Source organism: Rhodoblastus sp. (assembly GCF_019449565.1).
Classification (GTDB): Bacteria; Pseudomonadota; Alphaproteobacteria; order Rhizobiales; family Beijerinckiaceae; genus Rhodoblastus.
Window position 1 is genome coordinate 1 of the sequence record NZ_JAGRPM010000002.1, and the last position, 56,959, is coordinate 56,959.

Annotated in this window: 53 protein-coding genes and 2 pseudogenes; 27 read left to right on the forward strand and 28 right to left on the reverse strand. The window is 60.4% G+C overall.

Annotation, left to right across the window (positions count from 1 at the left end; all coding sequences use genetic code 11):
- Positions 1–377: 377 nt before the first annotated feature.
- The 8 genes and pseudogenes from QZ409_RS00030 to QZ409_RS00065 form a co-directional block, all read right to left on the reverse strand.
- A complete protein-coding gene (locus tag QZ409_RS00030; RefSeq protein ID WP_296706002.1) occupies positions 378–2,141 on the reverse strand; it encodes a DUF3141 domain-containing protein in 1,764 nt (587 codons plus the stop codon).
- Between the two features lie 197 nt (positions 2,142–2,338).
- Positions 2,339–3,031 carry a Spy/CpxP family protein refolding chaperone gene (locus QZ409_RS00035; RefSeq protein ID WP_296706003.1) on the reverse strand — a complete coding sequence of 231 codons (693 nt, stop codon included), beginning with the start codon at positions 3,029–3,031 and terminating at the stop codon, positions 2,339–2,341.
- Between the two features lie 221 nt (positions 3,032–3,252).
- A complete protein-coding gene (locus tag QZ409_RS00040) occupies positions 3,253–3,918 on the reverse strand; it encodes an isoprenylcysteine carboxylmethyltransferase family protein (RefSeq protein ID WP_296706004.1) in 666 nt (221 codons plus the stop codon).
- A complete protein-coding gene (locus QZ409_RS00045) occupies positions 3,915–4,202 on the reverse strand; it encodes a DUF2933 domain-containing protein (protein ID WP_296706005.1) in 288 nt (95 codons plus the stop codon). The genes QZ409_RS00040 and QZ409_RS00045 overlap by 4 nt, the downstream gene beginning before the upstream one ends.
- 111 nt (positions 4,203–4,313) lie before the next feature.
- Complete coding sequence (locus tag QZ409_RS00050; RefSeq protein WP_296706006.1) at positions 4,314–4,544, reverse strand: hypothetical protein; 231 nt, start codon at positions 4,542–4,544, stop codon at positions 4,314–4,316.
- 393 nt (positions 4,545–4,937) lie between these two features.
- A pseudogene (locus tag QZ409_RS00055) lies at positions 4,938–5,189 on the reverse strand (IS481 family transposase); the annotation flags it as partial.
- 121 nt (positions 5,190–5,310) lie between these two features.
- Positions 5,311–5,679: a copper-binding protein gene (locus QZ409_RS00060; protein ID WP_296706007.1), complete on the reverse strand. Its 369-nt coding sequence runs from the start codon at positions 5,677–5,679 to the stop codon at positions 5,311–5,313.
- Positions 5,680–6,358: 679 nt separating this feature from the next.
- The gene (locus tag QZ409_RS00065; RefSeq protein ID WP_296706008.1) at positions 6,359–8,731 is read right to left on the reverse strand and encodes a heavy metal translocating P-type ATPase; all 2,373 of its coding nucleotides are present in this window, start codon (positions 8,729–8,731) and stop codon (positions 6,359–6,361) included.
- 1,069 nt (positions 8,732–9,800) lie between these two features.
- On the opposite strand from QZ409_RS00065, the gene ppk2 reads away from it, so the two are divergent.
- Positions 9,801–10,577 carry a polyphosphate kinase 2 gene (gene ppk2, locus QZ409_RS00070; RefSeq protein ID WP_296706009.1) on the forward strand — a complete coding sequence of 259 codons (777 nt, stop codon included), beginning with the start codon at positions 9,801–9,803 and terminating at the stop codon, positions 10,575–10,577.
- A gap of 120 nt (positions 10,578–10,697) precedes the next feature.
- Here ppk2 and QZ409_RS00075 read toward each other — a convergent pair.
- The 5 genes and pseudogenes from QZ409_RS00075 to QZ409_RS00095 all read right to left on the reverse strand — a co-directional run.
- A pseudogene (locus QZ409_RS00075) lies at positions 10,698–10,941 on the reverse strand (IS3 family transposase); the annotation flags it as partial.
- Between the two features lie 254 nt (positions 10,942–11,195).
- Positions 11,196–11,567, reverse strand: coding sequence for a copper-binding protein (locus tag QZ409_RS00080; protein WP_296706010.1), 372 nt, complete (start codon positions 11,565–11,567; stop codon positions 11,196–11,198).
- Positions 11,568–12,029: 462 nt separating this feature from the next.
- On the reverse strand, positions 12,030–15,179 hold the full coding sequence (locus tag QZ409_RS00085; protein WP_296706011.1) for a CusA/CzcA family heavy metal efflux RND transporter: 3,150 nt from the start codon (positions 15,177–15,179) through the stop codon (positions 12,030–12,032).
- Between the two features lie 39 nt (positions 15,180–15,218).
- Positions 15,219–16,517 (reverse strand): efflux RND transporter periplasmic adaptor subunit, encoded by a 1,299-nt coding sequence (locus tag QZ409_RS00090; protein ID WP_296706012.1) that lies wholly within the window; start codon positions 16,515–16,517, stop codon positions 15,219–15,221.
- Between the two features lie 32 nt (positions 16,518–16,549).
- Entirely contained in the window at positions 16,550–18,214 is a 1,665-nt protein-coding gene (locus tag QZ409_RS00095) for a TolC family protein (protein ID WP_296706013.1), read from the reverse strand.
- A gap of 628 nt (positions 18,215–18,842) precedes the next feature.
- Between QZ409_RS00095 and atpD the strand changes: the two genes are divergently transcribed.
- From atpD to QZ409_RS00140, 9 genes are read left to right on the forward strand one after another with little or no spacing between them, the layout of a single operon-like run.
- The gene (gene atpD / locus QZ409_RS00100) at positions 18,843–20,294 is read left to right on the forward strand and encodes a F0F1 ATP synthase subunit beta (RefSeq protein ID WP_296706014.1); all 1,452 of its coding nucleotides are present in this window, start codon (positions 18,843–18,845) and stop codon (positions 20,292–20,294) included.
- A complete protein-coding gene (locus QZ409_RS00105) occupies positions 20,291–20,731 on the forward strand; it encodes a F0F1 ATP synthase subunit epsilon (protein ID WP_296706015.1) in 441 nt (146 codons plus the stop codon). The genes atpD and QZ409_RS00105 overlap by 4 nt, the downstream gene beginning before the upstream one ends.
- On the forward strand, positions 20,728–21,018 hold the full coding sequence (locus QZ409_RS00110) for an AtpZ/AtpI family protein (RefSeq protein ID WP_296706016.1): 291 nt from the start codon (positions 20,728–20,730) through the stop codon (positions 21,016–21,018). The genes QZ409_RS00105 and QZ409_RS00110 overlap by 4 nt, the downstream gene beginning before the upstream one ends.
- Positions 21,015–21,323 carry an ATP synthase subunit I gene (locus QZ409_RS00115; protein WP_296706017.1) on the forward strand — a complete coding sequence of 103 codons (309 nt, stop codon included), beginning with the start codon at positions 21,015–21,017 and terminating at the stop codon, positions 21,321–21,323. The genes QZ409_RS00110 and QZ409_RS00115 overlap by 4 nt, the downstream gene beginning before the upstream one ends.
- Positions 21,323–22,027 (forward strand): F0F1 ATP synthase subunit A, encoded by a 705-nt coding sequence (locus QZ409_RS00120; protein WP_296706054.1) that lies wholly within the window; start codon positions 21,323–21,325, stop codon positions 22,025–22,027. Before QZ409_RS00115 ends, QZ409_RS00120 begins: the two co-directional genes overlap by 1 nt.
- On the forward strand, positions 22,024–22,269 hold the full coding sequence (locus QZ409_RS00125) for a F0F1 ATP synthase subunit C (protein ID WP_296706018.1): 246 nt from the start codon (positions 22,024–22,026) through the stop codon (positions 22,267–22,269). The genes QZ409_RS00120 and QZ409_RS00125 overlap by 4 nt, the downstream gene beginning before the upstream one ends.
- Positions 22,270–22,282: 13 nt before the next feature.
- On the forward strand, positions 22,283–23,032 hold the full coding sequence (locus QZ409_RS00130; RefSeq protein WP_296706019.1) for a hypothetical protein: 750 nt from the start codon (positions 22,283–22,285) through the stop codon (positions 23,030–23,032).
- Positions 23,013–24,554 (forward strand): F0F1 ATP synthase subunit alpha, encoded by a 1,542-nt coding sequence (locus QZ409_RS00135; protein WP_296706020.1) that lies wholly within the window; start codon positions 23,013–23,015, stop codon positions 24,552–24,554. Before QZ409_RS00130 ends, QZ409_RS00135 begins: the two co-directional genes overlap by 20 nt.
- Positions 24,551–25,435: a FoF1 ATP synthase subunit gamma gene (locus QZ409_RS00140; RefSeq protein WP_296706021.1), complete on the forward strand. Its 885-nt coding sequence runs from the start codon at positions 24,551–24,553 to the stop codon at positions 25,433–25,435. The genes QZ409_RS00135 and QZ409_RS00140 overlap by 4 nt, the downstream gene beginning before the upstream one ends.
- A 216-nt stretch (positions 25,436–25,651) precedes the next feature.
- Here the strand turns inward: QZ409_RS00140 and QZ409_RS00145 are convergent, their stop codons facing one another.
- The 15 genes from QZ409_RS00145 to QZ409_RS00215 all read right to left on the reverse strand — a co-directional run bounded on the left by QZ409_RS00145 (position 25,652) and on the right by QZ409_RS00215 (position 40,768).
- The gene (locus tag QZ409_RS00145; protein WP_296706022.1) at positions 25,652–27,058 is read right to left on the reverse strand and encodes a carbohydrate porin; all 1,407 of its coding nucleotides are present in this window, start codon (positions 27,056–27,058) and stop codon (positions 25,652–25,654) included.
- Between the two features lie 76 nt (positions 27,059–27,134).
- Positions 27,135–27,590 (reverse strand): hypothetical protein, encoded by a 456-nt coding sequence (locus tag QZ409_RS00150; protein ID WP_296706023.1) that lies wholly within the window; start codon positions 27,588–27,590, stop codon positions 27,135–27,137.
- A gap of 190 nt (positions 27,591–27,780) precedes the next feature.
- The gene (locus QZ409_RS00155) at positions 27,781–28,170 is read right to left on the reverse strand and encodes a DUF302 domain-containing protein (RefSeq protein ID WP_296706024.1); all 390 of its coding nucleotides are present in this window, start codon (positions 28,168–28,170) and stop codon (positions 27,781–27,783) included.
- On the reverse strand, positions 28,167–28,724 hold the full coding sequence (locus QZ409_RS00160) for a hypothetical protein (RefSeq protein ID WP_296706025.1): 558 nt from the start codon (positions 28,722–28,724) through the stop codon (positions 28,167–28,169). The genes QZ409_RS00155 and QZ409_RS00160 overlap by 4 nt, the downstream gene beginning before the upstream one ends.
- Positions 28,725–28,735: 11 nt before the next feature.
- Positions 28,736–29,857, reverse strand: coding sequence for a phosphatidylserine decarboxylase family protein (locus QZ409_RS00165; RefSeq protein ID WP_296706026.1), 1,122 nt, complete (start codon positions 29,855–29,857; stop codon positions 28,736–28,738).
- A gap of 825 nt (positions 29,858–30,682) precedes the next feature.
- Positions 30,683–31,108, reverse strand: a complete 426-nt coding sequence (locus QZ409_RS00170; RefSeq protein WP_296706027.1) for a hypothetical protein — start codon at positions 31,106–31,108, stop codon at positions 30,683–30,685.
- 18 nt (positions 31,109–31,126) lie between these two features.
- Positions 31,127–34,270 (reverse strand): efflux RND transporter permease subunit, encoded by a 3,144-nt coding sequence (locus QZ409_RS00175; RefSeq protein WP_296706028.1) that lies wholly within the window; start codon positions 34,268–34,270, stop codon positions 31,127–31,129.
- Between the two features lie 6 nt (positions 34,271–34,276).
- Positions 34,277–35,884 carry an efflux RND transporter periplasmic adaptor subunit gene (locus QZ409_RS00180; RefSeq protein WP_342394817.1) on the reverse strand — a complete coding sequence of 536 codons (1,608 nt, stop codon included), beginning with the start codon at positions 35,882–35,884 and terminating at the stop codon, positions 34,277–34,279.
- A 111-nt stretch (positions 35,885–35,995) separates the two neighbouring features.
- Positions 35,996–36,529, reverse strand: a complete 534-nt coding sequence (locus tag QZ409_RS00185; RefSeq protein ID WP_296706030.1) for a hypothetical protein — start codon at positions 36,527–36,529, stop codon at positions 35,996–35,998.
- 301 nt (positions 36,530–36,830) lie between these two features.
- Complete coding sequence (locus QZ409_RS00190; protein ID WP_296706031.1) at positions 36,831–37,304, reverse strand: toprim domain-containing protein; 474 nt, start codon at positions 37,302–37,304, stop codon at positions 36,831–36,833.
- Positions 37,305–37,696: 392 nt separating this feature from the next.
- Entirely contained in the window at positions 37,697–38,290 is a 594-nt protein-coding gene (locus tag QZ409_RS00195; protein ID WP_296706032.1) for a thermonuclease family protein, read from the reverse strand.
- An 11-nt stretch (positions 38,291–38,301) separates the two neighbouring features.
- Positions 38,302–38,811 (reverse strand): hypothetical protein, encoded by a 510-nt coding sequence (locus QZ409_RS00200; protein WP_296706033.1) that lies wholly within the window; start codon positions 38,809–38,811, stop codon positions 38,302–38,304.
- A gap of 267 nt (positions 38,812–39,078) precedes the next feature.
- Positions 39,079–39,618: a hypothetical protein gene (locus tag QZ409_RS00205; RefSeq protein WP_296706034.1), complete on the reverse strand. Its 540-nt coding sequence runs from the start codon at positions 39,616–39,618 to the stop codon at positions 39,079–39,081.
- Between the two features lie 239 nt (positions 39,619–39,857).
- A complete protein-coding gene (locus QZ409_RS00210; RefSeq protein ID WP_296706035.1) occupies positions 39,858–40,514 on the reverse strand; it encodes a hypothetical protein in 657 nt (218 codons plus the stop codon).
- Positions 40,511–40,768, reverse strand: coding sequence for a hypothetical protein (locus QZ409_RS00215; RefSeq protein WP_296706036.1), 258 nt, complete (start codon positions 40,766–40,768; stop codon positions 40,511–40,513). Before QZ409_RS00215 ends, QZ409_RS00210 begins: the two co-directional genes overlap by 4 nt.
- Positions 40,769–40,996: 228 nt before the next feature.
- Between QZ409_RS00215 and QZ409_RS00220 the strand changes: the two genes are divergently transcribed.
- From QZ409_RS00220 to arsH, 17 genes are all read left to right on the forward strand, one after another.
- Positions 40,997–41,725, forward strand: coding sequence for a lytic transglycosylase domain-containing protein (locus tag QZ409_RS00220; protein ID WP_296706037.1), 729 nt, complete (start codon positions 40,997–40,999; stop codon positions 41,723–41,725).
- The gene (locus tag QZ409_RS00225) at positions 41,725–42,039 is read left to right on the forward strand and encodes a TrbC/VirB2 family protein (RefSeq protein ID WP_296706038.1); all 315 of its coding nucleotides are present in this window, start codon (positions 41,725–41,727) and stop codon (positions 42,037–42,039) included. The genes QZ409_RS00220 and QZ409_RS00225 overlap by 1 nt, the downstream gene beginning before the upstream one ends.
- 2 nt (positions 42,040–42,041) lie before the next feature.
- Entirely contained in the window at positions 42,042–42,335 is a 294-nt protein-coding gene (locus tag QZ409_RS00230; protein WP_296706039.1) for a VirB3 family type IV secretion system protein, read from the forward strand.
- A 56-nt stretch (positions 42,336–42,391) separates the two neighbouring features.
- On the forward strand, positions 42,392–44,794 hold the full coding sequence (locus QZ409_RS00235; RefSeq protein WP_296706055.1) for a VirB4 family type IV secretion system protein: 2,403 nt from the start codon (positions 42,392–42,394) through the stop codon (positions 44,792–44,794).
- Positions 44,784–45,476, forward strand: coding sequence for a hypothetical protein (locus QZ409_RS00240; RefSeq protein ID WP_296706040.1), 693 nt, complete (start codon positions 44,784–44,786; stop codon positions 45,474–45,476). The genes QZ409_RS00235 and QZ409_RS00240 overlap by 11 nt, the downstream gene beginning before the upstream one ends.
- Positions 45,477–45,499: 23 nt before the next feature.
- Positions 45,500–46,228 (forward strand): type IV secretion system protein, encoded by a 729-nt coding sequence (locus tag QZ409_RS00245; protein WP_296706041.1) that lies wholly within the window; start codon positions 45,500–45,502, stop codon positions 46,226–46,228.
- Between the two features lie 3 nt (positions 46,229–46,231).
- Positions 46,232–46,417 (forward strand): hypothetical protein, encoded by a 186-nt coding sequence (locus QZ409_RS00250; RefSeq protein WP_296706042.1) that lies wholly within the window; start codon positions 46,232–46,234, stop codon positions 46,415–46,417.
- A gap of 16 nt (positions 46,418–46,433) precedes the next feature.
- Positions 46,434–47,531, forward strand: a complete 1,098-nt coding sequence (locus QZ409_RS00255; protein ID WP_296706043.1) for a type IV secretion system protein — start codon at positions 46,434–46,436, stop codon at positions 47,529–47,531.
- A 13-nt stretch (positions 47,532–47,544) separates the two neighbouring features.
- Positions 47,545–48,303: a VirB8/TrbF family protein gene (locus tag QZ409_RS00260; protein WP_296706044.1), complete on the forward strand. Its 759-nt coding sequence runs from the start codon at positions 47,545–47,547 to the stop codon at positions 48,301–48,303.
- Positions 48,300–49,166 (forward strand): P-type conjugative transfer protein VirB9, encoded by an 867-nt coding sequence (gene virB9 / locus QZ409_RS00265; RefSeq protein ID WP_296706045.1) that lies wholly within the window; start codon positions 48,300–48,302, stop codon positions 49,164–49,166. Before QZ409_RS00260 ends, virB9 begins: the two co-directional genes overlap by 4 nt.
- Positions 49,167–50,507, forward strand: coding sequence for a type IV secretion system protein VirB10 (gene virB10 / locus QZ409_RS00270; RefSeq protein ID WP_296706046.1), 1,341 nt, complete (start codon positions 49,167–49,169; stop codon positions 50,505–50,507). It abuts the gene before it with no gap.
- Positions 50,455–51,456: a P-type DNA transfer ATPase VirB11 gene (gene virB11, locus QZ409_RS00275; protein WP_296706047.1), complete on the forward strand. Its 1,002-nt coding sequence runs from the start codon at positions 50,455–50,457 to the stop codon at positions 51,454–51,456. Before virB10 ends, virB11 begins: the two co-directional genes overlap by 53 nt.
- Positions 51,457–51,465: 9 nt before the next feature.
- Positions 51,466–53,847 (forward strand): type IV secretory system conjugative DNA transfer family protein, encoded by a 2,382-nt coding sequence (locus QZ409_RS00280; protein ID WP_296706048.1) that lies wholly within the window; start codon positions 51,466–51,468, stop codon positions 53,845–53,847.
- Positions 53,848–54,128: 281 nt separating this feature from the next.
- Entirely contained in the window at positions 54,129–54,497 is a 369-nt protein-coding gene (locus QZ409_RS00285; RefSeq protein ID WP_296706049.1) for a metalloregulator ArsR/SmtB family transcription factor, read from the forward strand.
- Positions 54,498–54,612: 115 nt separating this feature from the next.
- Positions 54,613–55,686 (forward strand): ACR3 family arsenite efflux transporter, encoded by a 1,074-nt coding sequence (arsB, locus tag QZ409_RS00290; protein ID WP_296706050.1) that lies wholly within the window; start codon positions 54,613–54,615, stop codon positions 55,684–55,686.
- 4 nt (positions 55,687–55,690) lie between these two features.
- Complete coding sequence (gene arsC, locus QZ409_RS00295) at positions 55,691–56,113, forward strand: arsenate reductase (glutaredoxin) (protein ID WP_296706056.1); 423 nt, start codon at positions 55,691–55,693, stop codon at positions 56,111–56,113.
- Entirely contained in the window at positions 56,106–56,828 is a 723-nt protein-coding gene (gene arsH, locus QZ409_RS00300) for an arsenical resistance protein ArsH (protein WP_296706051.1), read from the forward strand. Before arsC ends, arsH begins: the two co-directional genes overlap by 8 nt.
- The last annotated feature ends 131 nt before the right edge of the window (positions 56,829–56,959 follow it).

Below are 56,959 nucleotides of genomic sequence, written 5' to 3' on the forward strand. Positions count from 1 at the left end.
ATCGCGAGGATGACGAGCAAGAGGATCAAGATCCCGAATAGCCCCGCGCTCCACATCCCGGCGCCATTCATCATTCCATTGTCTCCCATCATTACCTTCTCCTTGCCAAGCCCATGTCTATTTCGCCGGATGAATCTGATCGATGACATAAGTTCCGTCAGCGCCAGGGAGCAGCCTGAGGTCGATGAAACGGACCGCCACCGCGACCGACATGTTGATGGCGAATTGCGGACCCCAACCAAGTGTTTCTTTTTGACGAACTCGCGCTGTTCGGAGGCCTGCGGTCGCAGGATATGTATATGAATAAGGCCGCGAAAGACTTCGCGGACACCAGGGCATCCGCGACGCCAATGACAGGCACTTCTTTCCTGACAACATCACTTCTTCGCGAATTTTTCGACCTGCCGCGATGGCGGCCAACGATAGAGGGCGGAGAAGGCCGCTTCCTCGATTGCGTCGCGCCACACCCGGCCAAGCTCGAAGAATTGTGACACGCCATCGATGACCCGACGTTCCTGCGCGATATAATCGTCATCGTCGGGAAGTGGATGACGGCCTCGGCGCACGGTTTCGGCCAAGCCGGCGACTCCGTGCATCCAAGGAGAAAATTGCTCCGACCAGAGGTATCGATTTGTGCGCATCGGATGCGTCCAGCGAAGGTAATTTGCGGTCCATGGGTTCGAAACAGCCCTGACCCAAGGGCTAATCCAAGCGGAATAGAAGGCGTCTCCCGCTTGCGAGATTCTTTGAACGCGTTCGAACGCGTCGATCGGATGGTCAAACTTCAAATCCGACACTTCGCGCGGCTCGAAACGGAGCGAATATTTCGGCAGGCGGCAATCGGGATCGCCGCCTGGATTGTCGATCTTCATCTCGTAAAGGCCCGGGGCGAGGGCTTCGATCTCGGCAAGCCCTTCGAGAATAGCGCGATGCTCGAAGCGAGCGATCTTCGCGGAGACGAAGATGCCGAGATGGCCGACGTGAGGATTGGTCAGATAAATGATCCGTTGTCCAGCGGCCTTCAAGTCCGCTGTGTCTTTATAAACGGCGGGAATCCAACCAAGCGCCTGATGCGGCGGCGTGATGTTGTCGCCATAGGAGGCGAAGATAACGAGAGGGTTCTTGATCTTGCGCAGATCGGCGAAGCAAGCCTCGCAGATCCGGAACAAGCCCTGTTCGAGCTCATTGCCGATGAACAAATTCTCGACGATGGCGAGAATTTCCTCGCGAGTCAGACTGTGGAAGCCGCCCCACCAGCGTTCAAAATCGAGGAAGCGCTCGCGCTCGTCGTCGATGTGCGTGAAGAGATGCGCATATTTATCCCAAAGCGCATTGCCCGGCTTCAGCGTCTCAAAGTTCTGCGCGAGCCAGGCGCCGTCGAAGCGGCCGTCGCCGAGATCGGCGATAAAATGCGTAAGCCAGACGCCGCCCAGCAAGCCGGCGGCGAGACGGGCCGGATTGACGCCGGCGTCTCCGGCCCAATAGGACAGCGGCGAACCATTAAGTACGGCCGGCCCGACGAGCCCACGGCAATCGGCCGATAGCAGCGTGATCGCCCATCCAGCTTGACAATTGCCGTAGAGCACGGGCGGTTTGCCTGGATGGCGCCTGGCGACCTCCTCGACGAAGCGGCGCAGCGCATGCAGCACGTCCATCAGCGTTTGGTCTTGGCAGGGCTCGGGAAAGAAGATCACGAAATAGACGGGATGACCTTCCAGTAACGCCAGCCCGACTTCTGATTCCCGTTTGAATCCGCCGATCCCCGGACCGTGGCCGGCCCGCGGATCAACGATCAGCACCGGCGGTTTGTTGTCGTCGACACAATCTCTGGCGCGACATCCGGACGCCTCGGTAATACGCAGCAACGCGTAATTGACCGGCCGCTCGAAGGTGCGCGCGTCAAGCAGCAACTCCCATTTGAAGTCGAGCAAAGCCGGAAGGCCGAGCCGCTCGTGTTCGAGGAAATTGTCGGCGCGCTGACGCAAGGCATCCCAGAATAGCACCGTCCGCTCGGCGAAGTCTTGGGCATAGGCCGGTAAGTCGGCGAAATTACCACCCTCCGATGGCGCTGAAGGCTTTTTGTTCGTTCCCGCCGCGGCGACGAGCGACCCGGCCTCGACCGGGGTAACGGCTTGGCGCATCGGTTCTTCCGATGGCTTGACGTTCGATGCTTGCTTTGTTGTCATCATCTTCGTGCTCCTTCAAGCGCCGCCCGGGACCAATTCACTTCTTGCTCACTGGAACGAGCGAATCCGTTCGGATAGTTCGGGATGAAAGCAGTCGTCGACGCCATGTAGGCTCGATAAGCGTCGCTGCGAGACTTGCTCTTCGCGCCGCACTATTTTCCCATTTCGGGCATGGGCTCGGTTTTCATCTGGCCCGTCCCCATCATCCCGCCGGGCGACATTCCCGTCATCGCCATCATGCCCATTCCCATATGCGGACCGAGCAACTCGTCGGCGATCTTTTTCTGTTTGTCCGACAAAGCCGCATAAAGCGGAACGACGGCCGCCTTGATCGTCCTTAGGCCGTCGAGACGGGCCGTGAGCAAGCGCTCCTGCTGATCGATACGATCGATCGCGGTCGGCGGCTGCTGAGCCGAGCCCGGACCCGTCATCGAGCCGCGCATGTCGGCGAGCTTTTGCGCATGGACCCGCATCGCATCGGCGAAGGCGCTCCAGGCGCTCGACTGCGCATCGGTGATCTTCAGCTCAGCGCGCAGGAAAGCGATATGGCCTTCGACGTGGTCGATCATTCCCATCCCGTCCATGCCGGAGCCGGCCATTATCATCATCATCCGCATCATGAGCATCATATCCATGCCCTTTCCGCCGCCCATCATTTTCATCATCGGCGCCCCGCCCATCCCGCCCTGGACGGGCGGACCAGCGGTCGGCGCTGGCGCGGCCGCAGGCGCTTCGCTCTGCGCCGGATGATGCGCGTTGTGGTCCGCCGGACTCTGGGCCCAAGCGAGAGGGGCGATCGCCAGTAGGCCAAAGGCCAGCGGCAGGGTTTTGAGTGCCGTTTTCATTATTTCCTCTCCTCTTCGTCGGCGAATGCGTCTTCACCGGAAGCTTTTCGAAAATGTCGGCGTCGCAGTCCTGAGCCGCGGCCATCGTCCGGGCGCCGACGTTCGCGCGAAGCGAATCCGCAGATGCGAGTTTCGCAGCTGGCTTTTCAATCGCTTTGGCGCTCGATGCTTTTCTTGCCATCGCCATCATCGCGCTTCTCCAAGCGCTGCGAACAGCCAAATCACCGCCTGTTTTTGCGATCGGGCAGGCCGGACACCGAACGTTTGGGGATGAAGGCGGGCACGGCGGCCATATAGGCGCGATAGGCCTCGCCGAACTGTTCGATCGAGGCTTGCTCCTCATGCCGCGCCAGCCGGGCGTAGACCCAGGTCATGACCGGGAACATCAGCAGGGTTGGGACTGTCGGCCATTGCAACAGGAAGCCGGCCATTACCGCGACAAAGGCGACATATTGAGGGTGGCGGATTCGGGCGTAGGGACCGGTCGTTGCGACCTTGCCGGCGCGTTGCGCCTCGTATAGCGGTCGCCACGAATAGCCGAGCAGGACGAATCCGGCGCCGATCAGCAAACTGCTCAATATATGCAGCACACTGAAATGCGGATTGCCTTTGAGGCCGAGAAGCGTCGACCACAAATGGCCGGAATCGTGAGACATCAGGTCAAGGCCCGGATAACGCGCCGCCAGCCACCCGGACAGGAAATAGATCGTCAGCGGGAACCCGTACATTTCGGTGAACAGTGCAAGGACGAATGCCGAGAACATTCCCAGCTCGCGCCAGTTCTTCTTCCAGCCGCCGACGCTGAAACTCGTGGCGAAAATAATGAAGAAGAGGGTATTGATGATGACGAGCGACCAGAGGCCGTAAGCGGGAGCATCGTGTGTCATGGCTGGACGTCCTTCGTCGAAGCGCTGTCGCTGGCGGGTCCGGCGCTTTTGCCGTGGTCTTGATGGCCGCCGTGACCGCCATGTCCGCCATGCATGAACAAGTGCATCAGCGGACAGGCGAGGAGAAAGGCGAACGGCAGGAAACCGAACAAATGCGCCGTGTGCTCGGTGACGAGGTAGAAGGCGCCGATCGCCAGGAAGCCAATTAGAACCCATCCGGCGGGCGTCTTCAGAAAGGGACGCTGATCGGCGGGTGGTTCGAAATGGTCGTGATGTTGGGACATGGGGTTTCTCCGCTAGTCGTGTGCGATAAAATGGATGCCGGCTTTTAACCTAAAGCGCGGCGTTTTCAGGAAGTTTCGAGCCTCCCGCGATTCCGTCTGATCGCGAAGCACTCAAACGGGAGGGCTCCCCGGCATCGCTCGCTGCGAGAAGGTCAGCGTCCATCCTGGGACGTCGGCGTTTATCACACATACCGAGACCCAGAGCGGCGCTCCCTCATCCGCTTTGTCGGTGCTGATCTGCTCCATCATTGTCGGCCATTGCGATCCGTTCAATTGCAGGGCGAAAGCGGGCGCGGCGCCCGTCATGGCGAGCACCGCGATGCGGGGTTTTGATTTCAACATTTGATTCACCTGCCATTGAGTCCGCATTTTGTGGGCGTTCGGTGAATCTCAGCCGCCTTCGCGCCTGCGGGTATTGATCAGCTTTTTGGCGTTTCGTGCCGTCGAGCCCGCCGATAGAGATGGCCACAGTGTTGCGTTCGTGACCAACAGTGGCTAGGACCCGCTTTGTCGGCGCGAATCTTCTCCATCATTTGCAGAAATTGCGGCCCGCCCATGTTCATGGCGAAGGACGGAGCCGCGCTCGCCATGGCCAGCGCGAAAGTTAGCGCGATGCGGGATTTTGATTTCAACATTTGATTCACCTGCTAATGAGTCCGCATTTTGCGGGTCTTCGGGGAATCTCAGCCGCCTTTGCGCCTGCGGGGCGTGATCAGCTTTTTGGCGTTTCGCGCCGTCGACCGCGAGCAGGGTATGCTCGCGAAAAGTCACGACGAGCGCCTCTTCTTCGTCCGTCAGGACCGTTGATTTCGGGGCTTTCGGACCGGTCTTCACATCAGCGGTCGAGCCGCGCTTTTTACACTTCTCGACCGTCTTGGGCTTGATCCCGTAGCGCTTGGCCAGCGTCCTCAAGCTCTCTTGACTATTTTGTATTGCTCGACGGACTGCCTCCGTCGTTGTGGCGCGACCGTGAAGAATTTGCCCCAAAGCGCATTCCTCCATTCAGGAGAAAAGTTTGCACCATAAAGTCCGGGATCAAACACCGAGTGACCGGCGGCCGGCTTCACGATCGCCGATGGGATCGCAGCCGGCGCGCCTTATGCGACGGTCAATGGTTCATGCGAAAATCGATGATTTTCACTTCGCCTTGATCATTGGCGATCTCGATGTCGACCGGATCGCCCTTGTGCAGCATCGTAAGATGCGTGGGATCGGCAACAGGGAAGGTCATCGTCATCGCCGGCATCTGGATTTTCGGAATCGCTCGGTGCGTAACGGTCAGCTTGTGTCCTGGAACATCAGCTTTCTTCACACGCACAGACACCCAGAGCGGCGTTCCCGGGGCCGCTTTGTCGGCGCGAATCTTCTCCATCATTTGCAGGAATTGCGGTCCGCCCATGTTCATGGCGAAAGATGGAGCCGTGCTCGCTATAGCCAACGCAAAAGCCAGCGCGATTCGGGATTTTGATTTCAACATTGTAGTCTCCTCTGCTCATTGCCGACGTTAGCAACTTAACAATACAAAAACACAAAAACAATCTTTAATACGTGATCTAGATCAATATCATGTTAATAAAAATCATAAGTTATTTTACATGCGTATATCTTTACTGCTTACGAGGCAGTATTTACTTGCAATGACATTGTCATGAATTTGGGTGGCGAGCGCGCTTGATTTCGCGCCGCGCCGCGCCCGCCGGTTGGCGGGCAAAAAATCCAGCAACGGGGCGGCTTTCGGGGCGGCGGGTGATCGACGCCGGCCAAAGTTTGCGACGAACTTGCTGCGACAGGCGCGGCGTCGAGCCAGCCAACCATCGCCACGCTTTGTTCCATCGCTAGGTCGTCAACGCAAAAAAGAGCGCATGACGTCATCAAGGCGCATTTGGGGCAATTGTCGACGGGACTTTCCGGACAGCAGGGCGAATGATCGGCCATGCCGATCACCTGGTTTTGCTGCATCGCGCCATGCGCTGATCCAGCCATTGGCGCCAACAGCAGCCCCAGAATCGCGAAGCTTAGGAGCAATTGCCGAATGGCCGGAAGAACCCGCAAGCCGGAGTTCCACATCATTGGCGCCTTCATTAAGGCGCGCAGCGGTTCAAAGAGCGAACCGCCTCGCGCCCGTCCATTTGGCCGACATTTTTGACGCGGGCTCATCACAACTTCACACGACGCAAGCGGGCCGCATTGGTGATGACGCTGACAGACGACAGCGCCATCGCCGCGGCGGCGATGATCGGAGAGAGCAGAATCCCGAAGAACGGATAAAGCACGCCGGCCGCAACCGGCACGCCGAGAGCGTTGTAAACAAAGGCGAAGAACAGGTTCTGGCGGATATTGCCCATGGTCGCCTGCGAGAGCCGCCGCGCCTTGACAATGCCTGTGAGATCGCCCTTGAGCAGCGTCACCCCAGCGCTCTCGATCGCTACGTCGGTTCCGGTTCCCATCGCGATGCCGACATCCGCCGCGGCCAGCGCCGGAGCATCATTCACTCCGTCACCGGCCATGGCGACGATCCGCCCCGCAGCCTTATAACGCTGAACGACCGAACTTTTCTGGTCGGGCAGCACCTCCGCTTCGACATCGTCGATCCCGAGCCGGCGCGCGACCGCCTTTGCCGTCGTCCAATTGTCGCCAGTCAACATCACGACCTTGACCCCGGCCGCCTTCAATGCGGCGAGCGCTTCCGGCGTCGAAGCTTTCACCGGGTCGGCAATCGCCAGCGCGGCTGCGACGCGGCCGTCAATCGCGGCGAAAATCGCCGTCGCGCCGTCCTGGCGCAGGCGCTCCGCCGCCTCGGCAAGCGGCGCGGTGTCGATCGACTGTTCTTCCAAGAAGCGCGCATTGCCGAGGACGAGACGCCGGCCCTCCACACTGCCGAGCGCGCCGCGTCCGGTCGGCGAGTCGAAATTCTCGACCGGCGCGAGCGCCAGGCCGCGCGATTTGGCGGTGGCGACAATGGCGCGGGCGAGCGGATGTTCGCTCGCCACCTCCACGCTGGCCGCCAACCGCAGGACGTCAACCTCCGCGAAGCCTTCCGCGGTGACGATCGCTGTAACCGCTGGCTTGCCTTCAGTCAGTGTGCCGGTCTTGTCGACGACGAGCGTATCGACCTTCTCCATCCGCTCCAACGCTTCGGCATTCTTGATCAGCACGCCGGCCTGCGCGCCTCGCCCGACGCCGACCATGATCGACATCGGCGTGGCGAGGCCCAGGGCACAGGGGCAGGCGATGATGAGGACGGCCACGGCGGCGATGAGGCCGTAAGAGTAACGTGGCTCCGGGCCAAAGATCGACCAGGCTGCGAAAGCGAGCGCCGCGATGAGGATGACCGCAGGGACGAACCATCCCGCGACCTGGTCGGCAAGGCGCTGTATCGGCGCGCGCGAACGCTGCGCCTCGGCGACGAGCTGGACGATCTGCGCCAGCATCGTGTCTCGTCCGACCTTTTCGGCAGTGATCACCAGCGCGCCGCTCTGGTTTATTGTCCCGCCGATCACTTTCGCCCCGATCTCCTTGGTCACCGGCATGGATTCGCCCGTCACCATGGATTCATCGACCGCGCTGCGGCCTTCGACCACCACGGAGTCGACAGGCACCTTCTCGCCAGGCCGGACCCTTAGGCGGTCGCCGACGGCGACCGCTTCGAGGCCGACTTCCTCCTCGCCGCCGCCGGCTTTGATGCGTCGCGCCGTTTTCGGAGCAAGGTCGAGCAAGGCGCGGATCGCGCCGCTGGTTGTTTCACGCGCCCGTAATTCAAGAACCTGGCCGAGCAGAACCAAGACCATAATGACCGCGGCAGCCTCAAAGTAGACCGCGACCGAGCCTTCAGCGTCACGAAACCCCGCAGGGAAGATCTGTGGCGCGGTTGTGGCGACGACACTGTAAATCCAGGCGATGCCCGTACCCATCGCGATGAGAGTGAACATGTTGAGCTGGCGTGTCACAACCGACCGAGCGCCGCGCACGAAAATGGGCCAGCCAGCCCAAAACACGACGGGGGTGGCGAGAACGAACTGAATCCAGTTTGATGCCGAATGGCCAAGGACAAGCTTAAGCCCCGTCAGATGCCCACCCATTTCGAGAGCCAGGACCGGAAGCGCGATAGCGAGGCCAATCCAGAACCGGCGCGTCATGTCGACAAGTTCGGCGCTTGGACCTGTTTCCGCCGTGGCCAGAACAGGCTCCAAAGTCATGCCGCAAATCGGGCAATTGCCTGGCCCGGCCTGACGGATTTCCGGATGCATCGGGCAGGTATAGATCGTCCCCTCCAGGACAGGCGCTGCGGGCGCCTTTTCGGGCGCCGATAACGCAAAGCGTTCGGGCTCGGCGACGAATTTCGTGCGGCATCCCGCCGAACAGAAATAATAAGCCTCGCCGCCAAAATCAGCGCGATGGGCGGATTTCGCCGGATCAACCGTCATGCCGCAGACGGGATCCTTGACGGCCGCCGCCGCGGCGCGCATCGGAGCGCCATGAGCCTGATGGTCGTGCGCGCCATGATCGTGGCCTTCATGGGTATGGTTCATTGAATTGCTCCGCAAATGACGAGCCTTTTCCGCATCGCATTGGAGATGGCTAGAGCCCTCAGCCGACGCGTCTTCTCACAACCAACGCGGCGGCTTCTCAGCCGAGGATTGGTTGAAAGGGCGAGCGAGTCCGACGCGGCTGCTGCGCGCGGAAGCACCGCGTCAAGAAGCGGAGGGAGGCCGCGAACCAAGCGGCAAGAACAATGGACATGGGGGAAATCCTCGGCCGAATAGCAGGCGGCGTCGCCCTCGAAAGGACCTACGCCGATGGCAATCGTTCAGAGGAAGGATTTGGGCGGATCAAGAGGAGACGACGGGTCGGTGCCCTTGATGTCCAACGGCTTCAGCTCGCCAAGGCGAGCGACGACGCCGGCCAGCATGGGAAGCAACTGCGCAGGCGCGATAACGCAAGCAGACGTGCAACATCCTGCGCCGGAGCAGCATGTGCAGCTAGAGGTAGAATGCTTTTGATCGCCGACGCAGGAAGATACGAAAAAAGCCGCCGCCGTGAACATGCTCGCCCCGGCTTTGACGCCTGCGGCGCTTGTCGCGTGCAATGAAGAAGCGGGCTTCGAGGCGATGCCGCGCGCTTGAGACGCCGCGCCGACTATGGAGTATTCATCGTGTGGATGACCAGGGTGAGCGGATGCAGCCGTCGGTCCAAGCGCAAAAAGGGCCGCGAAAAGGGCCGCCAAAATTAAAAGCACGCGAGAGGCGTTTAGCCGTTTCAAAACTCACCCCTGTTTCAGCATACTTTATACCACCTCGATTGTGGCAAGGCCAACGGAAAATGCCGGAGTTGCAAAGAACAAATTAATTGGTTTTGCCGCGGATCGTCTTTGATGCACTCAACAATTTACGCCTAGGCTAAACGTCTGTTTCAAGGAAATTGCGTAGCCAGTGCTCCTGAAATGGAGCGGCGGAATTTAAATTTCCGTTCGCAAGGCGCCAACTTTTTCGGCCCCAGCTTGACGAAGCGCCGATGCACATCTTTGGCGGAGCTGACCGAAACGATTCATGGGCGACGATCCTGGCAAATCCTGATATAATCGTATGTGGGGCGCAGTGAATGACGAAAAAAAACACGACGGAAGACGAATCGTACAAGAAGGCTTTGCACGAGGCGCAAGTTGAACTGGTCAAATTCCAGAAGCACGTCATTGAGAACGAGCAAAAGGTTCTTGTCATTTTGGAAGGGCGGGACGCCGCCGGAAAGGACGGCGCGGCCAAGCGCATCACCGAACATCTCAGTCCGCGCGAAACTCGTATCGTCGCGCTCGGCAAGCCATCAGACATTGATCGGAAATCCTGGTATTTCCAGCGCTATGTCCCGCATCTGCCGATAAGCGGCGAAATCGCGATCTTCAACCGCAGCTGGTATAATCGCGCCGGAGTCGAGCGTGTCATGGGGTTCTGCACGGACGCAGAATACGAGCAGTTCATGCACGCCGCGCCGATATTCGAACAATTGCTTGTCCATTGCGGCGTCACAATCATCAAATACTACTTGGACATAAGCCGCGAGGAGCAGGAACGGCGTCTCGATCGACGCCGCGTCGACCCGCTGCGTCAATGGAAGATCAGTCCTGTCGACGAAAAAGCGGTCAAGCGTTGGAAACTTTATTCGGAAGCGCGGAACGACATGTTCGCCAGAACCCACAGCGTGTTCGCGCCATGGATCATCATCAAGGCCGACGATAAAAAGGCAGCCCGTCTGAATATTATTCGCGATCTCTTGTCGCGCTGCGAATATCCCGGCAAGAGGCATCATGGCGAATTGCCGGACCCCAACCAAGTGTTTCTTTTTGACGAACTCGCGCTGAAAAACGGCGTAATTGCGCCTTGAACGAGGAGACAGACGGGCTTTCGGAGGCCTGCCGTCGCGCGATATGTGTTCGGAAGAAGGCCGCAAAAGACTTCGCGGACTGAACCGCCTCGGGTTTGCCGGAGGCCGCTTTTGTTAAAATTACGCCGCCATGGCTGATTGCTCCAGCATAGCGTAATAGCGTTCTTCAGCCTCGGCTGGCGGGATATTGCCGATCGGCTCCAGCAATCCGCGCTGATTGAACCAGTCGACATTCCAGCGTCGCGAACTCTACAGCCTCAAAACTCCGCCAAGGGCCGCGTCGATGGATGACCTCGGCTTTGTAAAGGCCGTAGTTCGTTTCGGCGAGAGCATTGGCGTAGGAATCGCCAAAGCTTCCGACCGAGGCCTGTCTTTCCTGCGCGATATAATCATCATCTCGGCGAAAGGGATGACGGTATCGGCGCACGGCGGCTTTGCGGTCGAAGTCAGACATCCTCACCACTCATGTTCTGGCGAAGCTGTTCGGCTCCCACCGGAATTTCCGAGGTCCATCGCCCTCCGCGTCCAGGATGGAACACGGGGGGCGGCATCGATGTGACAGGCGGCCAGCTTCACGATCTCCGACAAGACTCGCAGCTGGCGCGCCTCATGCGAAGCTCAATGCTCCATACGAAAATCGATGATTTTCACTTCGCCGTTTTCGTTAGCGACCTCGATGTCCACCGGATCGCCCTTATGCAGCATCTTAAGGTGCGTGGGATCGACAACCGGGAAGGTCATCGTCATCGCCGGCATGTGAATTTGCGGGATCGCTCGGTGCGAGATGGTCAGCTTGTGTCCCGGGACGTCGGCGTTCTTCACGCGCACCAAGACCCAGAGCGGCGTTCCCGGAGCCGCTTTGTCGGCGCGGATCTTCTCCATCATAGACAGCCATTCCGGTCCGCCCATTCTACCCATGGCGAAAGCGGGCGCGGCGCTCGTCAAGGCAAGCACGAGAGCCAGTGCGATGCGGGATTTTGATTTCAACATTGTAGGTCTCCATTAATCGAGGCCGCACACCGCGGTATCTCGCGGAACCGGCGGCGTCTTTGCGCCGACCGATTGATGACAGATTTACTCTTGCTTTTCTGGTTGTTTGGCCGATTCAAAAACTCAAATCAATCCATACCTCATGCGGAAGTCGACGGCGGAAGTACCATCTTTCTTCCTAGCACCCTAAATATCGTTAGAATTGCCTCCACGCAACGTGCCAAGGCGCCAAGGTGCGTCGAACCCACGAATGGGAAAGTCTTTTCTATCTCATTCATGCCGATTGATCGAGTGCCGGTATGCAAGTCGCAAATCTACTGCGATTGCTCATTGAGTATATGAATTTGATAGTTCTGTCTGGTCGCCAGGCCCTCTTGCGCTTGTCGACGCTTCGTAGAATTGTTGGCCGTCGCGTTATGATGGCCGGCTTCGACAGGAATGAGCACCATAACAATACAAGCCTCAGAGTTTTGTCCGATTGGGCCGTACGTCGCTCCAAGTTTTCCATATAACATAGATTGCCGGATAGATAACCAGCGTCAAGATGAAACTCGTGACGATCCCGCCGACCATCGGGGCGGCGATTCGCTTCATGACGTCGGAGCCGGCCCCGCTGGACCACATGATCGGCAAGAGGCCGAGCAGAATCGCGAGGACCGTCATCATTTTGGGCCGCACGCGCTGTACGGCGCCTTCCATGACCGCGCCCTCCAGTTCCGCGATGCTATTCATCCGCCCTTCCCGTTTCCAGCGCTCATAGGTCACATCCAAATACAGAAGCATAACCATCCCGGTCTCGGCGTCGACACCAGCCAAGGCGATGATCCCCACCCACACCGCGACGCTGAGGTGATAGCCCAATAGCCACAACAGCAGAAACGCGCCCACAAGAGAAAAAGGCACGGCAATCATCACGATCAGAGCTTTGGTGAGCGACCGGGCGTTGAGGTAGAGCAACAAAAAGATGACGGCCAGCGTAACGGGAATGACATACCGCAATCGCTGACCCGCCCTTTGCATCCCCTCGAACGACCCGCTCCATTCCAGCCTGTAGCCTGGGGGCAGCTTCACCATCTCGCTGACTATTTTTCGAGCGTCATTCATGTAGCCGCCGGTATCCCGGTCCGCGACATCGACATAGGCGTAGCCCACCAGCTGCGCCGCTTCGCTCTTGATCAGGCCAGGACCTTCGACGAATCGCAGCTCGGCCAGTTCCCCCAAAGGCACTTGGACGCCTGTAGGCGCAGCAACCAGCACCCGCTTCAACTTGCTCACATCATCTCGTAGTTCACGCCCGTAACGGACGTTCACGGGATAGCGCTCGCGGCCTTCGATTGTTTGGGTGAGATTCGTCCCACCGACCGCCGCCTGGATGACTTCCTGCACGTCCATCACCGATAGCCCATAGCGGGCGATGGCGTCGCGGTCGATGTCGAAGTCAAAATAGTGACCCTGGGTCACACGTTCCGCAAAAACGCTTCTGGTCCCCGGGACCGTTCGCACGGCGGTTTCAACTTGAGATAGTATCCGGCCTATTTCCGCAAGCTCCGGTCCAAATACCTTCACGCCAATGGGCGTTCGGATGCCGGTGGAGAGCATATCGATGCGGGCTTTGATGGGCATCGTCCAACTATTCGAGAAGCCCGTCATCTTCGCGTTCAGCGCCTGGTTCATCTCCCCGACCAACTTATCGGGGGTCATGCCCTTCGGCCACTCATCGGCGGGTTTCAGGTCAATGATTGTCTCGACCATTTCCAGCGGCGCGGGGTCGGTCGCCGTCTCGGCCCGGCCCGCTTTGGCGAAGACGCCAGCAACTTCCGGGAAGCCCATCAAAATCCGGTCCTGCTCCTGAATTGTGTCCTTCATCGTCTGGATCGAAGCCGCCGGCAGCGTCGCCGGCATAAAAAGCACCGTTTCCTCCCACAGCGGCGGCATGAATTCGCTGCCAAGGCTGTTGTAGATCGGCACGATGGCGGCGATGGCGAGGACCGAGATGACGACCATCGCGTAGCGCCATTTCAATGCCAGCTTGGCGATCGGGTGGTAGATCCAGATCAAGAAACTATTGATCGGATTTCGCTCCTCGGCCGGAACCTTGCCCCGGATCAGCAGGACCATGAGGAATGGGGTAACGGTGATCGACAGCATGGCCGCAAAGAACATGCTGAACGACTTGGTATAGGCGAGCGGCCTGAACAACCGCCCCTCCTGATCCTGAAGCGCAAATACCGGCAGGAAGCTAACCGTGATGATCAAGAGTGAAAAGAACAGCGACGGCCCCACCTCTTTGCCGGCGTCTATTACGACTTCCAGGCGCGGTCGGCGCTCCTCGGCGGGCTTGGCCTCCTCACGTTCGATGTGTTTGTGAGCGTTTTCGATCATTACGATGGCCGCGTCCACCATCGCCCCGATCGCGATTGCTATACCCCCCAGGCTCATAATATTGCTGGTCAGCCCAATCCACCGCATCGCCAGCATCGCCATCAGGACCGCCAGAGGCAGAGTGATGATCGCGACTAAGGCGCTGCGGATATGGAACAGGAACACGAGGCAGACCAAACTGACGACCAGGCTTTCTTCGATGAGCTTCTGCCGCAGCGTCTCCACCGAATGGTTGATCAGCGTCGATCGGTCGTAAGTGACAACCAGCTCGACCCCTGGCGGCAAAGTCGGAACGACCTTTTCCTTGATGGTCTGTTTGACGTGTTCCAACACGTCGTAGACGCTCTCGCCGAAGCGGACGATAACGATGCCCCCGGCGGCGTCGCCCATGCCGTTATAGTCTGTCACGCCGCGGCGGATGTCCGGGCCGATTTGGACGAAACCTACGTCCCGCACAAGAATCGGCGTCCCATCGGGCTGCGCTCCGAGCGCCACTTTCTCAATGTCGGCGGGTTTCTGAAAGTAGCCCCTTCCGCGCACCATGTACTCGGTGCCGGTGAACTCCAATACGCGTCCGCCCACTTCTTGATTGCCGCGGCGGACTTGCTCGACCACTTTGTTGATCGGGATCTTATAGGCCAGTAGCTTGTCGAGGTCGATGGTGACCTGGTATTGCTTCACAAAGCCGCCCACGTTGGCTACTTCCGCCACGCCGGGAACAGCGCGAATCTGGTATTGCACTTGCCATTGCTGGAGACTGCGGAGGTCAGCGAGCGAATGTTTCCCCGTCTTGTCAATCAAGGCGTATTCCAAGCCCCAACCGACGCCGGTCGCGTCTGGCCCGAGCTGCGGTGAAACGCCCGTCGGCAGCTTTCCCGCCATGCCGCTGAGATATTCCAACACCCGACTGCGCGCCCAATACAAGTCGGTGCCGTCCTCGAAGATGACATACACCAGGGACTGTCCGTAGAAACTGCTGGCCCGCACCGCCTTTACCTTGGAGGCGGAGAGGAGCTGTGTCACGATCGGATAGGTAATTTGGTCTTCGATGATATTGGGGCTGCGATCTTCCCAGTCGGTGGCGACAATTACCTGCACATCCGAAAGGTCGGGAAGCGCGTCGAGCGGCGTGTTGTAGACCGCCCAAAATCCGCCGCTAACAATTGCGACGATAAACAGCAGAATGATCAGCGTGTTGCGGGCGCTGAACTCGATGATGCGGGCAATCATGGTGAGCTTTCGTTTATTGGCGCTTGCACGGAGAAGGCGTCAGTGCTGCATCTTGGAATGATCGGGTTCCTTCGCTGGGGAGCCTTTCTCAGGCATTCCTTTCATCTCCTGCGGCTTCGCGGAGGGTTTTTTGCCTCCGGACGCGTCACCGGCGTCCATCCCGGGCATGCCCGCCATGCTACCGCCACCGGCCTGCAACTGGCTTTCGGAGTCGATCAGGAAGTTGGCCGACGTGACGACTTCATCACCGGCGTTAAGCCCCTCGAGAACCTGAAACCTGTCCTCGAACGGCAAAGGGCTGATCTTGATTTGCACTGGCAGGAAGCGACCATCCGAAACAGCGCGAAAGGCGATGTTTCGCTCGCCCGTGCGGATCACGGCCGACACTGGGACGGTCAGGCCGGTCCCCATCGCGTGGCTAATCAAGATATGACCGAACATGCCGGGCTTGAGTTGGCCGTCGGTATTGGGCAATTCCACTCTCACTTGCACCGATCTGCTCATCTCGTCGACAACCGGATCGACGAACACAACCTTGCCCTTAAACTGCTGCATTGGCAGAGACGGCAATGTGACCGTTACCGGCATTCCGAGCTCGACATGCGGCAATTCGTATTCAAAAACCTTGCCCTGCACCCACACCGTCGAAAGGTCGGCGACCATATAAAGATCGCTTTGGGCCATGACATATTGACCTTCGAACGCCTTTTTCTCCAGGACCGTCCCTGAAATCGGGCTACGCAAGGTTAATGACTTGCCTGGTTTCCCGGTTGCCTCCAACGCCTTGATCGCATCGGATGGCACATCCCAAAGCTCCAGCCGCCGACGCGCGGTCTCCAACACGATCTGTTGATCCCCAGCGTTGGCGAGACCGGACTTGGCTGCACGCAGCGCAGACAGAAACTCCCGCTCCGCGGCGAAGAACGCCGGGCTGTAAATCGAAAGAAGGGGGTCGCCCGCCTTCAACTTTTGACCGGTAAAGGAGACGAACAGCTTTTCGACCCAGCCTTCCGTTTTCACGTGAATATGGACGAGCTTGGTTTCATCGGGGCGTATAATACCGACGGTTCTAATGATCATCGTCAGCGGCGTCTCGGTCGCCTTCCCCAGTGTGACCCCGATGCGTTGTTGGACTTCCGGGGCAATACTGACCTCGGCGTATCCCTCCGGCTTCGGGTTGACCGTTGCGCCGGCGGCAGCGGGCCTTGGCTTTTCCATGCCAGGCATGTCCATGACCGGCGCTGGGTTCTCTTGCCCGCGACTGTTCTGAACGGCGCTCAAGATCAGCGGAACCGTCAACACCAGTCCGATCAGGCTTCTGTATCGCTTCGTCGACATGGGATTCCTCACTGTGATCAGGCGTCGGCACATTATCGCGCGGCGAGAGAATCCTGCGGCGCCATAGGCTGGCCGAGCGTCTCTATGTCCACGCCGGCAAGCGCCTCGATCTCCGCGAGCCGTTTCTCCCGTTCGATCCGGACTTGGGCAACCATGAGGCGGATCCCGATATATGTTCGCGAGCTGTCCATCAAATCCGCGAAGCCGACCGATCCCGCCGCATATTCCTGCCGGGAAATGTTGATCAACTGCTGCACGGAGGGCACGATAGAGCGCCGATAAAGCTGCATTTGCCGTTCCGCATTGCGCATGATGACGAGGTTGGCCACGAAGCTCGAAGCGCGATCGTGCTGCGTTTGCCGGAGAACGGCTTCCGACGAACGCGTCATGCTCTCGGCGTCTTTGATCATGGCGCGAATCGCCGGCGCCGTCGTCGGCAGCATAACCATCGTTCCAAGAACTTGCGCAACATTGCCAGTGAGACTCGCGGAAGGCGCAAAATCAGGCAGAAAGCCTAGCCGCGCCAGTTCCACGGCATCCTTCCGTCCCTCGACCTGCCGGGCAAGCGCGGCCAGTTCCGGGTTCTGGTCGACGGCCGCCGCTATGAGCCGGGCATCACCGACGGCGACTGGACGCGGCGGCGGCAGCACCGACGGAAGCACGAGCGAAGCGCCGGGATCGCGGGAAAGCATCCCGTTAACCGTGGCCCGCATCGATTTCGCGTCAGCTTCGACGTTGTATAAATCGTTCTTCGCCAACTCCTTGTCGGTCAGAGCCTTCACCATATCCTGCACAGGACCGCCCGCTTGCGAGCGCGCGGCGGCTGACTCGGCCACGAGTTTGAGAAGATTCAGATTGTCACGCTGAATGCGGACTTTTTCTTCGGCCAGCGCCAAGTCGAAATACGCGGAAAGCACCCGCCGCTGGAGGTCGAACTTGACCGTGCGAAACTTTTCGCCTGCCTCCCTGGCCGCATCGAGCGCGACCTTGCCGGCGGTTTCCGTTTTGATCGGCAACGACAGCGGCACGGACGGATCGAAGCCGCCGCTGACTGTCGTGCGATTCCATGTCGTGATGTTCTCACGCGAAAACATGTAGCTGAAGCCGATCGTGGCGTTGCTGTTGGGCCAAGTCGCGGCCCGGTCGATCCGGGCCAAAGCCGCCTTCCACTCGAAATAGGCCGACTCCAATTCGCCGTTGGCGACGAAGGCCCGGAGTAAAACGTCGCGCCAACCTGCCGGCTTCGGCAGCGTGGGCAATTGACAAGACTCAATCGGCGGCTCAAAGCGTGGCGAATTCGCATCGAGCTTTGCCTGCTCCTGCATCGTGCCCTCCGGCGCGAGAACGCAGCCGCTCAGCCCCAAAAGCATCGCCATACTCAGGCTGGCGATCGCGGCGCCCCTTAGCGCTTGTTTGCGGATTGGCCGCCCAAGGCCGGAATATGTTCGCACCGGGCCTTCCGGGCCGCACTCGACTTTCGCAGGTTCTTCGCCCGGACGAACAGCGCGCCACATGGCAAGCATGACCGCATGCTGCCGGTAGGCCATATCGCCAAAGATCCTGAGATCGAATGTGTCAAAATGCCTTGCAGCACGGAGCGTTCGACAGCGCCTGGGCAGGTCCGGTGTGATAGTGGGTCGGACGCGGTTCACCCGCCCGCATAACAGCCGGGCATAGAGGCAGATCGCTTGCAGCATCATCTCCAGCCGAGAACGAAAACCGCCGCGGGCAATCTTTAGCCAGGGATGTCTGGGGCCGAAAGTCGAAGCGGACGAGCCCAAAGTCGCGCGCGCCGAATATGACGCAACTCCGTCATAAAACTCCGGGATGGCCAAATGTCGATTGCTGGGCTTTGCCGCAGGCGGTCTCATTCACGCGCACCCCGTTAGTTGTTGACGTCTCGACTTTTTTGATCTCGGAGGCAAAATGGTTAATTGCGTAAGTGATTCTGGTCAACGGGGATTCCTTCGAATTACGTGAAAATTTAGGCTCCAAGAACCATGGCTTGGACTGCATTGGCCCGGAGCAAGTTCAGTGTAATCGCGTGCGAAATATGAGCGGGTTGAAATATGAAGCGTGCCTCTGATCGAGCGGAGACTTTCCGCGGATAATAATATTACGTTTGCGACGGTGTTTTTAAAGATCTGCTTGCTGGACAAGACGCTCAATGGCAGTTTTGGCCTTTGGCGGGGTTGCCCTGGCTTCGGTTCACACGAATTTTTCGAACCCGCCTGGATTATTGGCCCCACATGAATGGCCGCGCTAAAATGCGCGAAATCGAGTAAGTTAACCCTTCTCGGCAAAACAAAACTCCGGAAGCAATAGATGCAGTTGCAGCCCACGAGCGATGGAAAGGTTGTCGCGATCCGCGGGGCGGTGGTTGATGTCGCATTCGCCGCTGGCGAATTGCCTCCAATCGAAGACGCGTTATTGATTGAAGACGCCGAGAGCCGGACGGTCATGGCCGAGGTTCAGGCGCACCTCGACGAGAAGACGGTTCGCGCCATTGCGCTTCAGGCCACGACCGGCTTGCGGCGCGGAGATTGCGTTGTGAGGGTTGGCGGCCCGGTCGCCGTGCCGGTCGGGGACGACGTTTTGGGCCGGCTGATCGACGTCACCGGCCGTATCTGCGACAATGGGGGTGAACTGCGTCCGGACGTCCCACGGCGGCCAATCCACCGCGCGCCGCCGCCCTTCGCCTCGCAAACCGGCGCGTCCGACCTCTTCGCTACCGGAATCAAGGTGATTGACCTGCTGGCGCCGCTTGCGCAAGGCGGCAAGGCGGCGATGTTCGGCGGCGCCGGCGTCGGCAAGACGGTGCTGGTGATGGAGCTTATCCACGCCATGGTCGCGAGCTACAAAGGCATTTCCGTTTTCGCCGGCGTCGGCGAACGCTCACGCGAAGGGCATGAAATGCTGCTCGACATGACCAATTCTGGCGTGCTCGACCGCACGGTTCTCGTCTATGGCCAGATGAACGAACCTCCGGGCGCCCGCTGGCGCGTGCCGATGACGGCAATGGCCATAGCCGAATATTTCCGCGACGAGCGTCATCAGAACGTACTGCTGCTGATGGACAACGTTTTCCGCTTCGTCCAGGCGGGCGCCGAAGTTTCGGGCCTGCTCGGCCGGCTGCCGTCGCGGGTCGGCTATCAGCCAACGCTGGCGAGCGAAGTCGCCGCCTTGCAAGAGCGGATCGCCTCGGTGGGCGACGCCGCCGTCACGGCGATCGAGGCCGTCTATGTGCCCGCGGACGATTTTACCGACCCGGCCGTGACAACCATTGCCGCCCATGTCGACAGCATGGTTGTCCTGTCGCGCGCCATGGCGGCCGAAGGCATGTATCCGGCGATTGACCCGATCGCGTCGTCCTCGATCCTGCTCGATCCGTTGGTCGTCGGCGAAGACCATGCGTACATCGCCATCGAAGTGCGGCGCGCCATTGAACATTACCGCGAACTGCAGGATGTGATTTCGCTTTTGGGGATGGAGGAACTCGGCGCCGAGGATCGACGGATCGTCGAGCGGGCGCGCAAGCTGCAGCGCTTTCTGACGCAGCCCTTCGTCGTCACGGAAGGCTTCACCGGCGTTCCCGGGCGCTCGGTCGCGGTCGCCGACACAATCGCGGGATGCCGCGCGATCCTGGCGGGCGAATGCGACGGCTGGCGAGAGAGTTCACTCTACATGGTCGGAACGCTTGGTGAAGCACGTGAAAAGGAAGAGGCTGCGCGCACTGGGGACGCCGCGCGGCCGATCAGGGAGGCGCCAGCCGCATGAACGATTCGCTGAACCTGACCATCTCCACGCCGGCTTCCGTTCTGGTCGATAGCGCCAAAGTCCAATCGATCCGCGCCGAGGACGAAAGCGGCGGCTTCGGCATACTTCCCGGCCACGCCGATCTGCTGACCGTTCTCCCCGCTTCGGTTGTGCGCTGGCGCGAAAGGGATGGCGTCGCCCATTTTTGCGCGCTGAAGAGCGGCGTGCTGACAGTGACGGGCGGCCACCGCGTCGCCATCGCCTGCCGGGAAGGCGCGATCGGCGACGATCTGCCGACGCTCGAAGCGCAGGTGCAAGCCTTGCGCGCCGCCGAGACCGACGCCGACCGCCGGGCGCGCGTCGAACAAATGCGCCTGCACGCGCGGGCTGTGCGCCAGCTGATGCATTATTTGCGCGGCGACCTTAAGCCGCTCACGCTCGACGGTGACTTGCCATGACTAAGGTTTTGGAGCCCGAACCGCCAGATGGGCTAGCGGGAGCGGCGCGACGCGCGGAAAAACGATCGCGCGAGGGAGCGAAGAATCCGGAACCGTCGCTCGGCGCGCGTCTGGGACAGATCGGAATTCTCGGCTGGACCATCGTGCTGCCGACCCTGCTCGGCGTGTTCATCGGCCGCTGGCTCGACCACACCCTCGCCACGGGCGTATTGTTTTCGGCCCCGCTGATTATGATTGGCGCGATCATCGGCCTGTGGTCGGCATGGAAATGGATGCATCGGTCATGATCGATGCTCTCGTCGCAACGGCGCATGGCGGCGCTTCCTACGCCAACGGATTGAACGCGCTTTTCGGCCTGGCGGTTGGGGCGCTGCTTGGCTTGGCGCATTTCGGCTCGCTGTGGTGGAATACGCGACTGTATGCTGATGGCGGCTTTCTTCGGGCTTTGGCGGTTCAGCTTGGCCGTTTCGGTCTGTTGATCGTCGTTCTCGCCGCGCTCGCCAAAATTGGAGCGCCCGCCCTGCTTGGCGGCGCACTCGGCGTGTTTTTTACGCGCGGGCTCCTTCTGCGCCGCCTCGGGAGAACGAAGTGATCGCTTCGCCGCTCACGCTTGATCCAGTCTTTTCGATCGGTCCCGCGCCGATCACCGAACCGGTTCTCGTCACCTGGGCGATCATGATCGGCCTCGGCGGTTTCGCCTTCCTCGTGACCCGGCGCCTGAAACTGGTTCCGTCAAAAGCCCAGACGGTGCTTGAAACCGTAGTTGGCGCAGTCGACGATCAAATTCGCGACACGATGCAGACCGAACCCGCGCGATACCGCGCGCTGATCGGCACAATCTTCCTCTATGTGCTGATCGCCAACTGGTCGTCGCTGGCGCCCGGCGTCGAACCGCCGACCGCCCATCTTGAAACCGACGCCGCCCTGGCGTTGATTGTGCTTGGAGCGACCATCGTCTTCGGCATTGGAACGCGCGGTCTTGGCGGTTATCTGAAAACTTTCGCCGAACCGACCTGGGTGATGATCCCGCTCAATGTCGTCGAACAGATCACGCGCACATTCTCGCTGATCGTCCGCTTGTTCGGCAACGTCATGAGCGGCGTCTTCGTCGTCGGCATTGTGCTGACGCTGGCGGGTCTGCTCACGCCGATTCCGCTGATGGCGCTCGACCTGCTGACGGGGGCGGTGCAGGCCTATATTTTTGCCGTGCTGGCCACCGTCTTCATCGGCGCCGCCGTTGGTGAAAGCCATGAAATCGCTCTAGAACCATCCGAGCAGAAACGGAAGCAGCCATGAATGAGATCCAGATCGTCAGCATATTGGCGGCGGCCATCGCCGTGTCCTTCGGGGCGATCGGCCCGGCACTGGCGGAGGGGCGCGCCGTCGCGGCGGCGATGGACGCCATCGCGCGACAGCCCGAGGCGGCGGGAACCTTGTCGCGGACTCTGTTCGTCGGCCTGGCGATGATTGAGACCATGGCGATCTATTGTCTGGTGATCGCGCTGCTGGTCCTGTTCGCCAACCCCTTCGTGAAGTGAGCTGCGTTCCGCGATGAAAATAGATTGGTGGACGCTTGGGCTTCAGACCGTCAATGTCCTGGTCCTTGTCTGGATCCTGAGCCGCTTTCTGTTCCGTCCCGTCACCGCAATCATCGCGGAGCGTCAAGCCTCTGCCGCCCGGCTGCTCGACGACGCCCGCGCGGCGCGAGATGCAGCCCTCGTCGAAAAAGCGAAAATCGACGAGGAGGCCGCGCGCCAGGCGGCGGCTCGCACGGTAGCCTTGACCTCGGCGGCCGCCGAGGCAGCGACGGAGAAGACCGCGCTTCTCGCCGCCGCCAGGATAGAGGCAGAGCAAAAGCGCGTCGCCGCCGAGACGGAGTTTTTTCTCGCGCGGCAGAGCGAGACAGCCGCGACCGCCGATCGCGCCAGCCTTCTGGCTGTCGACATTGCCTCCAAACTGCTCGACCGCCTCCCTCCTGAGGCCCGCGTTGTTGGTTTTATCGAGGGAATGGCGAGCCAACTCGGGGCGCTTCCCCCATCCACGCGCCATGACCTCGCCACCAGTGGCGAAGAAGCTCGGCTCAAGGCGCCACGCGCTCTAACCGACGAGGAATTGAAGGCTTGTGGCGCCGCGTTCTCCCGGGCGATAGGACGACCAGTCATTTTCGCTGTCGAGATCGACCCCGGCCTCATCGCCGGACTGGAATTCGAGACGCGCCACGCCCTGGTCCGCAACAGTTTTCGATTCGATCTCGACCGGATCGCCACAGAGTTGACGCGCCATGACCATGCAAGACAATAATTCGGCCGACTGGCTGGGGCGCGCAAGAGAGGCGCTGGCGCGAACGGACCTGTCCGTCCAGGCGCAATCCGTTGGCCGCGTCGAGCGGATCGCCGACGGGATTGCGCAGGTTTCGGGACTGCCCGATGTCCGTCTGAACGAGCTCCTCGTTTTCGACGGCGGCTGCGCGGGATACGCCCTCACGCTTGACGCCGACGCCATCCTTGCTGTGCTCCTTGATGAGGGCGCGGCGATCCAGGCGGGTTCGAAAGTCACAGGAACCGGCGCGGTGGTCCGCGTGCCCGTCGGCTCCGGTCTGCTTGGACGCGTCGTCGACCCGCTTGGCCGGCCGATCGATCGCGATGAGACCATCGCCGCGGAGGCCCATTGCCCGATCGAGCGCCCCGCGCCGACCATCATCGAGCGCGATCTGGTTTCAGATCCGATGGAGACGGGCATACTAGTCGTGGATTCGTTGTTCACACTCGGTCGCGGCCAGCGCGAGCTGATCATCGGCGATCGCGCCACCGGAAAAACGTCGATCGCCGTCGACGCGATCTGCAACCAGAAGAATTCGGACGTGATTTGCGTCTATGTCGCCGTCGGACAGCGAGCGACTGCTGTCGAACGGGTGATCGAAGCCGTGAGGGCGCATGGCGCCCCGGAACGCTGCATCTTCGTGGTGGCGTCGGCCGCCGCTTCACCTGGGCTGCAATGGATCGCGCCCTTCGCCGGCTTCACCATCGCCGAATATTTTCGCGATCGGGGGCAGCACGCCTTGATCGTCATCGACGATATGACCAAGCATGCGGCGACGCACCGGGAACTGGCGCTGCTCACGCGCGAGCCGCCGGGCCGCGAGGCCTATCCCGGTGACATTTTCTACGTTCATGCACGGATGCTGGAGCGGGCGGCCAAACTATCGGCGGAACTGGGCGGCGGCTCGCTGACCGCCTTGCCAGTCGCCGAGACCGACGCCGGCAATCTCTCGGCCTATATCCCCACCAATCTGATTTCGATCACCGACGGCCAGATCGTACTCGACTCGCGCCTGTTCGCCGCAAACCAGCGTCCGGCGGTCGATGTCGGGACCAGCGTCAGCCGTGTCGGCGGCAAGGCGCAGAAACCGGCGCTGCGCGAAGTCTCAGGCCGCATAAGGCTGGACTACTCGCAATTCCTCGAACTCGAAATGTTCACCCGATTCGGCGGCATTTCCGACACCCGCGTCAAAGCGCAAATTACCCGCGGCGAACGTATCCGCGCACTATTGGTTCAGCCTCGACTGGCCAATTTGCGGCTCGCCGACCAGACGGCTCTGCTGGCCGCGCTCGCCGAAGGTATTTTCGATGATTTCCCCACCGCGACCGTCGGCATTGTGCGGGCGCGTCTGCCAACATGGCTCGACGCCCAGGCTGCCGACGCCGTCGCTATGCTGGCGAACACAGGCGTTCTGGACGAAGCTGTCCGGAGGCGGCTGGTTGCGGCCGTGAGCGCGCTCGGCGCCGATGTCGCCGCAACGGAGCAACCGGAGGCGGCTTTATGACGGAACGTTTGAGCGATGTCGAGGCGCGCATCGGCACCGTGCGGCAGCTCTCCTCGGTGATTGGGGCCATGCGCGGCGTCGCCGCAGCCCGTTCGCGCGAGGCGCGCGGCCATCTTGATGGCGTTCGCGCTTATGCGAAAACCATCGCCGGGGCGATCGGCCAGATTCTGGCTTTCGCGCCAGAACTTGGACGTACGGACTCGGTTCGAAAAGGGGATGGCTCCCGCGCGATCATTGCTATGGTCGCCGAACAAGGCTTCGCCGGAGCTTTCAGCGAACGCGTGCTCGACACCGTCCGTCGCCTCGCGGCGACAAACCCGAACCAGGAGACGGAAATCATGCTGATCGGCGACCGCGGTCTGATGGTCGCGCAGGAGCGAGGTTTCACTATCGACTGGGCGTCGCCAATGGTCGCCCATGTCGGACAAGCGGCGACGCTGGCCAATAAAATTGTCGATGCGCTCTACGCAAGGCTAGACGCGGGACAGGTCACGCGCGTGACGGTGGTCCACGCGATTCCCGACGGATCGAACGCGATCCAGATTGTCGAGAAAAAGCTGCTGCCGTTCGATTTTGAGCGCGTCCCTGCCAACCTAAACAAAGCGATACCCTTGCTCACTTTGCCGCCGGCAGTTTTGCTGGCCAGGCTGGTTGAGGAATATGTCTTCGCCGAATTGTGCGAGGCGGCGGTGCTGTCGTTCGCAGCCGAAAACGAGGCCCGAATGCGCGCCATGATCGAGGCGCGCGCCAATGTCACAAAAACGCTGGACGGCCTGATCTCCCGCTCGCGTCGGTTGCGGCAGGAAGAAATCACGAATGAAATTATTGAATTGGCCGGTGGGGCGCAGAGCAACGCCAATTCCCGGGCGAGATCAACCTAGACCGTATGTTCGCCGGCTAAAGGCGATGGCGGTCCGCCCCACTGCATGTCCCTAATCGAGGATTGCGCTGGCTCTGCCGACACTCGCCTCTCGACCGAGACAGCCCATGACGAAACCACGGTCATGCGGTAACCAACCCGCGCATGAGAGCTTGCTCAACCGCCGTCTCAGACCCCGCCTTCTGCCGTGGGCACTGCCGACGATTTCATCGGCGCTCTAAAATTTAACAGCAGTGCGTAACCCGAAAACTGCGGCATCACGGATACGACCTACGGCCGGGTTTGTAGGATCGATGGCGCCATAGTTGGGATGAAAAATATATTGGAAATCAGGCTGAAGATTCCAGCCGGGAACGAGCGCTACCTGATAGGTCAACTCAAGCGCCATTTCATAGTCGCGGATTGGTAGAGCGGTATTGGTAAAAAAACTTGCGTCTGCGTCGAGCGCTCTCAGCGAAGGCGAAATCGGCGAATAAGCGACCGCTAGACCGAACGTATCGTCCGGCCTCCTGTTCCAAAGACCGATGAAGTTGACGCCGCCTTCGGCATAGAAATTCGCTACATTTCTGTCCGATGGACTTGCCGAAACACGTGCAAAAGCCCCGATACCCTTTTTTGGATCGTCTCCTGGAAGACGCCAAATCATCTGATCTACGATGCCGTAAATGCCGTAATCGCCGAAATGTCGCATCGGCACACCGTTGCTCGACGGATCGGCGAGTGAAAAGCCATTATTGTCGTAACGCTGATCGAGGAATATTTTACCAACTTGGCGCCAGCCGCCGAATCTGATAGTTCCAGCAAGATTTGGCGAATCTTTTGTCTGATTATATTTGTACTGCGCTTCCGCAATTATAAAGGGTGGATCCCCAAGACGGAAATTGATCCCGGCCGGGTCCAAGATTTCCTGCGATCCCCTGAATCTAGCCCCCGAAGTATCGCCATTGAAGATGGCGGCAAGGAAAGTGATTTGATCGTTCGGGGTCACTTTCAGCCGCACTGCAGGCGCCGCCAGGGGATAGTTGGGTCCCGTGCTTGGCAAGTCCGCCGCCAATATATTCGGCCATCCGAACGTCGCGTTGATATATAAAGCGCCGAAATCGCTGATGAAAAATTCAGTGTCCGCGCCTAATTGACCGATACGTATCGATGCCAGGTCCCTAAAAAACTTTTGTTCAAACCACGCTTCATACAGCCGCGTGGTTGTTCGCGCCTCGATGGAACTGACGGTCAAAACGTTGAAAATGCAACAAGTAGAGAGACCCAAGCCATTGATTATATAGGAGTTAATATGGAATGAAGCGCCGTTAAGCCCGACAATTTTATTGAGATCGCCATCGAGAGCCGTCTCGATGAGTTGATCGTAAATCCCTCGCCGTTTGACGCCACCTGTAGGGTTGCCAAATACCTCGCCTGTGTAATTCACTTGCAAATTGTAGCCGAGATCAAACAGCGCCTTCTTGAACTCAGCAAGCGCCGTAATGCTTGAGGATACAGAAGGTTGTCCACTTGTCGATGCCTCCGCGGACACCCCTGACGTGGTCTGCGTAGCCTGAACTTGTTGTGCATGAGCTAAGCCGCTCGTCAGCACAAGTATTACCGCAAGATGGATCGCAAGCCGCAAGCTGCCACTCCTCACTTTACAGCATTCCCATCCAATCAATTTCCTCAAGACGGACTACTGTTGCTACCTTCCGATATCACACGGATTTGAAGGCGATAAGACGTAATATCCTACAGATGGCCACAGGGTGGCGCGAATGCTCGGCGCGACCAGCGGGGCGGCGGCCCGGGCCGACATGCGCCCAGTTTGGGGTTCCCTGCCCAATGAGGTGGTCGAGACCGGCGAGTTGACCGCGCATTTCGAACGTGACCACCGGCAACGCGACGACAAGGCCGATCCAGAACCGTGTTATCATATCGACGAGTCCCTTACTCGGTTCAGATTCGGCCGTGACCAGTACGGGATCAAGAGTCGTGCCGCAGATCGGGCGGGTGTAAATCGTTCCCGCGAGCGCGGCAGGAGCCCGCGCCGCCTCAGGCTGCGTAGCACGCCGGATCGGCGACGAACTTGCTGCGGCATCCGTCTGAGCAGAAAAATAAGACTGTCCCGCGTGAACGGCCTGGTTTTTGGCGGTCTCTGGGTTCATTTCCATGCCGCAGACGGGATCCCGCGTTGTTTGCGCGCCCTGCGAAGGATCGACAGATGCGGGATGTTCATGACGGTGCACGTGGCCGTGATGGCCCCCTGGTGGTTATGGGAGTCGACGACCCCTTTGGTGTCTGGACTCATGGGAGGACCTCCGGACGTTGTCGAGCGAGGGGAGCTTTTCATATGCGCCGTCCTCAAATATTAGCGATGACATTGCGCAATTTATCGGTCACTTTCCGGGCAATTTCAGCAAGCGCCGGATTGCCCACGCGCTCCATTCCAACTTGCGGATTTATGGCCGCGACCTCGATTTCACCGCCACCCAGATCCTGCACAATCACATTGCACGGCAGCATCGTGCCGATCTTGTCCTCTACGGTCAGGGCCTGATGGGCCAAAGAGGGATTGCACGCACCCAGGATTCGATAATCGCGGAACTCCGCCCCTAACTTCTGTTTCATCGTCGCTTTGACGTCGATTTCCGTAAGGATGCCGAAGCCTTCAAGCTTGAGAGCCTCCACTGCTTTGGCCACGATTTGGTCGAAACTGGAACCGGAAATGACTTTGTTGATGTAGTATGTCATCGTTGATTTCCTTTCGTATCGAGAGGGCAAGCGTTCCAATTGAGGCTCCGTTCTTGCCCGTCGGTAATATCGCAACGGAAAAGATCATGCTGATGATCGTGCATCGTCATAATCTTTAGTGCGTATGGCTTCGCGACCGTTTCGCACCAATTGCGAAGGCGCTGCTTGTCGATCATGCCGGGGACGATTGAAAACTCGCTCAGCTTCGCCCGTGCTTGGGACCGCGCGAAATCGGCGGCTTGAACTAAAACGGGCGTAATTTCCTCTGGCCGAAGGCCAGCCATGACCTCTTCTTTGATGTGTTGGGCGTAAACGCTCATCGGCCCGAGCGGTCCGCTCGTTTCCTCCAGGAAACTCGGGCGATCGATTGCGCACATGTTCGTGGTTTGCTGCCCGAGGTACACGACCGACAAGAGCTTGATCTGTCGATTGAGATCATTCGCAGACCCCGGCGACGTTACGACAAGGATCAGCCCTGCAACGAGTCCGCAGGTCTGGTAGACGCTCTTCATCGACCATGCGAATGGACTTTTTATGCGCATCGTAGGATTCATCGGAGGTCCCATCAATCTGCGGCTCTCGCCAAAAAGGAATTAACTCGCAGCAGAGGTGGATGGGCTTGGTCCAGCTCGGGGATCGCACCCAAGGCGAAGGCGTCTATGGCGCCGGGACGGAAGAGACAGCATACGGTCGAACCGCCGTACTGGAAGTAGCCGAGTTCATCTCCCTTGGCCACACGGGCCCCGGCTTTGACGCTTTGATCGATAACGCAGGAGGAAATCTCGCCCATGCCGATCGGCATGACCACCATATGACCGATGGATGGATCGTCGGCCATGATGTGGATGATCGCCCGTGCGGCGACGTGCGCGAGATAGGCCTGAGAACGGTTGGGGCCGATCGGATCCTCGCCCTCGCTCTCGGCTTCCGAGAAATAGGTGCCTTCAACCGTTCGCGTTCTCAAAATTGTTCCGCTCACCGGGCTGTGCCAGCGGTGATAATTGAAGGCGCTCAGGAAGGCCTGGTAGACCACGCCGCCCACGAAGTCGTCGACGGTGGGATCGCCCGCAAGCATGTCAGTCAGCGAATAGGGCTGGCCCTTGATCCAGAAATCGTCCTGGCGTTTCACGTTCCTGGCTATGCGATAGGGCCGGGACTCGCAGGGAACGACGGTCACCTTGCCATCGTCCGGCGCAGCCACCGGGCGCACGCCGGACCTGAAGCGGCGAGTAAAGAAATCGTTCCACGACCGGAAGCCCCAGTGCGGATCGTTCGGATCGTGCTCAAATTGCGCCATGCCGATGCGCGCCTGCGCCGCCTCGGACTTCCAGCCTTGGGGCGAGTCATTGATTACGTGGAGGGAGGCCTCACTGGTCAAGTACTCGCACCAAACCGAAATGATTTTCCTGACCATGGCGTTGACTGTGGGGTGGCGGAAGGCGGCGAAGCCCGCGGGCGTTCCCATGCACCAGTCGAGGATCGCATCAAGCGGACAGCCGACATAGGCCGAATCCTCGAATTCCGGCACGTAGGTGAGGACAGCATTCATCAGACTCAGCATTTGCTCGACGGAGTCCAAATGACGCACCCGGAATTTGCTGGTCCTGGGGACCTGGCCGATCATGCTGGTGAAATACATGCGCACGATCGGATCGTCGTCGATCAGGTCGGCGAATTCCTCGATCACCGGATGGCGACTCGCTCCCCGCGCGTCCGCCCGCATCTTGAAGTCGTGGAGCCAGGCCTGTAGGGCTTCCGGCTCCGCCGGGAGCCAATGGCCGATGCGAAACGTCGACTTTCTCGCCCAATGATTACCAGTCATCGAATTCTCGCTGTTGACTGTTTGGAGTTGAACACTTGTGTTTCTTCCAAATGCCCGAAGGTGGATGGTGCCTCTTTTGCCGAAGTGAGCCTTCTACTCGCGCCCAAAAAGGCTTAGCGTTTTTCCGGGACGCCATCGCCAAGCAAGACGCCGTCGCCATGATTCCTCCGAGAAAAACGTCGCCGTGGGTCGCGTGCGATTACGCTCTCTACTGCGAGCGCAACCTGATGGAACGCTTCTTTCTGAAAGTGAGGCACCTTAGCCGCGTCACCACCCGCTATGAGCCAGGCCGCAAGAGTTCGTGTCCGTGCTGTCCCTCGTCAGCGCGCTCATCGGGACGCGCTCAATGTCAACGCGCTCTGGGAATGGCAGGTCGCTGGGTCGGACTCTGAACGGGACACCCTTCCACCGATTCATGCATTGATCATATGAGATCCGGCAATACGTCGCCGCAGAAGGAGAGCGTGGCGTGAGGCCAATATCTTGCTGACATCGGTAGCGTGTCTTTTGACAATCGATAACATGCTCCTGCCGCGATCGATGACCGCCTGAGTCGACGAATCCCCCCTTGCATGAGATTATCGCGCCGGCGGAAGGCGCCGAGAGAACGGCGCCAACGACGACGATCAAGACGCCAAAAGCTGGGCGTAACATTGGAACCTCCCATTGCTGATGGGGCGTCAGCCCCGATTAATGCACGTGGACATGTTCGGCTTCGTGTTCGTGATCGTCGTGGTCATGCGCCACAAACTTGCCCTGCACGACGCTGCCCGTCAGGGTCGTGATCTGCACAGCGCCTTCCAGCTGTGCCGGAAGCGGCGACGGAGAAACGCCTGTCAGTTCGTTGTCTCCGGCGGATTCCAGCGGAATGCGCACGGGCTTTCCGTCGACCGCTTTGAAGATGGCGACACCCTTCAAGCCGGCAGAGGGGACCGCCCTGGTCGAATGATCGTGGAGATAGACTTCGAGCTTCGTGTCCTTGGCGACGACCTCGACATGGAAGACGCTTGCGTCGGTTTGCTGGCCGCCATGCTCGCCGATCTTGGCCGCATGGGCGAAGGCCAACGAAGGCGCAGAGAATAGGACAGCGGAAATAACGAAAGTCCTGAGTTTCATGCGAATTCTCCTGTTTAGCTAAAAGGTTGAGGGTTCGAGAATGCCCGTAGTGGGTTGGTCGGATGCTTTGTTTTGATTGTCGTTGACAAGCCGCTCAAAGGACTTGCGCCCGAAAAGCAGCACGAGGGCCGGAGTCACGAAGGCGTCGAGCGCAGTGGCGCTGACAAGGCCGCCAAATATCGTTATGGCGACCGGATGCAGGATTTCCTTGCCCGGCGCCTGTGCGTCGAACATCAGGGGGGCGAGAGCCACGCCTGCGGATAGAGCGGTCATGAGCACCGGCGTCATGCGCTCCAGCGAACCCCGGATCGCCAACTCCCGGCCAAATGCGACGCCCTCATGCAATCCGAGATTCAGCATGTGGCTGATCTTTAGGATTCCGTTGCGCGAAGCGATGCCAGTTAGCGTGATGAAGCCGATCATCGACGCGACCGACAGTGGCTGGCCGGCGATGGCGAGAGCCGCGACGCTGCCAATCAGGGCGAGAGGAGCCCCACCCATGATGATCGCGGCGAAGGTCGCCGAGCGGTACCGTGAATAGAGCAGCGCGAAGACGAGGCCGAGCGAAATCAGGGACAGCAGCCCGATGTCTCTGCTCGCCTCTTCCTGAGCTTGGAAGGTCCCTTCCAGGCTCGCGAAATAGCCTTGCGGCAGTTTCGCTTCCGCCAGCTTACCTCTGATATCGGCTATGCTGCGGCCCATGTCGGCGCCAGGCGCGGCATTGGCGAAGACGACGATGCGCCTCTTGCCGTTCTCGCGCTGGATCTGGTTCGGCCCGTCGGTCTCGCGCACATCGGCGATCTGGCGCGCCGGAACCCAGCCATAGGGCGTCTCGATCAACAGGTCGCCGAGCGACTGAGTCGTGCGCAGGCGGTCGTCAAGCCGCTCGACGATATCGAAACGGCGCACCCCATCGACAACCCGCGACACGAGCTTGCCGTTCGACAGGCGTTGCAGCTGATCGACGATGGCGGCGGGCTGCACGCCGTAAAGCGCCGCCCGCTGGTAATCGACCGCGATCTCAAGCTGCGGCACGCGCACCTGCCGCTCGACCTGGAGATCGACGAGGCCAGAAATGGGGGCGAGTTTTTGGCGGAGATCGTCGGCAATGCGCGTGAGTGAGTCGAGATCGTCGCCAAAGATTTTTAATGCGATCTGCGCCCGCACGCCTGACAACATGTGGTCAAGGCGATGCGATATCGGCTGCCCGATGTTGACAGCTACCGGCAGTACGCCGAGCTTTTCGCGTATATCCGCGAGGACCAAGGCTCTGTCCCGCTTCGACGACTCCAGATCGACCTCGATCTCCGAGGAATGGACGCCCTCGGCATGTTCGTCGAGTTCGGCGCGGCCGGTGCGCCGCCCGACCGATTTGACCTCGGGAATCTGCAACAGCAATTGCTCAGCGATCAGGCCAACGCGATTGGATTCCGCCAGGGATATGCCCGGCGCAAAGGTGGCGTTGATCGTCAGCGTGCCTTCATTGAAGGGAGGCAGGAAAGCGCGCGGCAAGTTGAATGCCGCCAAGCCCGCCCCGATCACGCCAAGCGCCGCCACAGCCACCAGGATCGGCGCATGATTGAGCGCATGATCGAGCCCGGTTGCATAGCCTGCCTTGAGCTTGCGCACGAGCCAGCCTTCATGCTCTTCGAACCGCTTCAGGCGGGGCAGAAGATAGAAAGACAGGACTGGGGTGACCGTGATCGAGACCATGAGGCTGGCCAGGATTGATATGATGTAGGCTTGGCCGAGCGGCGCGAAGAGGCGCCCTTCGATGCCCGACAGCGCGAAAAGCGGCACGAAAACCAGCACGATGATCGCGGTCGCATAGACGATGCCGGACCGCACCTCCTGGCTCGCTGCGACGATGACGTCGAAGACGCTCCTCGGACTGCCGGCTTGCCGGTTTTCCCGAAGTCGCCGGAAGATATTTTCGACGTCCACCACGGCGTCATCGACCAGTTCGCCGATGGCGATGGCGAGGCCTCCGAGCGTCATGGTGTTGATCGACAGCCCCATCCAGTGGAAGACAATGGCGGCGACCAGGATCGACAGGGGAATGGCGGTCAAAGAGATCGCAGTCGTACGCCAATTCAGCAGGAAGGCGAACAGGACGATAGCGACGACGACGACCGCCTCCATCAGCACGTGCTCGACGTTTTTCACCGACGTTTCAATGAAATTGGCCTGGCGGAACAGGATTTGGTCAGCCCTGATTCCGTCCGGCAGCGAAGGGCTAAGCTCTTTGAGCGCGGTTTCGATGTCCTTCGTCAGCTTGATCGTGTCGATGTCCGGCTGCTTCTCGATCGAGACGATCACAGCCGGCTTGCCCATAAAGCCGGCGTCGCCGCGTTTCGGCTTGGCGGAAAACGAGACCTCCGCCACCTGCTTGAGCCGAACCGGCTTGCCATTCGGCGTCGCGACGACCAGATCGGAGAGGTCTTCGAGCCGAAGCGTGCGCGCGAGATTGCGGATCAAATATTCGGTCGCATGCTGGTCTGAGAAGCCGCCGCCGGTGTTGACGCCAAATTGCACGAGCGCCTTGTCGAGCTGGTCGAGCGTGATCCCGAGCATCCGCATGGCTGCCAAATTGGGGGAGACGCGGAATTGCCGGACCTCCCCGCCTATCGGAATGACCTGGGCGACGCCAGGAATGGCGAGCAGACGCGGGCGCACCACGAAGTCTGCCGTTTCGCGCACCTGCATCGGCGAGACGCCCTCGGGCGCCGTCATGGCGACGAGGACGATCTGGCCCATGATCGAATTGACCGGCCCCATCTGCGGCGTCACGTTCGGCGGCAATTGGTCGCGAACGAGAGCGAGGCGCTCGGCGATCTGTTGCCGATCGCGAAAAATCTCGCTCTTCCAGTCGAACTCGACATAGACAATCGACAGGCCGACACCGGAAACCGATCGAACGCGCGTGACGCCGGGCACGCCATTCATCTGCGTTTCGATGACGAAGGTGACGAGCTGCTCGACTTCGGGCGGAGCGAGTCCCTCGGCCTCGGTCATGATGGTGACGGTCGGGCGGTTCAAATCCGGCAGCACGTCGACGGGAAGGCGGATCAGGGTGAAGGCGCCGTAGACGAGCAGCACCGCGGCGAGCGCCAGCACCAAAAGGCGGTTGCGCAGGGAGTGCGAGACAAGAAAGGTGAACATTGGCGCTTACCTCACCTGATCGATGAGGGAGGCCGCCTGCGTGACCACCCGCTTGCCCGGATCGAGACCCGCCACCACCAGCATCGTGTCGGCATCAAGCGCTTCGACGCGCACCTCTCGCGCGGCAAAAAGTTCGGCCCTCACATGCTCGAAGACAACGCTTTGGCCATTGCTGCGCCGTATGACGCTGGCGCGAGGAACGGCGATGCCGGTTTTCGTCTCGGTCGTCGCGGCCGAGACGGTGACGAACTGGCCGAGGCGCAGGTCTCCGGCGTCGGAATGCAAAGCGAAATCGACAGGTACCGTCTGACTGCGGTCGGCGAGGCCGGAGCCGATATAATCAAGCGCATAGGTTTTGCCTTCGGCGGTGCGGGCGGACCCGGCGCCGCTGAAAGCCTTGGCCTCGAAGGCCATGGCCTCTACCCATAGGCGGCGCGGATCGACGATCTGGAAGATGACGGAATTGGGATCTGCGATCTGGCCGGCCGAGGCGTTAGCCGAAGCGATCACCCCGTCGACAGGGGTGACAAGCGGTTCCGGCTCCCGCCGCGCCTTGTCGACCGACGCACGGCGCTGGCGCAGACCTTCGAGTTCAAGCCGCGTATCATCCAACGTCGCCTGAGCGACAGACTGCGTCTTGATCAAGATTTGCTGACGCGCAAGTCGCCGCTCGATGATGGAGATCTGCTGGTCGAGATCGCCCGCCGTCTGATGCAGAGTGGATTGATCAATGGCGAGGAAGGGCACGGCGGCATAGGCGAGGACCTCGCCCTTCTTCACATTCTGGCCGAGGCGCGGGAATCCCCCTGGTGGAGGCGACAGCCGGCCGGCCGTGGCGGCTGTGACGATGCCGCTGGCGTTGGGATCGGGAACCACCCGGCCCGGCAGTTCGATCGATCGGCTATGAGAGCCGGCTTCACTGAGTTGCGTCCTGACCGCCAGAATGCGCTGACTGGGTTTGGGCACGAAGATCAAGCCGTCGGCCGTGACGCCGGGCCGGTCGCCGGCGGCAGGCGCTGGGGCGGCGGCCTCATCATGGCCCTCGTGGGCAAAAAGCGAGGCGGCGCCAAACACGATGATCGGCCCAAGGCCGAACGTCAGCGCCCAGAACCGACGTCGGTTGCGCAGCATAATTGGCACAGCGGCGCCTCCTATCAGCAGCGCGACGGCGGCGATCCAGGGGAAAATCTTGCCAAGAACTGGCGGCGGAGCGCCGCCCGCCATCGCCTTGGCGTCAGCCGCGGGCTGGGGAACGGTAAGACTGGTCGACAGGACGTCCATGTCGGTTCCGGCCATCACCGTGAAGATCAGGTCGATGCGACCGGGCTTCGCGGCCCAGGGCGCAGGCGCGCTATAAAGGCCGGGGCCCTTTGGCGCCGCCTCTACCGCGCCGGCCGGCGTCTCGATGTTAATCGATGCGCCCTCGACCGGCGCGTTCGTGTCGAAACGGTCGAGCCAGATTTCCAATTCGCCGCCATTTGGTATCGCGACGAGTTCGAAAGCCGCCGATTGGGCTTCGGCCCGCGGCGAGACATGGGCGATGGCGGGTGGGAGGGCGTCGTGATCGTGGCCCTCATGGGCGAACGACGGCGTCGCTAAGGCAAGCGCGCTCAAAAGGGACGCGGTAAGAGCGGCGTAGCAGAAAGACATGGGAATAAGACCTTTGTCCGGAACAGCGGACGGCATTGCGACCTGTCAAAGCAGGCGCGCGCCGGCGACGAGCGTTCAGGCGAAAAGTCTTGGGGGGCGCAGGAGGGAGATGGGATCGACGCCGTCGGGCTCGCGGCCTTCCGGCATCGGCAGACGAGCCGCCAAGCCGACGGGCGTCGGAATCATACGCACAGGAGGGGTCAGGAAAGCAGAAGAGCAGCAACCAGAACCGGAACAGCAAACGCCGCCGCAGCCGCTATGCTCATTCTGCTCTTGCTCCGCAGGCGAAGCGAACATCGCAGCAATCAGCAGACTGGAGTTCGTCGTCGCCTTCAACGACGTCCCCGAAACGGTTGCGAACGCGTCCTCCACCAAAGGCGGAGAAATAGGAGACGCAGAACTCACTGCGTGACGCTCATGGCCGGGATGGGCAGCGGCAGCGGTCGGGCCGAACGCCATCATGGCTGCGACGAGCGCTGCCATGATCCAAAGCGTGAAGCGAGCCAACCGAAGGTGCGGCATATTCATTCCTGACTGAATTTTCTTACCACAATGCCGGTGCTTGATCCATGTCCAAGCGAGCGTTTCGCCAAGGCTTGGAGTAAACATGATTTCTGCGCATGAAAAGCGACGAAATTGGGGAAGAGGTATGGTTTTCTGGACAAGCAGACAGGTCGAAGGTCTGCTCACCGCCTAATGCGCAGGTCGGCCAGACTAAGCGACAGAGTTCCGCTGGGCGCATCCTTTCCGTTCAGCCTTTGACAGGTTGGCCCCGCATAACAGCCAATCGATGACGGGCGGCATTTCGCCAAATCCGAGCATACGGGACGAGTGGTGAATTTCGACGCACGGCGGCGTAAGCCGACTTCGGCTCCAGAATTCAATGCAACTCATCGTTGCACCAGGTTTTTCAGCTCCCAAGATCACCCCACAACTGCGCGAAATCCGCGCCAACCTCGCGCGGCCAAGCAATCGACACATCGAGTTCGTTATGCTTCTCGAAGAAGCCCAAGGCGCCGGCAAGCCCAGCCGCGTCGTGATCCGCGAATATGGTCACGCGCGATACGATCGGCGGCAGAGTGACGATGGAAAATCGCTCCGCGCCCAGCACCGCCCATACAGGCAGTCCCTCATGAAGCAACGAGGCGCCCCAGGCGCTTTCAAATCCCTCGGCCAGCCCGATATGGCTCGCCGCCGGCGCTGTCCGTAACAGGCCTTCGCCCAGCGGGCCGATCACCCGGCGAGGGGAGGGGACATTTGCTTTCGACCGCCCAGAGGGATCGAGAAAGGTAAGCTGCACCGCGACCAGACTGCGGGACGGCGCCTGAACCGCGGCGATCAGACAGGGAAAACGCCGGTCGCGATCATAGCGATAGGACCGCAAATACCGAATAGTCGCGGGAGGCGACGAGCCAAATCCACGAGATCGCAGGTACGTATCTGCCGGGGTTCCGGCGACGGACAAAGCCGAACGCCATAATTTCCTTGCAAGCTCGCTTGTTGTTCGACTGGGCTGCGGCGACCGAGGAAGTGACGCTCGTTTCTCCGCGATTGTCTCCAACGCTGGCGCGAGATTGTTCAGCGCCCGAAAAATATCGCGCGGCCGGCACCCCGCGAAACAATGAAACAGAAATCCCTCTCGACCGTCCGATACGCCAAGAGACGGGCGCAAATCGCCGCGTCGCTTGCCATGGGTGGGAACAGGGCAGGGGCAGAGGAAACCCTTTCCTTCTGGCTTGCCGCCGAGTAGCCGCGCGATTTCGGCGGCAGTCGCCTTCATGGGCGCGGCGGGGCAGCGGCGTCGCTCCCGGCAGCGCGCGCGAGTATGGCGTTTGGCAGCGGGAGATCAGGCGACGCCCAAAGTCCCCGCCGGTGAGCCTTGGCGTCGGCTTCGGCGACCGCATAAGAAAGATTCACCGGGCGACCCCTGGCGTCCGCCGCCGCGAAGGCAAAGCCTTGAGTGACAAGGATGGTACCGAGGTCGAGTGTCGTCTTACCGATATGGGCGGCGCAGACTGCATAAATCAGCGGCGGCGCGCCCGAGCGGGCAATGGCCGAGCAGCGCGGCTTCGTGTCTCGGATCAACGCGGCGAAATAGGCCAAAGACGCTTCGCCGCAATCTACTTTCGCGCCGATCGCATTGGCGAAACTCGTGCCGCGAATGCAGGACTGCACCCCGTAAAGGCGAAAGGTCTCGCCCGCCTGGCGCCAGGTGTCGCCGGTCTCAAAAGTGACGCCGGACAGCGGAATGTCGAATATCGGCAGTTTGCCGTTTGTACCCGCCGCCTGTTGCGGTAGGGCGCCCGACGTCATCGTGGCGAAAGCGATGATCGCGAGTGCAAAAGCGCGCGAGTTTCGAAAAGGTCGCATGACGGCGCCGATCATCCGAAGTTGTCGGGAAGCGAGAGCGGCGCACTGCTCGGCGATGGCGAAATCGCGCCGCCGGGCGTGGTCGCTCCATCCGGACAATTCGTGCCGCCGCTGTTGCTGCAAGTGGCGGCCGCCTGGTTGATCTTGCTCTGAATCGCTTGGCCCCAAGAGCAAATGCTTTGGTTATTGCCATCGAGGTTTGCCGTGCCATTCGAGAGCGTTGCACCGGTCGCCCGAAAGCCCCCATTGCCTGCGGTCGGACAGGCGCCGCCATTGGCTTGCATGTAGGCGACATCATTTTTGCAAATTCCCGGACCGAACTGGAAGCAGGCTGACATCATCCCCGGCGTCACCGCCGTTCCGCCGATCGAGCTGTTGTTGGCGAGCGTCTGATAACCGCCCGACGTGTTGGAATTGCCGACCTGTTGAGCCCAGATGTTGACCTGCTGTTGCAACGGCAGATTCAGATATTGATTTGCCGACATTCCCGCAGGCAAATTTGAGCTGGTCAGCTGCAACACGCCGAAATTATTGCCATTGGACGCGCAGGTGTTGCCGCCGGACTCGGCAATCGCCGCGCCGCCGAAATTGCATGAGCTCGATTTGAGGGTCGAATTGGCATTTGGCGAATTTTGAATGGCTTGCGAAACTTGCGACGCTGAATATTGCTGATTGGCGCAACCGGATTGAAGGTAGGCGCAGGCGTCGTTCGTCGATAGTGCGAGAAGCGCAAGGCCGCTACCGAGAAGATTTGAGAGGCGCATTCGGTGTCGCTCCGTGCTCGCGGCTCAAGGAATTGTGACGGAGTTTGCGCTCGCGTCCTTTTTGCCATCGACCACATCGGCGAACGAAAGTTGCTTCGTTGCAGGATCGTAGGTTGCGACCGTCATGAAACGTGTCTGGGCGTTGCTGCTGGCGTCATAGCCGCGCTCGCCTCTTACCGAGGATATTGCGAACATCGGCCAGTCCTTGATGATGCGAACGTGATCGCCGTCGATCTCGGCCAAGCGCGCCGGGCAAGTCCGCATATTTTCCACCGGCGTCGAACCGCAATTGCCGTTCAAAACCGAAATGACGATGCGGCGGCCATTGATCGTGAACGTCGCCGAAAAGGCCTCGGCGACCAATGGCATCGACGGGCTGACCTGCGCCTGCAAGTCGCGTTGAAATTTGAGGAGGTCAGGAACCTGATCCCGCCAAATTCGAGACTGGATATTGGATTGAGTAAGAGAGAAGGAAGAGGCCAGCAAACGCTGAGAAACAGCGGTTTGGGCGAAAGTCGCAATTGGAAACGACAGCGCGAAGCCGAGAGCAATGACCACGCTCATGATTTTCTCCTTCCAGGGCGAACCCATTGCGAAGGAGGAGGCGGGGGGTGACGCCGGCGTCAAAGGCGCGCAGCCCCGACAGAAAATCCGAGGCTTCGCGCGCGGAAGCGGATTTTGTGGTTGACGCCCTGAGGCGGCGCGGCGCGCACGCTTGCGCAAATTCGGGTCGTCCGGGAAGAAGGTCATGCGGAAGGACATGTTTCGGCTCCGAAGGTTAAAGCGCCAGCTGGCCATTGCGGTCAGAGCGGATGCAGGCGAATGGTTTGGTCACATTGGGCGATATCGGTATGGGCGACGCTGTATCGGATTTTGAAGGCGCGAAGATTGATGTCATAGGCGGCCTGTATCGTTGTGGCGGTCGAATCTTCGGATGGTCCCGCGCCGGTTTTCACGAGATAACAGGCGGCGCCATCGACGATCGAATAATGGCCGTCACTAAAAGTCGCGACGCGCAGCGGGCAGACGAAAATCCGCGCGCTTGGCGAGGGCGAGGGATATTCATCGGTGCAGACGCTCGGCGTATAGAGCACCGTCAGCGCCACCAGCTTGCTCGGGAAATTCACGGAAAAATGCCATTCGGCGGCGTCGCGGTTGAAGGACCCAGAACTCATATTCGGCGCCGGCGAACCCAGCGGCGACTTCCGGCTTTTGGCATTGCTCTCACTGAGGCGATCCTGCCAGATCGAGGCATAGGCCTCGGCTTCGCCCACCGGAATTTTCAAGTCTGAATAGGCGACAGGCCGCCAGCGTTCGGGATCCGGCGTGAAGCGCGGCGAGGACGAACCTGGAGACTGGTGATAAATCTGCGGCTCATCCCCCGGCACGCCTGTTTGTGCAGGGGCCGAGGCCGTCGGCGCCAAAAATATCGCCGAAGCGAGAAGAAGTCTTGCGCTCATCGGTAACGTCCGATGACGTGATGAAAGGCGGCGCGAACGAAAGCGTAGAGCGAACGAAGGGCCGCATAAGCAAGGGCCAAAAGCGCCAAAGTCGGCACGAGAATCAGCAACGCCGTTCCGTTCCCCCTGAGCGGCGTCGTCACGCCCGGGAACAGGGCCGCGTTCATCGCATACTCGACGGGAAAGAGAACGTAACCGACGATCTGCACTTTAGCCTGGTCCAGCCAGACCAGGGGGACCAGGACTAGCGCCATGACGATGAGGCCGCTGACACGCCGGATAGCGTTCGCCCATGCCAATGAATCATAATTGAAAGGATGGCGGCGACAGGGGTTCAAGGGGTTGCCTCCAATGTCCGTCATGGCCCGGATTTTCGGCCTCGATAGCTGCATTCGCTTCCTTCTGCCGCATGATTGCGCCGAAAGCATGTTGCCAATTTTTTATAATACTGATACCGATTCGTTGGCAACGGGAATTTTGAAATGCGCCTGTCTATTGTTCTCGCCTTCAGCGCCTTATGCGCAAGCGCCTCAGCGCAGGATGCGCCTGCTCGCGTCAGCCACGCCCCGAAAGCCGCCGTTCAGACGGTAGCCGCGGAGGCCGAGAAGACAATTATTTATAAATCTTCGGCTGCCGCTTCGCCGCGTTGCGACAGCGTGATCGACGATAAGGCCCTGCGCGAACTGGTGCAAAAAAACGCGCGCGAAATTGGCGTCGATGAAAAACTCGCGCTGGTCATTCTCAAGCTGGAATCCAAGGACGGCGCGGACGTCAATTCGCCCAAGGGCGCGCGCGGGCCGATGCAGCTGATGCCGGCGACCGCCGCCCAATATGGGGTCACAGACATTTGCGATCCCGCGCAGAATGTCCGGGGCGCACTCCTGTTTCTCAAGGACCTGTCGGCGCAATTTTCCGGCAATATGATGCTGATCGCCGCCGCCTATAACGCCGGCTCCGAGCGCGTCCATCAGGCCCATGGCGTCCCCGCCAACCCTGAGACCGTGCGCTATGTCGCGAGCGCCGCCAATCAATATTTCGATCTCGCCCCCTTGGCGGCGCGGCGCGGAAAAGCGCAACCGCCCCGCGTCGGCCCGGTCGGGGTCGAATATGTCGCCAATATTCCCGCCGGAAAGCCCGAAGGCGGCAGGGCCCAGGAATGGATTGGCGGCAGCGTTCTTTATGTCGGTTCTGAAGAGCAAGGAGAAAAATAATGGCGGCAGCCAGATTTAATCATTTTGCCATGCTTGGGGTGCTCGTGGCGCTCGCGCTCGCTTCAAGCACGGAACTCGCTTTCGCGACCGCTTCGACATTTCAGCCGCTCAACACGGCGATGACGAGCGTGTTGCAATTCATGACCGGGACGTTTGCGACCACTGCGGCGACAGTCGCCGTTGCGGCCGTCGGCTTTCTCGCGCTGACCTCTCGGATTCCCTGGTCCTGGGCCTTCGCCGTGGTCATCGGCGTCGCGCTGATTTTCGGCGCTTCGCAAATCGTCCAGTCGCTCACCAGCGGCATGGGCGGCTAATGATGGGCGAGCCGTCAAAACCTCGGCTCGATCCTCTTGTGGGCGGCCTGACCCGGCCGCCCATGATGCTCGGCGTTCCCTATGTGCTGTTCGTCGTCGAATTTTGCGTCGTCGTTCTGATTTTCATCAACACCAAGAATCTCCTGATGTTTGTGCTGCTGCTCCCCGTTCACGGAATCGCGTATGCGCTGACCGTCCGGGACAATCGCTTCGTCGACATCATTCTGGTGCGCTTCGGCAAATGCCCGGTGACGCGCAATCACAGATTTTGGGGCGGCGATTCCTACAAGCCCTAAACTTGAATTAGAGAGACTAAGACTTGCCGAAACTGGCCGCGCATATTCTCCGCTCCATGACTCTCGGTCACGCCGATGCGCGTGAAGCGGCGGTGGCCAAGCACGTGCCCTTTCTGCGCCATGTCGCCGAAGACATGCTCAAGACCAAGGAGGGCCATTTCCTCATGGTGGTGAAAATCGGCGGCTTCTGTTTTCAGACCGCCGACCAGGCCGAAATCGACATGCGCCTGTCGAGCCGCAACACGATCATCCGCGCGATGAACGACAGCCGTTTCGCCATTTATTCCCACATCATCAGACGCGAAGTCCGCCCGAAGATCGACGGGCATTTCGACAATTGGTTCTGCGAGGAACTTGACCGTCGCTATATGGCCAATCAGCAGCACAAACGCATGTTTGTGAATGATCTCTATGTGACCATTTTGCGCCGCGGCTTCGTCGGCAAGGTTGGCATGGCGGAAAAGGCCACGAATCTCTTCCGCAAAAGTCTCGGCGTCGAGGTCTCGGAAATCGAGGCGGAGGCGAAGCGCGAATTGCGCGACACCGTCGCCAATTTCTGCAAGGAAATGGCGAGCTATGGCGCTCGGGTTTTGGCCTGCGTTCGGCGCAACGGGGTTGTCTGCACCGAGATCGGCGAATTCCTCGGCCAATTGCTGGCGGGCGGCGTGCCCCTCGCTATGGCGCTGCCGCGCATGGCGCTGGACGATTATCTACCGACCAGGCGCATCACCTTCGGCAAACGCGCTTTCGAACTGCGTGGCGCAACTGAAGGAGAGACGCGCTTCGGCGCCATGCTGTCGATCCGTGAATATCCGCCCTATACCGGGGCAGGGATGCTCGACGGCCTCCTACGCATTCCCCATGAATTGATTGTGTCTCAGAGCTTTGCGCTCGAAGACCGCGCCCCCGTGATGTCGCATGTCGCCAAGGTGCAGCGGCAGATTTCGGCCTCGGACGAAGCCGGCACGGAGGTGGAAGCGGCGATCAACATCGCCCGCAACGAGCTTGTCACCGGCCAGACCGTTCTCGGCTATCATCATCTGACCGTCTGCGCGCTTGGGAAAAAGCTGCGCGATATGGAGAATTGCGTTCAGGCGGCGACCCAGGAATTGCAGAATTTCGGGACGATCGTCGTCCGCGAGGATATGAACGCCGAACCCTGTTTCTGGGCGCAATTGCCGGGGAATTTTGGCTATATTGCGCGCAAGGCGTTGATCTCCTCGCGCAATTTCGTCGGCTTCGCCTCATTGCATAATTTCGCGGTGGGCCGGCCCGACGGCAATCGCTGGGGCCCGGCGATCTCGATCCTCGAGACCACCAGCCAGACGCCCTATTATTTCAATTTCCATCGGCGACAGGTCGGTAATTTCACGGTCACCGGTCCGACCGGCTCCGGCAAGACCGTCGGCCTCGGTTTTTTGCTGTGTCAGGCGATGCGGGTGTCGCCACAGCCGCGCGTCGCCTTTTTCGACAAGGATCGCGGCGCCGATCCGCTGATCCGCGCCATGGGCGGCTCGTATGAGGTTTTACAGCCGGGCGTGCCCACGGGCTTCAATCCCCTGCAATTGGCAGGAACGCCGGATGACCGGAAGTTTATCGAAGACCTGCTGAAATTCATGGTGCGTCCGCGCGATGGAAGCGACCTCGGGGCGCAGCAGATCAAGATCATCGAAAGCGCTGTCGATCAGATTTTCTCCGTGCCGCTTCGCGATCGGCGTTTCGCCGATGTCGCGCAATTGCTGCGTGGTGCCGAAAAGCAGGGACAGGAGGATCTGGCCTCACGCTTCGATGTCTGGACCAAGGCGCGCGGCTGGCTGTTCAACAATGAGATCGACAGCTGGCAGGCCGCCAATGGCGTGTTCGGCTTTGACATGACCAAGGTGCTGGACGACGACGACATCCGCACCGCCGCGCTCGGCTACATCTTCCATCGCATTGAGGGCATGATGGATGGCGCGCCGATGATGCTGTTCATCGATGAAGGCTGGAAGATCCTATCCGACGACAAGTTTTCCGGCTTTCTCAATGACAAGCTCAAAACGATCCGCAAATTGAACGGGATCGTCGGCTTTGGCACCCAATCGGCCAAGGATATTGTCTCCTCGTCCATGGGGCACACGCTGCTCGAGCAGACGCCGACCAATATTTTCTTCCCCAATCCGAAGGCGGATGAAGCCAGTTACATCGGCGGGTTCAAGCTCAGCGAGCGCGAGTTCGAATGGGTCATCAACACCCATCCCGATTCCCGCCAATTCCTGATCAAGCACGACCATGATTCCGTGATCGCCCGGCTCGATCTGTCGAACATGCCGGATCTGGTGAAAGTCCTCTCCGGCAATGTCGACAGCGTCAATGAACTGGAGGAATTGCGCGCTCGAATTGGCGACGATCCGAAGGATTGGCTGCCGCTCTTTTGCGGTTGGAACAAGCAGACGCGGGAGGCGCCCGATGCGGCTTAGGATCATCCTCGCCCCTATCCTTTTCCTGGCGCTCCCGCCCGCCGCCTCCGCCCAGGTTCCGGTGGACGATTCCGCGCGCAATGCGGCGGAGAAAAGCATCTCCGATTGCATGACCAAGGCCCGCGTTTACAAGCAACAGACGACGCAGCCCTCGCAGGGTGTTCAGCAGAGCGTGGCGACGCCCGGCGCCTCGACCGTCCCCACGGCTGGAACGACCGACGTCACCGGTTCAGGAAGCACGGTCACGTCCGGAACCGTATCCGGTATTGATTTCAGCTCATTGCCCACCGTCTCCTCAACTGGCGCGCAGACCGCGTCTTCGCTCAATCTCAGCACAGTGGCGCAAGCCGTCGGCGCGCTCTCAGGCGTCACGACCGCCCTTCGGAGCAATAATTCCAATACCCAAGCCGCGAGCGCCATGATGGGCAATCTCGCGCTTTCCCAACTGGCCTGGAACCAGAATTCCGGCGCCAGGATCAACAATGGGGCCATGTGGAACCAGTTGATCATGACCGCCGTGATGACGGCGCAATTGTTCAATCAGCGCACCCTGCAAACCACCGGAGGCGCAAGCGCCGCCGCCAATGCGCTGACCTTCGATTCAACCAAGGTTACTTTCACCGGCTTCGCTCCGAGTGTCGACACCAACGCGCTTACCGTTCAGCGCCCGGCCACCCATTAGCAAGTCACGCAAGGAGGGATGAGATGTCCAGGACCAGGCTTCGGCTCAACCTCATGATTGGCGGTTTGCTCAGCTTCCCGCCCTCGGCATTCGCCCAGACGCCCGTGATCGACCATGCGACGCTGACCCAAGCGACACAGACGGCGTCAAACACCGCGCAAATCATGCAAACCAATCAGCAGATTTTACAATACACCCAGCAAACCTATAACGCCGTAACGGGAAGCCGGGCGACATCAACCCTCTCGAGCATTGGGCTGGGCAGCGGCTTTTCCATGTCCTCGGTTCCAGGCCTGTCCTCATTGCTTGGCGGCGGCGGCATTTCCATGAGCGGGCTGGGCTCCTATGGGACGCTGGCCTCATCGATCATCAATGGCTTGAATCTGGCCAAGACCCTGACCGGCAGCTCATCGGCCAGCACACCGACCGATCAGGCCTATGCCGGCGCGGTCAACACGGCGGCCGCGATCACCGCCGCGGTCGCCGGCGCGCAGGCCGCCAGCACGACACGCTCGAGTTCTTTCACTTCGGCTGCCGGCCAGATCGGCTCCGCCGCCGATATCAAGGGCTCGATCGACCAGAATTCGCAGCTGCAAACCCAGACGGGACAGACGATCAATGAGCTGATCGGCACGGTCAATTTGACCAATGCGGCGCTCAACGCCCAGGCGCAGCAGGATCTCGCGGCGCAATCCAAACTTTCGAGCATGTGGAGCTACGATTCCTCGAAAGCGACACTGACGGGGAATTGAGGAATGAACATGCGGAATTTCGTGAAAACAGGCCTCGTCGTCGCTCTGGCGCTCAGCATTTCGAGCCTGTCTGCCTGCGCCCACAAGGATTTGACCGCGCCCTGTTCGCGCGACAGCCATTGGTTCTCGTCCTTTGGCGGCGCATATGCCGCAACCGATTGCGGGCCGCTCCTCCCGGTCAACCGCTAGGCGAGGCCGGTCCATAATGGACATTATCACTCAGCTGTTTTCCCGGATCGATTCCGTCGCGGCTTCAGCGATCCAGACCATTTATCAATCGTTGGCAAGCGGGTTACTCCCGGTTTTCACCGTCGCCCTGACCATCTATGTCGCCTATTGGGGCTATGAAATGATCTATGGCGGCGCGCCGCTCACCGCCGGCTCCTTCATCTGGCGGATCGTGCGCATCGCCGTCATTTATTCGCTCGCCTTCGGATGGTCGGATTTCTCCACCCTTATCGTCAACACTTTTACTCAAGGCGGCGATGGCGTCGCCTCGGCCGTCTGCGCGGCCGTCGGCGGCTCCAATTGCAGCTCGCCGGAAAATTCCATTTCCTCGACGCTGTCGACCCTGTTCACCAATGCCATGAATGCTGGCAAGACCATCGCCGCTTCCGGCGGCTGGGGCGCGGCCATAGGCCTGTCTCTGCTCTCCATCGTCGTTCTGGTCGTCACCGTGATTTTCGTGACCGTCGCCATTGCCCTGGTCATCATTGGCAAGGTCGCGCTCTTCATTCTGCTCGGCCTCGGCCCCTTGTTCATCGCCATGGCCTTGTTCGATTTCACCTCGGCCTTGTTTTCCGGCTGGCTTCGTACCTGCGCCCAATATGCCATCGTACCGATGATCGTTTACGCCATCCTCGGCTTTTTGCTGACCTTGATGAACCAGACCATCACCAATCTCGGGACCGTCACCGACGTGTCCTCGGGCATGACGGTGATTGCGCCCTTTCTGATCCTCTGCGGCGTCGGCACGGTTTTGTTGCCGATGGCCCTGCCGATCGCCGCCTCGATCGCCGGCGGACATGCTCTCCATGCGCCCTGGGCCACTGCGCCGATGGGTTGGGGCGGGGCAGCGGCCCGGCAATCGGCGCGCGCGACGGGGTCGGCGGGGTCATTCGCAGGCCTCGCAGCTCTCGCCGGCGGCTTTTGGGCCTATCAGCGCTTTCGTCCGAAAAATTCAGTTAGTGAGGGATACGCGACCATGCAGCAGGGGGCGTCCGACGCCGGAGCGGAGCAAGTATCGGCCGCGTTGATGGCCAGTCGCGGCGCGCCGCGCGGCGATACTTCAAAAGAAAATTAGGGACTAAGACATTATGGCGAATGAAACGGAGGCCGTGGATCGGCAGGCTCCACTCGTGAGTGATTCCTATTTTCACGACGGCGCGCGCTGGGAGCGGGATATTTATCGGCGCCTCGAACTGTCGCGCAACGCCTGGCGCATCGTTGCCGCTCTGCTCGGCCTGGCGCTTGTCGCCGGTCTGGCGCTGCTCTGGCAACTCGTGCCGCTGAAATCGATGGAGGTCGTGACCTTGCTGGTCGACAAAGCCACCGGCTTTGTCGAGGTCGCCCGCCCGCTCGAAGAGGGCGGACCAATTTCCGAGCGTGAGGCGGTCACCCAAGCCAATATCGTCCGCTACATCCGCGCCCGCGAAACCTATGACCCGCCGGCGCTTCGCGACAATTTCGAGCTGGCGTCACTGCTGTCCGCCGGACAGGCGAGCAAGGATTTGGCTGAAGAATTCTCGCCGAGCAATCCCGCCAATCCCATGAAACTCTGGAGCGCGACGGGGCGTACGCGTGTCTATGTCGAGAGCGTCAATTTCCTCACCAATGGCTGGATGCAGAACCCCGGTTCGCCAGCAACTGCTGCCGTGCGTTTCATGACCACGCGCACGACCGAACGCGAAAACATCATCGAACATTGGGCGGCCAATGTCCGTTTCCGCTACACGAAAACGCCGATGAAAAACCAATGGCGGTTCGACAATCCGCTCGGCTTCCAGGTCATCGAATATCGCAGGGATCAGGAAACGGTTGCGCCTGCCGTCGCGCCGGCGGGGGCGGGACAATGAAGCGGGCCTGGATTATTGGCCTGATCGGCATGGCTACCGCCAGTCACCTGGCCCACGCGGAAATCGCGCCGGCCCCGGGGCGGCAGGACGCGCGCATTCGCACGGTTCCCTATCAGCGCGACAATGTCGTCACCGTCTGGGGCACGCGCGGCGTTTCGACCATCGTCGTTTTCGCCGAAGACGAAAAAATCGAAACCGTGGCGCTCGGCGACTCGCTTGCCTGGCAGGCGGTTCCAGATCAGTCGAAGCGCTATCTGTTTATCAAGCCGCTCGAAAAGGATGCCGCGACCAATATGACGGTCGTGACGCGCAAGCGGATTTACAGCTTTGTGCTTCGCGCCGGCGGCGGCGCCCAGCGCGTCGTTTTCAAGGTGCGATTCACCTATCCCGACGACGAAGCCGACGCCAAATTAATGGCGAAAGCCGAGGCCATGGCCGCCTTCCCGAATAAGCGCGCGGCGGAAAATTCGACCACGCGAAACTTCGATTATTCCTACAAGGGCCATGTCACCGTCAAACCCCAGATCGTCTTCGACGACGGGACCAAGACCTACTTTCGCTTCGCCGGCGACGTGCCCGGCATTTTTGTTGTCAATGCCGATCGAACGGAAACCTTGGTGAACTATCGCCGCGAGGGCGAAATGGTCGTGGTCGACAAGACCGCGGGACAATGGACCATGCGCAATGGCGACGACACCGCCTGCGTCTTCAATATGCGCGCGAAAAGCGAACCGGCGCCCGCTTCGACCGAAAAGGACGTCCAGCCCTATTTGCAAGCGCAGCACGCGCCCGAAGGCAATCGGCTCATGCGCATCCTGAGCGGCGAGACTTCATCCTCCAATCAAGATTCGACGGAGCGATAAATGGCCGATTTTGAAGAAGAGGCGAGGCTCGCCAGGGAAACCGTCACCCGCTCGGCTTCGAACCCCAACGCCGCCTTGGGCTTTCTCGCAGCCGTCGTCACGATCCTGGTGCTCGGGCTGATGTGGTACACATCGTCGCGGAAGGCGCCCCGTGTTCAGAACGCCGGCGAAGAATCTTTCGCCACCGCGCGTTTGCAGCCGGGCATGTCCTTCGACAAGCCTCTGCCGAAACCCGACGACAATAAGTTCGTGATCCCGCCGCCGGCGCCGACGCCGCCGCCGGCGCCGGTCGCGGAGATTCCGGCGACGCCGACGCCGCCCGTCGATGACAGCGAGGCCAAACGGCTGGCCGAGCTGGAGCGGCTACGTAAGGAGGAAGAGGCAAAGCGCGAGGCGCGCCTGCGCTCGCCCATGCTGGTCGTCAATGACAAGGAGGGCTTGGCCAGCGTTGACCCGGCCAAGGTCGGAACGGTTGAAAAGGACGATGATCCCAATCGCCGTTTCCTCGCCAATGCCGAACAGGATGTCACCCGCGCCCATGCCGTCAAATATAAGCGCACCGATGCTCTGGTCCCCCAGGGCTATATGATCCGGGGCGTGCTCGAAACGGCGATGCAGTCTGATTTGCCTGGCAACGTCCGCGCTATCACCTCCGAGGACGTCTATTCCTTCGACGGCAGGCGCGTGCTGATCCCCAAGGGGACCATGCTGACGGGTGAATATCGTTCCGGGCTTACCCGCGGCCAGACCCGGGTCTTCGTCGTCTGGACACGCATGCTGCGCGCCGATGGCGTGTCGCTCATGCTGGGATCTTATGGGACCGACAGCCTCGGCCGCTCTGGCCTGACCGGCGAAGTGGACAATCATTTCCTGCAAAGATTTGGCAGTGCGGCCCTGCTGACCATTACCGGCGGCGTGGCGCAATTCGTCGGAAATCTCGGAAACAACAATGCGACGACGGGCGCAACCTACGCCTATGACCCGAACACAGGCAACCTGATTCCCATCTCCAACACCGCCAATCAGACGCTTGCGACCGCGCGACAGATCGGAGCGCAGACGGCGGCCCAGAGCATTTCGCAAATGGCCCAGGAAGCCCTCAAGGACGAGATTCACATCCCCCCGACCATCTATGTCGAGCAGGGCACCCGGATCATCGTCTTTGTGAAGCGCGATCTCGATTTTTCGGATCTTTACCCCGACCCGGTCAAAGAGGCCCTCAATGAACTCAAGCACCCCCATAAGCGAACGGGGAGCCAAAGCGATCCCGCTCTGGGAGACGCTCCCGGTGTTTTTTCGGCAAGCGGCGGAGCCCATCCGGGTCTGGTTACAAAACCCTGATGTGATCGAAATCTGCGTCAACAAGCCGGGCGAAGTCTGGGTCGAAAGCCTCGGAAAGCCCGCCATGGAGCGCTTCGACGTTCCCGAGCTTTCGCAAGAAGCGGTCCAGCGTATCGCCGTCCACGTCGCCGGCCAGACCGACCAATCCGTCAATTCCTCCACCCCCCTCCTTTCGGCCGCCATGCCCCATGGCGAACGATTCCAGGGCGTCCTCTCGCCGGCCGCGCCGGCGGGAGGCGCCTTTTCCATCCGCAAGCAGGTCATCGCCAATCTCGATCTCGACGATTACTCAGGGATGGGGGCCTTCGATTATGTGAAGGTGCGCGGTCCGCGCACGCCGGATCTCGAGCATTTTCCCGAGGTCGAAACCGGGCTGGCGGAATTGCTCAAAGATGTTTCGCGCGAGGGCGTGCGCAACGCGCTCAGCTTTGCGGTTAAAAACCATGTCACCTTGGTGATTTCGGGCGGCACGTCCTCCGGAAAAACGACCTTTTTGAACGCGCTGCTCAAAGAGGTCCCCGAAAGCGAGCGGGTGATTTCCATCGAGGACACGCGGGAGCTCAATCCGCCACAACCCAATTGGCTATCCATGCTCGCCTCCAAAGGCGGGCAGGGCAAGGCGCAGGTGACCATTCAGGACCTGCTCGAGGCCAGTCTGCGTCTACGCCCTGACCGACTGTTTCTAGGGGAAATTCGCGGGGCGGAGGCCGCGACCTTTTTGCAAGCGGTCAACACCGGTCATCCCGGTTCGCTGACCACGCTTCACGCCGACAGCACTTTTGGGGCTTTCGAGCGTCTGGCGCTGATGACCCTGCAATCCGAGCTGAAACTGACCAAGGCCGAGATCATGGATTATGTGCGCTCCGTCGTGCCCATGGTCGTGCAATTGCGCCGGCGCCCGACGCGTGGCGTCGCCGAGATTTATTTTCGCGGGTTCAACAACGTATAGGGCAGGGACATGCGGACCGCGCTTTATCTGATCGGAGCGGTTCTCGCCGCCTTGGCGCTGTTTCTGGTCTGGGAGGCGGCTTATTGCGTCACTGTCGCTTGGTATTCGCACAGCTGGGCGCTTTGGGCCCATTTCGCCAAAGGCCAGGAATTGTTGCTGCCGATCCAGTCGGCGCTCCATGAATGGGGAAATCCCGCAGTCAAGAAACTGGTGGCCCGCGCCACGCTGGGTTCGTTGATTTGCACGCTCCTGGTCGGCGCAATCGTCGCCCAAATCGTCCAGAACTTGCGTGGCGTCGTCTCGCCCAAAGGCGGCGCCCGGCTGGCGAACGCGCGGGATCTGCGCAAGGCCGACCTATTTGCCGGCAAGCCCGGCTATTCCATCTTCCTCGGCCGTTTTGGCGGCAAGGATGTGCGCTATTCGGGTCCAAGCCATATTTATGTGAATGGGCCGACGCGCGCCGGTAAGGGCGTCGGCTTCGTTTTGCCCAATGCGCTGGAGTGGCGCGGCTCGCTGATCGGTCTCGATATCAAGCGGGAGATGTGGGCGGAGATAGGCGCGGCGCGCGCCGCCCTTGGCCAGCATATATTCCTGTTCTCGCCCGGCTCTCCGGAATCGCATCGCTGGAATCCGCTCGATCTCGTCGCCCCCTGGCCGGAGCGGGCGACCGATCTGACCAATATCGCCCGCAGCCTGATCCCGACGCCGGAGACCGGTGACGCCTATTGGGCGGAAACCGCGCGCGGCCTGTTCGCCGGTCTCATGGGCTATGTGCTCGACAGCGAGGCGACGTCGAAAACCCGGACCATCAAGGCGGCGCTGAAACTGATGAGCCAGGGCCGCAGCCTCGCCGCGGTGATGGCGGACGCCATCGTCAATGAACCTGAGCTCAACTTATTCGTCGTGGATAAATTCCGGCAGCACATCGGCCGCGAAGAAAAGCAGCGCATGTCCTTCGAGGCTCACATCGTCACAGCGCTCGACGCCTGGAACAATCAGCTCGTCGATGCCGCCACCAGCCGGAGCGATTTCAACATCGCCGATCTGCGCAGGAAGCCGTTCACAATCCTGATCGGAACGCCGGTCGGAAATTTCGGCTCGGTCGAGGCCGTCGTTCGGCTGCTGATACAACAGGTTCACGATGTGCTGTTACGAAGCCTGCCCGGTCTCGACGAACCATACAAACTGCTGCTTATGCTCGACGAGTTCTACCAGTTCGGTCGCATGCCGGAAATTGTAGATCGCGCCCCTCTTGTCGCTGGCTATGGCTTTCAGATCGTTGTCATCGCCCAAGGTCTCACCCAATTGGACGTGCGCTATGGCAAGCCGACCCGCGACATGCTGATCGGCAATATGGACGTAAAACTCTTGATTGGCGTCGGCGACGAGACCACCGCCAAATATTGTTCCGAGGAGATTGGCAAGCAATTCGTGCGGCGGGAGAGTTGGGGCGCCTCGGTTGGGGGAGGAGGCCTTGTCGGCGGCTTTCCGCGCGCCAGTCGAACCACCCAGGGGCGCTGGGAACTGGACGCGATCATGCCCTCTGAAACTCTCCGCCGCCTGGATTCGAAAAAATCGGTGCTGCTGGCGCGCGCCCAATATGCGGCGGTGCTCGATAAAATCAATTTTTTCAACGACGGGCGATACAAAAAGGCCGTCAAAGCGGCGGCGGGATTTGCCGCGCGCCTGAATGTGCCGCCGGTCACCGAAGCCATCACGCCTACGGCCGAAGCCGCGCTTGTCACGCCCAGCGTCGATCTTCGCGCTAGCTCGCATAAGGCCGCCTTCGACCGCGTGATGGCTGCCGCCGTCGAAGTCTTCGAGGATTTGACGCCCTTTCACGCCGCCTTTGTGGCCGCCATGAATGAACGTGGCAGCGCAGCCGTCGCCGAATTGTGCCAACGGCTGCGCACGGAGCCAGAGACCATCGCTGAGCTGAAATCCCGCCGAAGTCTGGGCCGCGCAACAAGTCACGAAGCGCTGACGCAAAACTTGCGCGCAGAGATTATCGCGGCGCGCAATGCGTTGAACGCCGATCGCGCCGAAAGGGCGCCGGCGGAATCTGCGACGAAGGGAGCGACCAACGCAACTGATGCGATTGGCGCTATAGCGGATGTCGATTCGACCGCGCTTATCGCCTTGCAGACTCCTACGGACAACAGCAGCGCGGGCGGCTCTACGGAAGCCCAAAACGACGTCGCCAAGCTAGTCGACGCCATTGGCGAAGATACGGACTCCTGGACGAGCGAGGTAAAGGCAAGGGTCGAGGCCACGCTTCGCGAGGGTTCGGGTCGCACCGCCTTTGAGAAGACAATGCAAAGCCTCAGAAGCTCGACGGAGATGTTTGAGGACACGCCTGACGATTTACCGACGATTTTGAAAGGCGTCTAACATATGACGTCAGTCCGCCTTAGCCTTGGGAGCTAAATATAGTGATCGGACGCGGATGCTCAGCTGCTCGGTGCCGCCGATGCCTCCACCAACGGCCCGTTCGGCGCAAAGCGGCCGTTGCCTGAGCGGGAAATTTTGACCCCAGGCGGTCATTCGCCGAACTTGCCGGCGCATCCAAACGGTAGCTGAAAGCCGCCATTCCCGATCGAGGTCAGAATAGCCGTTATTTGACGCCGCGGCATTGTCTTGCGTCCGACATATTTATCCGATAATCTGGATATATGAAAGAAACTTCAGCTCTCGCCGCCCTTGCGGCCCTGTCTCAGGCGACACGCCTGCAAACTTTTCGGCTCCTCGTCGCGCGTGAACCCGAAGGCGTTCCCGCCGGCGAGTTGGCTCGCTTGGTTGGCGTGCCGCAGAACACTATGTCGGCGCATCTGTCGATCCTGGCCAACGCCGGTCTGATCAGCGGCGAGCGCCAAAGCCGGTCGATCATCTACCGCGCCGACCTCGCCATGTTTCGGGAAGTCGTCCTTTTCCTGCTGAAGGATTGTTGCGGTGGCCGCCCGGACGTCTGCGCGCCGGTTCTGGCCGATCTCATTCCTTGTTGTCCGTCCGGATCTCATCAGGACGACCACGATCATCAATGATTCGTGCGCCCGGCGATCGCTGGCCGCAACCGGATGAGAACCGGTGATTGCGCCTGGTTTGCTCCGACCCGCCAATGTCCAAATTCAACCGCAGGCGTGTCGCCGGAGTAATGTTATGTCGAAATTCGAACGCTACCTGACCCTCTGGGTTCTGCTTTGCATTATCGTGGGCATCACCCTCGGCCATTTCCTCCCTGGCGTCTTTCAGGCTATTGGCGCTGCGGAAATCGCCAAGGTCAACCTGCCGGTCGCAGTTTTGATCTGGCTGATGATCATCCCGATGTTGGTCAAGATCGATTTTGCCGCGCTGTCGCAGGTCGCGCAACATTGGCGCGGCATCGGCGTGACCTTGTTCATCAACTGGGCGGTCAAGCCCTTCTCTATGGCCTTGCTTGGCTGGCTGTTCATCGGTTGGCTGTTCCGGGGGCGTCTTCCAGCCGACCAGATCGACAGCTACATCGCTGGCTTGATCCTGCTGGCCGCCGCGCCATGCACGGCGATGGTCTTCGTCTGGAGCAATCTCTGCAAGGGCGAGCCGCATTTCACGCTGAGCCAGGTCGCGCTCAACGACGTCATCATGGTCGTCGCCTTCGCGCCAATCGTTGGGCTGCTGCTGGGGCTGTCCTCGATCACGGTGCCATGGGAGACGTTGCTGCTGTCGGTTGTCCTCTACATCATCGTGCCCGTCATCATCGCCCAGGCCATTCGGAGAAGTCTGATCGCAAGGGGCGGCGAGGCGGCGCTGACGAATTTGCTGAACACCCTTCAGCCCCTGTCGCTCGTGGCGCTGCTGGCGACGTTGGTCCTACTGTTCGGATTCCAGGGCGAGCAAATCCTGGCGCAACCGCTGATCATCGTCCTGCTCGCGGTTCCGATCCTGATCCAGGTCTATTTCAACGCTGGGCTCGCGTACCTTCTCAATCGCATGACCGGCGAAGCCCATTGCGTCGCCGGCCCCTCGGCTCTCATCGGCGCCAGCAATTTCTTCGAACTGGCCGTCGCCGCCGCCATCAGCCTGTTCGGCTTCCACTCCGGCGCCGCTTTAGCTACGGTCGTGGGCGTGCTGATCGAAGTGCCGGTGATGCTGTCGGTCGTCAATATCGTGAACCGGACGCGTGGCTGGTATGAATCCGGCGCCGCCGTCCGCCGCGTCGCCGCTGAAAATCTCAAGGAGAAGACTGTTGGCTGAGGATATGAAGGTGGTCATCCATCACAATCCCGATTGCGGCACGTCGCGCAACGCCCTCGCCATCATCGAGGCCGCCGGCTATCGCCCGACCGTGATCGAATATCTCACGACCGGCTGGACGAAACCGCAGCTCGAAGGCCTGTTCGCGGCCGCAGGATTGACGCCGCGCGAGGCGCTGCGGACGTCGAAGTCGCCCGCCGCCGAACTCGGTCTGCTCGACCCGGCGGTCGACGGCGAGGCGCTGCTCGACGCCATGATTGCGCACCCGGTCCTCGTCAACCGACCGATCGTCTGCACCGCCAAGGGCGTCAGGCTTTGCCGCCCCAGCGAGGCCGTGCTGGATTTGCTCGACGGCCTGCCGCCGGGGCCGATGGCCAAGGAAGACGGCCAGTTGCTGATCGACGCGGAGGGCAAGCGCGTTGGCTGAACATCTGGACCCGACCCCGAACCTCGATAAAGCCTGTTTCTCGTCTATCGACGAGAAAGCACTGTTCGACGCGCCACGCCAAACTCATGGGCCAAAAATCCTGCTGTTGTATGGCTCGTTGCGGAAGCGCTCCTTCAGCCGGCTGGTGAGCGAGGAGGCCGCGCGCATCCTGCATCGCTTCGGCGCCGAGACCCGGACCTTCAATCCGAGCGGCCTGCCATTGCCCGACGATTCCGAGGCCGACAATACCAAGGTCGCGGAACTGCGCGAACTCGTCGCCTGGTGCGAAGGCATGGTCTGGTGCTCGCCCGAGCGCCACGGCGCGATGACCGGGGTCATGAAGGCGCAAATAGACTGGATTCCCTTGACGCTCGGCGCCGTCCGGCCGACGCAGGGCAAGACGCTCGCCGTGATGCAGGTTTGCGGCGGCTCCCAATCCTTCAACGCCGTCAACCAGATGCGGATTCTTGGGCGCTGGATGCGGATGATCACCATCCCCAACCAGTCCTCTGTCGCCAAGGCTTTCGCGGAATTCGACGACCACGACCGGATGAAGCCCTCGGCCTATTACGACCGCGTTGTCGACGTTATGGAAGAATTGGTCAAGTTCACGCTATTGACGCGCGACCGCTCCGACTATCTCGTCGACCGTTATTCCGAGCGCAAGGAAAGCGCCGAGGAACTTTCGAAGAGGGTCAACCAGCGGTCCATCTGAACGGTCACATGCAGCAGCCGACAAGGATATGCTGGACGCTCCTGGCAGTTGGCTGAAGTCACTGGATGGCCGCGGTCGATTGAACGGTCGTTGCATTCGGCCGTCGTCGCGAAGCGAAGCTGATCTGCGAA

What these genes read in the sequence shown, in the direction of transcription:
- QZ409_RS00030 (WP_296706002.1), bottom strand. Translation starts at nt 2,141, where the DNA reads ATGCGCCAAGCCGTTACCCCGGTCGAGGCCGGGTCGCTCGTCGCCGCG.
- QZ409_RS00035 (WP_296706003.1), bottom strand. Translation starts at nt 3,031, where the DNA reads ATGAAAACGGCACTCAAAACCCTGCCGCTGGCCTTTGGCCTACTGGCG.
- QZ409_RS00040 (WP_296706004.1), bottom strand. Translation starts at nt 3,918, where the DNA reads ATGACACACGATGCTCCCGCTTACGGCCTCTGGTCGCTCGTCATCATC.
- QZ409_RS00045 (WP_296706005.1), bottom strand. Translation starts at nt 4,202, where the DNA reads ATGTCCCAACATCACGACCATTTCGAACCACCCGCCGATCAGCGTCCC.
- QZ409_RS00050 (WP_296706006.1), bottom strand. Translation starts at nt 4,544, where the DNA reads ATGTTGAAATCAAAACCCCGCATCGCGGTGCTCGCCATGACGGGCGCC.
- QZ409_RS00060 (WP_296706007.1), bottom strand. Translation starts at nt 5,679, where the DNA reads ATGTTGAAATCAAAATCCCGAATCGCGCTGGCTTTTGCGTTGGCTATA.
- QZ409_RS00065 (WP_296706008.1), bottom strand. Translation starts at nt 8,731, where the DNA reads ATGAACCATACCCATGAAGGCCACGATCATGGCGCGCACGACCATCAG.
- ppk2 (WP_296706009.1), top strand. Translation starts at nt 9,801, where the DNA reads ATGACGAAAAAAAACACGACGGAAGACGAATCGTACAAGAAGGCTTTG.
- QZ409_RS00080 (WP_296706010.1), bottom strand. Translation starts at nt 11,567, where the DNA reads ATGTTGAAATCAAAATCCCGCATCGCACTGGCTCTCGTGCTTGCCTTG.
- QZ409_RS00085 (WP_296706011.1), bottom strand. Translation starts at nt 15,179, where the DNA reads ATGATTGCCCGCATCATCGAGTTCAGCGCCCGCAACACGCTGATCATT.
- QZ409_RS00090 (WP_296706012.1), bottom strand. Translation starts at nt 16,517, where the DNA reads ATGTCGACGAAGCGATACAGAAGCCTGATCGGACTGGTGTTGACGGTT.
- QZ409_RS00095 (WP_296706013.1), bottom strand. Translation starts at nt 18,214, where the DNA reads ATGCTGCAAGCGATCTGCCTCTATGCCCGGCTGTTATGCGGGCGGGTG.
- atpD (WP_296706014.1), top strand. Translation starts at nt 18,843, where the DNA reads ATGCAGTTGCAGCCCACGAGCGATGGAAAGGTTGTCGCGATCCGCGGG.
- QZ409_RS00105 (WP_296706015.1), top strand. Translation starts at nt 20,291, where the DNA reads ATGAACGATTCGCTGAACCTGACCATCTCCACGCCGGCTTCCGTTCTG.
- QZ409_RS00110 (WP_296706016.1), top strand. Translation starts at nt 20,728, where the DNA reads ATGACTAAGGTTTTGGAGCCCGAACCGCCAGATGGGCTAGCGGGAGCG.
- QZ409_RS00115 (WP_296706017.1), top strand. Translation starts at nt 21,015, where the DNA reads ATGATCGATGCTCTCGTCGCAACGGCGCATGGCGGCGCTTCCTACGCC.
- QZ409_RS00125 (WP_296706018.1), top strand. Translation starts at nt 22,024, where the DNA reads ATGAATGAGATCCAGATCGTCAGCATATTGGCGGCGGCCATCGCCGTG.
- QZ409_RS00130 (WP_296706019.1), top strand. Translation starts at nt 22,283, where the DNA reads ATGAAAATAGATTGGTGGACGCTTGGGCTTCAGACCGTCAATGTCCTG.
- QZ409_RS00135 (WP_296706020.1), top strand. Translation starts at nt 23,013, where the DNA reads ATGACCATGCAAGACAATAATTCGGCCGACTGGCTGGGGCGCGCAAGA.
- QZ409_RS00140 (WP_296706021.1), top strand. Translation starts at nt 24,551, where the DNA reads ATGACGGAACGTTTGAGCGATGTCGAGGCGCGCATCGGCACCGTGCGG.
- QZ409_RS00150 (WP_296706023.1), bottom strand. Translation starts at nt 27,590, where the DNA reads ATGGAAATGAACCCAGAGACCGCCAAAAACCAGGCCGTTCACGCGGGA.
- QZ409_RS00155 (WP_296706024.1), bottom strand. Translation starts at nt 28,170, where the DNA reads ATGACATACTACATCAACAAAGTCATTTCCGGTTCCAGTTTCGACCAA.
- QZ409_RS00160 (WP_296706025.1), bottom strand. Translation starts at nt 28,724, where the DNA reads ATGAATCCTACGATGCGCATAAAAAGTCCATTCGCATGGTCGATGAAG.
- QZ409_RS00170 (WP_296706027.1), bottom strand. Translation starts at nt 31,108, where the DNA reads ATGAAACTCAGGACTTTCGTTATTTCCGCTGTCCTATTCTCTGCGCCT.
- QZ409_RS00175 (WP_296706028.1), bottom strand. Translation starts at nt 34,270, where the DNA reads ATGTTCACCTTTCTTGTCTCGCACTCCCTGCGCAACCGCCTTTTGGTG.
- QZ409_RS00185 (WP_296706030.1), bottom strand. Translation starts at nt 36,529, where the DNA reads ATGTTTACTCCAAGCCTTGGCGAAACGCTCGCTTGGACATGGATCAAG.
- QZ409_RS00195 (WP_296706032.1), bottom strand. Translation starts at nt 38,290, where the DNA reads ATGCGACCTTTTCGAAACTCGCGCGCTTTTGCACTCGCGATCATCGCT.
- QZ409_RS00205 (WP_296706034.1), bottom strand. Translation starts at nt 39,618, where the DNA reads ATGAGCGTGGTCATTGCTCTCGGCTTCGCGCTGTCGTTTCCAATTGCG.
- QZ409_RS00210 (WP_296706035.1), bottom strand. Translation starts at nt 40,514, where the DNA reads ATGAGCGCAAGACTTCTTCTCGCTTCGGCGATATTTTTGGCGCCGACG.
- QZ409_RS00215 (WP_296706036.1), bottom strand. Translation starts at nt 40,768, where the DNA reads ATGGCGCTAGTCCTGGTCCCCCTGGTCTGGCTGGACCAGGCTAAAGTG.
- QZ409_RS00220 (WP_296706037.1), top strand. Translation starts at nt 40,997, where the DNA reads ATGCGCCTGTCTATTGTTCTCGCCTTCAGCGCCTTATGCGCAAGCGCC.
- QZ409_RS00225 (WP_296706038.1), top strand. Translation starts at nt 41,725, where the DNA reads ATGGCGGCAGCCAGATTTAATCATTTTGCCATGCTTGGGGTGCTCGTG.
- QZ409_RS00230 (WP_296706039.1), top strand. Translation starts at nt 42,042, where the DNA reads ATGGGCGAGCCGTCAAAACCTCGGCTCGATCCTCTTGTGGGCGGCCTG.
- QZ409_RS00235 (WP_296706055.1), top strand. Translation starts at nt 42,392, where the DNA reads ATGACTCTCGGTCACGCCGATGCGCGTGAAGCGGCGGTGGCCAAGCAC.
- QZ409_RS00240 (WP_296706040.1), top strand. Translation starts at nt 44,784, where the DNA reads ATGCGGCTTAGGATCATCCTCGCCCCTATCCTTTTCCTGGCGCTCCCG.
- QZ409_RS00245 (WP_296706041.1), top strand. Translation starts at nt 45,500, where the DNA reads ATGTCCAGGACCAGGCTTCGGCTCAACCTCATGATTGGCGGTTTGCTC.
- QZ409_RS00250 (WP_296706042.1), top strand. Translation starts at nt 46,232, where the DNA reads ATGAACATGCGGAATTTCGTGAAAACAGGCCTCGTCGTCGCTCTGGCG.
- QZ409_RS00255 (WP_296706043.1), top strand. Translation starts at nt 46,434, where the DNA reads ATGGACATTATCACTCAGCTGTTTTCCCGGATCGATTCCGTCGCGGCT.
- QZ409_RS00260 (WP_296706044.1), top strand. Translation starts at nt 47,545, where the DNA reads ATGGCGAATGAAACGGAGGCCGTGGATCGGCAGGCTCCACTCGTGAGT.
- virB9 (WP_296706045.1), top strand. Translation starts at nt 48,300, where the DNA reads ATGAAGCGGGCCTGGATTATTGGCCTGATCGGCATGGCTACCGCCAGT.
- virB10 (WP_296706046.1), top strand. Translation starts at nt 49,167, where the DNA reads ATGGCCGATTTTGAAGAAGAGGCGAGGCTCGCCAGGGAAACCGTCACC.
- QZ409_RS00280 (WP_296706048.1), top strand. Translation starts at nt 51,466, where the DNA reads ATGCGGACCGCGCTTTATCTGATCGGAGCGGTTCTCGCCGCCTTGGCG.
- QZ409_RS00285 (WP_296706049.1), top strand. Translation starts at nt 54,129, where the DNA reads ATGAAAGAAACTTCAGCTCTCGCCGCCCTTGCGGCCCTGTCTCAGGCG.
- arsB (WP_296706050.1), top strand. Translation starts at nt 54,613, where the DNA reads ATGTCGAAATTCGAACGCTACCTGACCCTCTGGGTTCTGCTTTGCATT.
- arsC (WP_296706056.1), top strand. Translation starts at nt 55,691, where the DNA reads ATGAAGGTGGTCATCCATCACAATCCCGATTGCGGCACGTCGCGCAAC.